The organism is Burkholderia sp. FERM BP-3421, assembly GCF_028657905.1.
Classification (GTDB): Bacteria; Pseudomonadota; Gammaproteobacteria; order Burkholderiales; family Burkholderiaceae; genus Burkholderia.
Window position 1 is genome coordinate 511,509 of sequence record NZ_CP117782.1, and the last position, 57,671, is coordinate 569,179.

At 68.5% G+C, this 57,671-nt stretch carries 41 protein-coding genes (1 of these 41 only partly in view); 26 read left to right on the forward strand and 15 right to left on the reverse strand.

Annotated elements, in window-relative coordinates:
- Positions 1-142 precede the first annotated feature (142 nt).
- Entirely contained in the window at positions 143-775 is a 633-nt protein-coding gene (locus tag Bsp3421_RS18500; RefSeq protein ID WP_274002272.1) for an FMN-dependent NADH-azoreductase, read from the reverse strand.
- Positions 776-907: 132 nt separating this feature from the next.
- Here Bsp3421_RS18500 and Bsp3421_RS18505 point away from each other — a divergent pair, with 132 nt between their 5' ends.
- On the forward strand, positions 908-1,807 hold the full coding sequence (locus Bsp3421_RS18505) for a LysR substrate-binding domain-containing protein (RefSeq protein ID WP_274002273.1): 900 nt from the start codon (positions 908-910) through the stop codon (positions 1,805-1,807).
- Positions 1,808-2,009: 202 nt separating this feature from the next.
- Here Bsp3421_RS18505 and Bsp3421_RS18510 read toward each other — a convergent pair whose 3' ends face one another.
- Complete coding sequence (locus Bsp3421_RS18510; RefSeq protein WP_274002275.1) at positions 2,010-2,438, reverse strand: copper resistance protein NlpE; 429 nt, start codon at positions 2,436-2,438, stop codon at positions 2,010-2,012.
- Positions 2,439-2,596: 158 nt separating this feature from the next.
- On the opposite strand from Bsp3421_RS18510, the gene Bsp3421_RS18515 reads away from it, so the two are divergent.
- The 4 genes from Bsp3421_RS18515 to Bsp3421_RS18530 all read left to right on the forward strand — a co-directional run bounded on the left by Bsp3421_RS18515 (position 2,597) and on the right by Bsp3421_RS18530 (position 5,686).
- On the forward strand, positions 2,597-2,917 hold the full coding sequence (locus Bsp3421_RS18515; protein ID WP_274002276.1) for a hypothetical protein: 321 nt from the start codon (positions 2,597-2,599) through the stop codon (positions 2,915-2,917).
- Between the two features lie 217 nt (positions 2,918-3,134).
- The gene (locus Bsp3421_RS18520) at positions 3,135-4,403 is read left to right on the forward strand and encodes an FAD-dependent monooxygenase (RefSeq protein ID WP_274002277.1); all 1,269 of its coding nucleotides are present in this window, start codon (positions 3,135-3,137) and stop codon (positions 4,401-4,403) included.
- Between the two features lie 54 nt (positions 4,404-4,457).
- Complete coding sequence (locus tag Bsp3421_RS18525) at positions 4,458-4,898, forward strand: cupin domain-containing protein (RefSeq protein ID WP_274002279.1); 441 nt, start codon at positions 4,458-4,460, stop codon at positions 4,896-4,898.
- 41 nt (positions 4,899-4,939) lie between these two features.
- On the forward strand, positions 4,940-5,686 hold the full coding sequence (locus Bsp3421_RS18530; RefSeq protein WP_274002280.1) for an SDR family oxidoreductase: 747 nt from the start codon (positions 4,940-4,942) through the stop codon (positions 5,684-5,686).
- On the opposite strand, the gene Bsp3421_RS18535 is transcribed toward Bsp3421_RS18530, so the two are convergent.
- On the reverse strand, positions 5,621-6,586 hold the full coding sequence (locus Bsp3421_RS18535) for a LysR family transcriptional regulator (protein WP_274002281.1): 966 nt from the start codon (positions 6,584-6,586) through the stop codon (positions 5,621-5,623). The two genes, Bsp3421_RS18530 and Bsp3421_RS18535, sit on opposite strands and share 66 nt — an antisense overlap.
- A 216-nt stretch (positions 6,587-6,802) precedes the next feature.
- Between Bsp3421_RS18535 and Bsp3421_RS18540 the strand changes: the two genes are divergently transcribed.
- Positions 6,803-8,365 (forward strand): MFS transporter, encoded by a 1,563-nt coding sequence (locus tag Bsp3421_RS18540; protein WP_274002282.1) that lies wholly within the window; start codon positions 6,803-6,805, stop codon positions 8,363-8,365.
- 158 nt (positions 8,366-8,523) lie between these two features.
- Positions 8,524-9,660 (forward strand): AraC family transcriptional regulator, encoded by a 1,137-nt coding sequence (locus tag Bsp3421_RS18545; protein WP_274002283.1) that lies wholly within the window; start codon positions 8,524-8,526, stop codon positions 9,658-9,660.
- A gap of 42 nt (positions 9,661-9,702) precedes the next feature.
- Here the strand turns inward: Bsp3421_RS18545 and Bsp3421_RS18550 are convergent, their stop codons facing one another.
- On the reverse strand, positions 9,703-11,007 hold the full coding sequence (locus Bsp3421_RS18550) for a DUF2242 domain-containing protein (RefSeq protein WP_274002284.1): 1,305 nt from the start codon (positions 11,005-11,007) through the stop codon (positions 9,703-9,705).
- 192 nt (positions 11,008-11,199) lie between these two features.
- Positions 11,200-14,028, reverse strand: a complete 2,829-nt coding sequence (locus Bsp3421_RS18555; protein ID WP_274002285.1) for a TonB-dependent receptor — start codon at positions 14,026-14,028, stop codon at positions 11,200-11,202.
- Between the two features lie 413 nt (positions 14,029-14,441).
- Here Bsp3421_RS18555 and Bsp3421_RS18560 point away from each other — a divergent pair, with 413 nt between their 5' ends.
- Entirely contained in the window at positions 14,442-14,834 is a 393-nt protein-coding gene (locus tag Bsp3421_RS18560) for a transposase (RefSeq protein WP_274002286.1), read from the forward strand.
- A 19-nt stretch (positions 14,835-14,853) separates the two neighbouring features.
- On the opposite strand, the gene Bsp3421_RS18565 is transcribed toward Bsp3421_RS18560, so the two are convergent.
- Positions 14,854-15,774, reverse strand: coding sequence for a LysR family transcriptional regulator (locus Bsp3421_RS18565; protein WP_274002287.1), 921 nt, complete (start codon positions 15,772-15,774; stop codon positions 14,854-14,856).
- A gap of 81 nt (positions 15,775-15,855) precedes the next feature.
- Here Bsp3421_RS18565 and Bsp3421_RS18570 point away from each other — a divergent pair, with 81 nt between their 5' ends.
- Both Bsp3421_RS18570 and Bsp3421_RS18575 read left to right on the forward strand, forming a co-directional pair.
- Complete coding sequence (locus Bsp3421_RS18570) at positions 15,856-16,785, forward strand: carbon-nitrogen hydrolase family protein (protein WP_274002289.1); 930 nt, start codon at positions 15,856-15,858, stop codon at positions 16,783-16,785.
- A 450-nt stretch (positions 16,786-17,235) separates the two neighbouring features.
- Positions 17,236-19,101, forward strand: coding sequence for a phosphoenolpyruvate carboxykinase (GTP) (locus tag Bsp3421_RS18575; RefSeq protein ID WP_274002290.1), 1,866 nt, complete (start codon positions 17,236-17,238; stop codon positions 19,099-19,101).
- Between the two features lie 23 nt (positions 19,102-19,124).
- On the opposite strand, the gene Bsp3421_RS18580 is transcribed toward Bsp3421_RS18575, so the two are convergent.
- The 5 genes from Bsp3421_RS18580 to Bsp3421_RS18600 form a co-directional block, all read right to left on the reverse strand.
- Positions 19,125-20,147 carry an AraC family transcriptional regulator gene (locus Bsp3421_RS18580; protein ID WP_274002291.1) on the reverse strand — a complete coding sequence of 341 codons (1,023 nt, stop codon included), beginning with the start codon at positions 20,145-20,147 and terminating at the stop codon, positions 19,125-19,127.
- Positions 20,148-20,248: 101 nt separating this feature from the next.
- The gene (locus Bsp3421_RS18585) at positions 20,249-21,445 is read right to left on the reverse strand and encodes a porin (protein ID WP_274002293.1); all 1,197 of its coding nucleotides are present in this window, start codon (positions 21,443-21,445) and stop codon (positions 20,249-20,251) included.
- Between the two features lie 148 nt (positions 21,446-21,593).
- Complete coding sequence (locus Bsp3421_RS18590) at positions 21,594-22,790, reverse strand: MFS transporter (protein WP_274002294.1); 1,197 nt, start codon at positions 22,788-22,790, stop codon at positions 21,594-21,596.
- A gap of 54 nt (positions 22,791-22,844) precedes the next feature.
- Entirely contained in the window at positions 22,845-24,131 is a 1,287-nt protein-coding gene (locus Bsp3421_RS18595; RefSeq protein WP_274002295.1) for a D-arabinono-1,4-lactone oxidase, read from the reverse strand.
- 49 nt (positions 24,132-24,180) lie between these two features.
- Complete coding sequence (locus Bsp3421_RS18600; RefSeq protein ID WP_274002296.1) at positions 24,181-25,395, reverse strand: amino acid deaminase/aldolase; 1,215 nt, start codon at positions 25,393-25,395, stop codon at positions 24,181-24,183.
- 290 nt (positions 25,396-25,685) lie between these two features.
- Between Bsp3421_RS18600 and plcR the strand changes: the two genes are divergently transcribed.
- The 3 genes from plcR to Bsp3421_RS18615 all read left to right on the forward strand — a co-directional run bounded on the left by plcR (position 25,686) and on the right by Bsp3421_RS18615 (position 28,852).
- Complete coding sequence (gene plcR, locus Bsp3421_RS18605) at positions 25,686-26,387, forward strand: phospholipase C accessory protein PlcR (RefSeq protein WP_274002298.1); 702 nt, start codon at positions 25,686-25,688, stop codon at positions 26,385-26,387.
- 64 nt (positions 26,388-26,451) lie between these two features.
- Positions 26,452-27,828, forward strand: a complete 1,377-nt coding sequence (locus Bsp3421_RS18610) for a pectin acetylesterase-family hydrolase (protein ID WP_274002299.1) — start codon at positions 26,452-26,454, stop codon at positions 27,826-27,828.
- A gap of 106 nt (positions 27,829-27,934) precedes the next feature.
- Positions 27,935-28,852: a 3-hydroxyacyl-CoA dehydrogenase NAD-binding domain-containing protein gene (locus Bsp3421_RS18615; RefSeq protein WP_274004267.1), complete on the forward strand. Its 918-nt coding sequence runs from the start codon at positions 27,935-27,937 to the stop codon at positions 28,850-28,852.
- A gap of 7 nt (positions 28,853-28,859) precedes the next feature.
- Here Bsp3421_RS18615 and Bsp3421_RS18620 read toward each other — a convergent pair whose 3' ends face one another.
- Positions 28,860-29,657 (reverse strand): AraC family transcriptional regulator, encoded by a 798-nt coding sequence (locus Bsp3421_RS18620; RefSeq protein WP_274002300.1) that lies wholly within the window; start codon positions 29,655-29,657, stop codon positions 28,860-28,862.
- A gap of 124 nt (positions 29,658-29,781) precedes the next feature.
- Here Bsp3421_RS18620 and Bsp3421_RS18625 point away from each other — a divergent pair, with 124 nt between their 5' ends.
- Entirely contained in the window at positions 29,782-30,732 is a 951-nt protein-coding gene (locus Bsp3421_RS18625) for an ATP-binding protein (protein ID WP_274002301.1), read from the forward strand.
- 751 nt (positions 30,733-31,483) lie between these two features.
- Here Bsp3421_RS18625 and Bsp3421_RS18630 read toward each other — a convergent pair.
- A complete protein-coding gene (locus Bsp3421_RS18630) occupies positions 31,484-31,753 on the reverse strand; it encodes a DUF4148 domain-containing protein (protein ID WP_274002302.1) in 270 nt (89 codons plus the stop codon).
- A gap of 243 nt (positions 31,754-31,996) precedes the next feature.
- Here Bsp3421_RS18630 and Bsp3421_RS18635 point away from each other — a divergent pair, with 243 nt between their 5' ends.
- Positions 31,997-32,668, forward strand: coding sequence for a heavy metal response regulator transcription factor (locus tag Bsp3421_RS18635; protein WP_274002303.1), 672 nt, complete (start codon positions 31,997-31,999; stop codon positions 32,666-32,668).
- Complete coding sequence (locus Bsp3421_RS18640) at positions 32,665-34,059, forward strand: heavy metal sensor histidine kinase (protein ID WP_274002304.1); 1,395 nt, start codon at positions 32,665-32,667, stop codon at positions 34,057-34,059. The genes Bsp3421_RS18635 and Bsp3421_RS18640 overlap by 4 nt, the downstream gene beginning before the upstream one ends.
- Before the next feature lie 15 nt (positions 34,060-34,074).
- Here the strand turns inward: Bsp3421_RS18640 and Bsp3421_RS18645 are convergent, their stop codons facing one another.
- A complete protein-coding gene (locus Bsp3421_RS18645; protein WP_274002305.1) occupies positions 34,075-34,935 on the reverse strand; it encodes a LysR family transcriptional regulator in 861 nt (286 codons plus the stop codon).
- Positions 34,936-35,174: 239 nt separating this feature from the next.
- Here Bsp3421_RS18645 and madL point away from each other — a divergent pair, with 239 nt between their 5' ends.
- The 10 genes from madL to Bsp3421_RS18695 all read left to right on the forward strand — a co-directional run bounded on the left by madL (position 35,175) and on the right by Bsp3421_RS18695 (position 43,516).
- A complete protein-coding gene (gene madL / locus Bsp3421_RS18650; RefSeq protein WP_274002306.1) occupies positions 35,175-35,570 on the forward strand; it encodes a malonate transporter subunit MadL in 396 nt (131 codons plus the stop codon).
- An 11-nt stretch (positions 35,571-35,581) separates the two neighbouring features.
- Complete coding sequence (gene madM, locus Bsp3421_RS18655; protein ID WP_274002308.1) at positions 35,582-36,349, forward strand: malonate transporter subunit MadM; 768 nt, start codon at positions 35,582-35,584, stop codon at positions 36,347-36,349.
- A gap of 511 nt (positions 36,350-36,860) precedes the next feature.
- On the forward strand, positions 36,861-38,507 hold the full coding sequence (gene mdcA, locus Bsp3421_RS18660; RefSeq protein ID WP_274002309.1) for a malonate decarboxylase subunit alpha: 1,647 nt from the start codon (positions 36,861-36,863) through the stop codon (positions 38,505-38,507).
- A gap of 13 nt (positions 38,508-38,520) precedes the next feature.
- The gene (gene mdcC / locus Bsp3421_RS18665) at positions 38,521-38,838 is read left to right on the forward strand and encodes a malonate decarboxylase acyl carrier protein (protein ID WP_274002311.1); all 318 of its coding nucleotides are present in this window, start codon (positions 38,521-38,523) and stop codon (positions 38,836-38,838) included.
- Positions 38,835-39,767 (forward strand): biotin-independent malonate decarboxylase subunit beta, encoded by a 933-nt coding sequence (locus Bsp3421_RS18670; protein ID WP_274002313.1) that lies wholly within the window; start codon positions 38,835-38,837, stop codon positions 39,765-39,767. Before mdcC ends, Bsp3421_RS18670 begins: the two co-directional genes overlap by 4 nt.
- Positions 39,754-40,476, forward strand: coding sequence for a biotin-independent malonate decarboxylase subunit gamma (gene mdcE / locus Bsp3421_RS18675; RefSeq protein ID WP_274002315.1), 723 nt, complete (start codon positions 39,754-39,756; stop codon positions 40,474-40,476). The genes Bsp3421_RS18670 and mdcE overlap by 14 nt, the downstream gene beginning before the upstream one ends.
- On the forward strand, positions 40,451-41,116 hold the full coding sequence (gene mdcG / locus Bsp3421_RS18680; RefSeq protein ID WP_443111564.1) for a malonate decarboxylase holo-[acyl-carrier-protein] synthase: 666 nt from the start codon (positions 40,451-40,453) through the stop codon (positions 41,114-41,116). Before mdcE ends, mdcG begins: the two co-directional genes overlap by 26 nt.
- The gene (gene mdcB / locus Bsp3421_RS18685; RefSeq protein WP_274002318.1) at positions 41,113-41,985 is read left to right on the forward strand and encodes a triphosphoribosyl-dephospho-CoA synthase MdcB; all 873 of its coding nucleotides are present in this window, start codon (positions 41,113-41,115) and stop codon (positions 41,983-41,985) included. The genes mdcG and mdcB overlap by 4 nt, the downstream gene beginning before the upstream one ends.
- The gene (mdcH, locus tag Bsp3421_RS18690) at positions 41,982-42,917 is read left to right on the forward strand and encodes a malonate decarboxylase subunit epsilon (RefSeq protein WP_274002319.1); all 936 of its coding nucleotides are present in this window, start codon (positions 41,982-41,984) and stop codon (positions 42,915-42,917) included. The genes mdcB and mdcH overlap by 4 nt, the downstream gene beginning before the upstream one ends.
- A gap of 65 nt (positions 42,918-42,982) precedes the next feature.
- The gene (locus tag Bsp3421_RS18695; RefSeq protein WP_274002320.1) at positions 42,983-43,516 is read left to right on the forward strand and encodes a hypothetical protein; all 534 of its coding nucleotides are present in this window, start codon (positions 42,983-42,985) and stop codon (positions 43,514-43,516) included.
- A 119-nt stretch (positions 43,517-43,635) separates the two neighbouring features.
- Here Bsp3421_RS18695 and Bsp3421_RS18700 read toward each other — a convergent pair whose 3' ends face one another.
- Positions 43,636-57,671 carry the end of a non-ribosomal peptide synthase/polyketide synthase gene (locus tag Bsp3421_RS18700; RefSeq protein WP_274002322.1) on the reverse strand. It continues 45,853 nt past the right edge of the window, so the window shows 14,036 of its 59,889 coding nt (coding positions 45,854-59,889); its start codon lies off the right edge, out of view — the gene reads right to left on this strand; it ends in the stop codon at positions 43,636-43,638.

Genomic DNA, 57,671 nt, shown 5'->3' on the forward strand with positions numbered 1-57,671 from the left:
CCAGGAAGCGGAGCAGATGGCGTCCCGACCGGGACGATTCGCCTCTCCGGGGCGCCTCGACGCGCTCGTCAGGCGCGGCCCGCCTATTCGGCGAATGCCGTGCCGACGGCGCTGAGGATACCCGCACCCCAGCCCCGCACGGTCAGAACGTCAGCGCAATTTCCCGCGCCGCTTCGATCGCCCGACGCCGATCCACCTTCCCGTCGGCGCCGAACAAGGTGCGCTCCACCACGATGCCCACGACCTCCTCCACGCCCACGAACCTGAGCCAGGTCTCCATGAACGGCCGCTGAAGATCGAATTCGCCGGCCGGCGTAAACGAGCCCGGTGACGTGTAGCTGAGCCCGCGCGCATACACAAGCGCCGCCTTTTTCCCCCGCAGCAATCCGCCGAACCCCGACCCATCGAACGTAAACAGCACATCCTTCTGCGAGATCACGTCGATCAGCTGCTTGAGTTTGTACGGGATGCTGAAATTCCACAGCGGCACGCCGAACAGCAACTTGTCCGCCGCATGAAACGGCGCGGCGAGTGCTTCGATCCTCCGCCACGCCGCCGCCTGCGCCGGCGTCAACGCCTCGCCGCTCAACCCCGCATACTTCGCGTTCATCACGTCGCCGTCGAATTCCGGCAACACCATGTTCCAGATGTCGAGCTTCTCGATCTCATGATCGGGATGCGCCGACCGGTACGCATCGAGAAACGCATCGCATACCTCGATGGACGCGGCGTGCGCCTTGTTCGGAGAGCCTTCGATATAAAGCACGCGTGTCATGAAATCGGTCCTTGGTCAACGTGACGGCGACGCACGGGAGGCGCGCCCGCCCACGATGCTTCACAGCCTATCGAGCCGCTTTATAATTTGGAAATGATATTAATTGATCGAATTAACCCGATTAGGTGATGAATGAGCAATCCTCTCGACACCGCTTTGCTGCATACCTTCGTGACGGTCGCCGACGTGCGCAGTTTCACCGGCGCGGGCCGTCGCTTGAATCTGAGCCAATCGGCGGTCAGCGCCCAGGTGGTGCGCCTCGAAGAGCAGATCGGCCGCGTGCTGTTCGTGCGCAATACGCGCAGCGTCATGCTGACCGAACACGGTCAGACGCTGCTCGGATACGCCCGCGCGATGCTCAACCTGAGCGAGGAGGCCAGGGCGCGCCTGGGCGCGGGCAACGCGTGCGGCGGCAAGCTGCGCATCGGCGCATCGGAAGATGTCGCGGGCGCATGGCTGCCCGACGTGATGCGGCGCCATGGCGCGGCGCGTCGAGGCTTGCGGCTGGACCTGACGGTCGACATCGGCGACAGCCTGTTCCAACGCCATGCCGACGGCGATTTCGATCTCGTGATCGGCAGCCGCTGTTCCCCCACCGCCGCGGGCGCGACCTTGTGGCGCGAGCCGCTCGCCTGGGCATTCGCGCAACACGAGCCGCTTCCCGAGGGCGAGGTGCCGCTCGCGTGCTTCCCCGATCCGTGTCCGTACCGCGAGTCGGCCATCAAGGCGCTCGCATTGGCCGGCATGCCGTATCGGATTGCCTGCGAAAGCCCGAGCGTGACGGGCATCCGGGCATTCGCGCGGGCCGGCATCGCCATCGCGCCGGTGCCGCGCAACGCGATCGACGATGCGCTGCGCGAATTGGGCGCGGCCGAGGGCTTGCCGGCGCTGCCGGAGATTGAATTCGTCATGGCCTACGACGCCAAGGCGCCGGCGGCCGTCGAATTCGCCGGGACGATCTTCGACGAGGTCGCCGCTCGAACGGGAGCGGGCAAGCGCAATCAGGGCGCGGCGAGACGCGCCCGCGCCTGACGCGGGATCGCGTTCGGCGAGGACACTGCTGCGAGGGGAGGTGTGCGGTGTTCGCCGAGGCGCGTTGCACGATGCGCCCGTTGCTCGCGGTCGTCGTGCTCGATGTGGCCGCGGTGGCCGCGGTGGCGGGATGCGCTGTCGGGCATCGAGTCGGTGGGCGCGTACCGAACGTGGGCCGCCCGGATTGGCGGCGCGGCGCGCGTCAGGGCTGCGCGACGCGCTGGAGTTCGTAGGGCAGCGTGCTGTCGATGTGCTTGCCTTCCTGGTCCAGCATGCGGATCCGGTCGGGCGACAGCACCTCGAAGCGCGCGCGCGCTTCCGATGCGGCATGCTCGGACGCCAGGCGGATGTTCTGTCCGTCGAGCGACCATTTGCCTTTCATGGCCTCCGGCGTCGAGGATTGCGCGGTGCCTTCGTACTGCTCGACCAGCGTGTAGCTGCCGTCGTGCGTGAGCGTAAGCGTGGTCTTGATGCCCGCGCAGTCGGCGCACGGCAAGGTGCCTTCGAAACGGCCGGCCGCGAGCGCCGCGGTGGTTTGCGCGCCGGCGTCGGTCGCGGCGCGTTCATGGCAAGCGCCGAGTACCGAGAGGCTCAGGGCGATCAGGGTCGTGGAAAGAAGCGTCGATTTCAATGCGGACCTCGTTGCGATGAGTGGATCATGCTGTCCGCATGATATTCAGATTTGTAAGGAGTGCGTGTCAGATTTTGTAAGAAGCGTCCGCGCTTCGTTACGTTCCGGCGTGGGATCTTTATCGACCCAGGGCAGCTTCGTGCACTTGAGCCGATGCGTTGCGTTCCGCATTCGGCGGACTGCTTTGGCAAGCGGGCGTGCATTTGATGATCGCCGCCGCCGTGTTGTACCGCCACGGTATCGATCGGCAGGTGCGCATCGTCAAAGCGTTGCGCGACGCCGGCTTCGGGTGGCGCTGCTTCGTGCCGGTCGATCCTGACTGTGACCGCCTGCCGCATCCGTCGGCCGGAAACGACCGGCGTTTGCCCGCGCTTGTCACGCACGTTGAGTCGCGAGTCCGCGAAATCCCATCGATCGAGGTATCGACGCACGTTGCAGGATGGTGCGCGTCGGTTTTTGATTCGAGGTTGATTTATTGAATTGAACGAAGAAGGAGGCTTGAATGAAGGCGAATGAATGATCGTTGTCGGATCATTTGCATGGCTTTTGTAAATCAATAATTTCTACAATGCAATTCGTGGAAAAAATAACGCATGAGATCCGACGATATTGTGATAGGAAATATCTCGCGTCGGATCCAATGAGGCGGGATGGCGAGGAAACGTACACTCCTTCATGAAAGAAGACATTTAATATGTGATCGGCGCCGACGGCGCGCGCAGCCAGGTCGCCGCCGATGCGAACCTGCCGATGACGGGCAAGGAGAACCAGGCCGGCTGCATCAACATCTTCTTCGACGCGGACCTCGCGCCGCTCGTCGAGCACCGGCCGAGCGCGATCTTCCTGATCTTCAGCCGCGCGGCGCTGGCGGGCGGGATCGGCGTCGGCGCATTGCGGATGGTGCGCCCGTGGCACGAATGGCTCGGCGTGTGGAACTACGACATCGATCGTCCGCCGCCGAAGCTGAACGGCGACGAGGCGACCGCGATCCTCCGGCAGATGATCGGCGACTACGATACCGAGATCCAGGTGCGTTCGATCTCGACCTGGACCGTGAACAGCCGCTACGCGACGCGCTATTCGAACGGCCGGATGTTCTGCGTCGGCGACGCGGTGCATCGCCATCCGCCCAACAACGGCCTCGGCTCGAACACCTCGATTCAGGATTCCTACAACCTGGCGTGGAAGCTCGCCTACGTGATCAAGGGGCAGGCCGATGCGGGCCTGCTCGACACCTACAGCGACGAGCGCGCGCCGGTCGGGCGCGGGATCGTCGAGCGGGCGATGAAGAGCATCGACGAGAGCCGCACGCTCAGCGCGGCGCTCGGCCTCGACCGCGCGGGCGCGATGGACGAGGACTATCTCACGCTCGGCGGCGAGGCGGGGCAGCGCCGGCGCGAGCAGTTCTATGTCGCGCTGCGCGCGAAGAACTATGAATTCAACGGGCACGGCACGGAGCTTAACCACCTGTACCGTTCAGGCGCGATCGCGCCCGATGCGCTGGAGCCCGCCCCCGCCGAGGATCCGGATCTCCTTCATCGCTTCCATTCGGCGTTCGTCGCGGGCGCGCGCGTGCCGCATGTGTGGCTGTCGCTGCGCGGCAAGGAAGTGTCGTCGCTCGATCTGGTCGGGCGCGGTGCGTTCACGGTGCTGACGGGCATCGCCGGACGCGCGTGGGCGCTGGCCGCGAAGCGCTGCGCGACGGAGATCGGCCTGCCGGTGCGCGCGAGCGTGATCGGCCCGGGCGAGGCGGTCGAGGATCTGTACGGCGACCTCTATGCGCGCTGCGGCTTCGACGAATCGTCGTGCGTGCTGGTCCGGCCCGACGGCCATATCGCCTGGATCGGCACGTCGCCTGGCGACGAGGCGGCCTGCGCGGCGCGCCTGCGCGCGGTGCTGCAGCAGCTGCTCGGCCTGCCGCAGGCGGCGGCGCGCGCCGTGCAGCCGGCGTCGGCGGTGCATTGAGCCGTCGGGCCGTTGCGCATGACCGCATTTCATCCGCTTCACGGAGACTCGAAGATGACTCAGACGTCTTATTCGTCGAAAGACTTTGCGATCGTGCCGGACACGCTGACGGCGTCCGCGCCCGAGCGACTCGTCCATCGCGACGTGCTGGCCTCGGCGGCGACGGATTTCAGCCGCGCGCGCCGGCACGCGGTGGGCGTGGTCGACCTGCCGAGCCGGACCATCAGCATGACGCTCGGCGGGTTGGAGCCTGGCCAGTCGACGCGCCTGCACCGGCACAGCTACGAAACGCTGATCTACGTGGTGCGCGGCGCGGGGCACTCGGTGATCGGCGATGCGCGGATCACGTGGCGGGGCGGCGATGCGTTCTACGTCCCGACCTGGGCATGGCACCAGCACTGCAACGACAGCGACAGCGACGACGCGCTGTACGTGGCGTGCGAGAACGCGCCGCTGTTGCAGAACCTCGGCGTCGCGTTGCGCGAAGAGCAGTGAGCGGCGCGACGCGCCGATCTCGATCAATCCAGGGAGGGGGCATGGGCAGGCTGAACGGAAAGTATGCGCTGGTCACGGGCGGCACGACGGGCATCGGGCTGGAGACGGCCCGACAGTTTCTCGAGGAGGGCGCGATCGTCGCGCTCACCGGGCAGAACGCCGACACGCTCGCGGCGGCGGAGCGCCGCTTCGGGCGCGACGTCTGGGTGATCCGCAGCGACGCCGGTTCGGTCGTCGCGCAGCGCGCGCTCGCGGACACGCTGCGCACGCGCTGGCCGCACGTCGATGCGCTGTTCGTCAACGCAGGCATCGTCACGAGCCACGCGCTCGACGCGGAGCGCGAGGACAGCTATGACCGACTGATGGCGATCAACGTGAAGGGGCCGCTGTTCCTGATCCAGGCGCTGGCGCCGCTGATGGCGGCCCCGTCCTCGATCATCCTGTGCGGCTCGGTCAGCGGGCACCTCGGGCGCAGCGGCGTGAGCGCGGCCTATGCGATGAGCAAGGCCGCGCTGTTGTCGATGGGGCGCGTGCTGGCGGGCGAATTCACGGACCGGCGGATCCGCGTCAACAGCATCAGCCCCGGGCCGATCCGCACGCCCGCGTTCGACAAGCTCGGCATCGGCAATACCGAACGCGTATTCGAGGAGGTCAGCGCGATGATTCCGGCCGGTCGGGTCGGCGCGCCGGAGGACGTGGCGAAGGCCGCCGTCTACCTGGCCTCAGACGAGTCGAGCTTCCTGCTCGGCGCCGAGATCGTCGTCGACGGCGGCATGATTCACGTGTGACAGCGCGGGGGTGGGCGTCGTGAACAGGTTCGCGTGCAGGAATTCGACGAACGCCCGCAGCTTGGGCGTCGGATGCTTGCCGGATGGCCACAGCACGCGGAACACGCCGGCATTTTGCGTGTACGCGTCGAGCACGACCTGCAATTCGCCCGCGGCGAGCGCGCCGCGGACCGCGAAGTCCGGCAGGCACGCGATGCCGTGGCCGGCCTTCGCGGCATGCAGCAGGGTTTCGATGTTGTTGCAGGTCATGCGCGCCGGCAGCTGCAGGCTGTCGTCGGGCGAGTCGGTGCTGAGCGGCCACTTCTCGAGCTTGCCGGTGGTGGGGAAGCGGTGCTGGAGGCAATCGTGCCCGCACAGCTCGGCGGGCCGCCGGGGCACGCCCTTGCGCGCGAAGTAGTCGGGCGAGCCGACCAGCAGCAGGCGGTAGGCGCCCAGCTCGCGCGACATCAGCCGCGAATCGTTGAGCGCGCCGGTGCGTACCGCGGCGTCGAAGCCTTCGTCGATCAGGTCGACGAGCCGGTCGGTGAAGTCGATGTCGAGTTCGATCTCGGGGTAGCGCCGCATGAACGCGGCGATGACGGGCAGCATCAGGTCGCGCACGAGCGGCAGGCTGACGCGGAACTTGCCGCGCGGGGCGTCGAGCGTATGCGATAGCTCGGATTCCGCCGCTGCGGCTTCCGCGAGGATGTGTTGGCAGCGCTTCAGGTAGAGCGCGCCTTCGGCGGTCAGGTTCATGCTGCGGGTACTGCGATGCAGCAGCCGGACGCCCAGGCGTTTTTCCAGGCGCGCGATGCTCTTGCCGACCGCGGACGCGGACAGCCCGAGCTGCTGGCCGGCGCCCACGTAGCTGCGCGTTTCGGCGACCTGTACGAAGACGGTGATGCCACTCAGCTTATCCATGGCCCTTCCAGTGCGGAATATATTTCCCGTGACAAAGGAATCATATGTGATTTTTCTTCCGTGCCGAATCTCGTACGCTTGGGGTGAACCGGTTGAAGCGGTTTCCAGGCAATGCGCGCATTGGCATGCGCGGTTCCGCCGGGCATGCGAGCCAGCGCGCGGAACCTCATCTCTCTTCCGTTCCCGATCCGCAGTGAATTCTACGAGCCAATTTTTATGAGCCAATCCGAGCTGCATTCGAACCGGGGTCCAGCGAACCTGCTGTTGCTGACGGCGTGCATGACCGCCGTGCTGATCCCGCTCAGCATCGCGGGGCCCGTCGTGACCGTTCCATCGATCAATCGCTTGCTGGGCGGCACGGCGGTCGAGCTGAACTGGGTATCCAATGCCTATCTGCTGACCTACGGCAGCGCGACGATGGCGGCGGGCAGTCTCGCCGACGTCTATGGCCGCAAGCTGCTGTGGCTGCTCGGCATGCTTGCCTACGTGCTCGTGACGGCCGCGATCCCGTTCGCGCCGAGCGTGCTCGCGCTCGACGTGCTGCGCCTCGTGCAGGGGCTCGGCGCGGCCGCGGCATTTGCGGGCGCGATGGCCACGCTTGCGCAGGAATTCCACGGACGCGACCGCACTAAGGTGTTCAGCATGATCGGCACGACCTTCGGGCTCGGCGCCGCGTTCGGCCCATTGGTCGCGGGCTTCCTGGTCGACACGCTCGGCTGGCAGTGGGTATTCTGGCTGCCTGCGCTGCTCGGCGTGCTGGTGGTGCTGTTCGTGCAGGTCGCCGCGCGCGAGTCGCGCGACCCGAATGCGGCCGGGCTCGACTGGCCCGGCGCGATCAGCTTCACGACCACGCTCGGGCTGTTCACCTACGCGATCCTGCTCGTGCCGGAGAACGGCTGGGGCAGCCGCGTCGTGATCGGCGCATTGCTGGTGTCGGCCGTGCTGCTCGCGATTTTCATCGTGATCGAAACCCGCGTGCGCCGGCCGATGCTCGATCTGTCGCTGTTCCGCAGCGCGCGTTTCATCGGCGTGCAGGTGCTCGCGGCCGCGCCGGCCTATACCTATGTGGTGCTGATCCTGCTGCTGCCGACGCGCCTGATGGGCATCGACGGCCAGAGCGCGTTCGAGGCCGGGCGTTTCATGATCGCGCTGTCCGCGCCGCTGCTGGTGCTGCCGTTCGTCGCGGCATATCTCGCACGCTGGTTCACGGCCGGCGTGATCTCCGGGGTCGGCCTGCTGATCGCGGCGGTTGGCCTCGGTTGGCTCGGCGTCGCGATGGCGTCGGGCACGCTCGCGAACGCGGTCGCGCCGCTCGTCGTGATCGGGGTCGGCATCGGCCTGCCGTGGGGGCTGATGGATGGGATGGCGGTCAGCGTCGTCGAGAAGGAGCGCGCGGGCATGGCCACCGGCATCTTCAACGCGGTGCGGCTTGCTGCGGATGGCGTGGCGATCGCGGTGGTCGGTGCGATCCTGTCGGCGCGGATCTTCGATACGCTCGGTCGTGGGGCGATCGCCGGCGCGCAGCCCGAGGTGCTGAAGGAGGCGGCGAACCGGCTCGCGATCTCGGATGTTGCGCACGCAACCTCCTTGCTGCCGGGGGCGACGCGCTCGCTGCTGCTGCAGGCCTATAACGGCGCTTTCGAATTCCAGTTCTATCTGCTGGCCGCGGCGGCCGTCGTCACGGCGTTCGTCGTGTTCGCCGCGCTGGGCTCGGTCCGGACGCACGAGGAGGCCGACGTGTCGTTGCCCGATGCGTCCTTGAGTAAAGACGCCGGTTGAGCGTCGTCCAGGCGTAGGCGGCGCGGTCGGGCCGGGTTCCGAGGGGCGCCCGGCCGCGCCGCCGATGAGGGCGCCTGAAGCGGCGGCGTGGCCGCCTGCCTCGCCCGGACGACGGGCGGGGATTCGTCATGTAAACCACAAAAACAACGAGACATATCATGGAATACGTGCAAGAGAAGTGCGTCGAGGCGCGCGCCGCACCGCGCATGCCTTTGCCGACCCCCGAGGGCGGCGGGCGCGGGCTCGGCGAGCGGCCTGCCTGGATGGGCGGCACGTTCGACGGCTATCGTTTTTCCACGCGGGACTATCCGAGCGGGCAGCGCTTCGAATCGTGGGCCGAGCACAATCGCCTGCGCGAACTGACGATGTGCGACGAGTCGGACGACGGCTTCGCGTTCGATCAGGCGGATGTGCCGTTCGGCCAGATGCTGCTCGGCTTCCGGCGCTTCGCGAGCAGCGCGGCGGCCGCGCCGTCGAGCTATCGCTTCGTGCGGACGACGACGCTGATCCGGCAGGACGGCTTCGATTTCTTCTACCTGCTGCTGAACTGCAACGACACGGTGCGCTACGAAATCGACGGGCAGGGGCGCGAACAACCGCATTCGTGCCTTGCGCTGCTGGACATGTCGAAGCCCTTCAGCGCGACCGTGCCGGAGGGCGAATCGCTGATTCTCACCGTGCCGCGCAGCATGATTCCCGTCTCGGCGAGCGTGCTGCACGGCCGGATCCTGAACTGCCACGCGAGCCTGCTGCTCATGAGTCAGCTGCAGCTGGCCGCGCGCTACCTGCCGGTGCTGCGTGCGGAACAGATCGCGCACATCGCGCAGGGCGTGCTGAACCTGCTGCATGCGGTGTTCACGCCCGGCGCGGACGTGGCCGAGCAGTCGCCTTACGGCGCCGAACATCTGCAACACGAGCGGGCGAAGCAGTACATCGAGGCGAATCTCGATTCGCCCGATCTCAAGGTCGAGCAGATCTGCCGCGAGGTGGGGCTGTCGCGCTCGGCGCTGTACCGGCTGTTCGCGCCGATGGACGGCGTGGCCACCTATATCCGGCGGCGCCGGCTCATCAAGATTCGCGGCCATCTGCTCGCGCATCAGGCGTCGCACCGGACCATTTCCGAACTGGCCTACCGGTATGGGTTCAACAGCCCGACGCAGTTCTGTCGCGCGTACAAGCAGTATTTCGGCTATACGCCGCGGGAAAGCCGGTCGCTGGGCCTGGGCGGTCGCTGGACGGGGCTCGTCGATCCGTCGCGCGACTATGGCGCGTGGTTGCGCGCGAGCGGCGTGTGAGGGCGGTGCGAGCGCGGTGGGGGCGACGCGCTCGCGCGGCGTTTATTGCGGCGGGCCGGAATTCGCGGGCGTCGACGCACTGACGGGCGGAGCGGCCGGTTCGGCGGCCGATGCCGCGGACGCGGAGGGCGCGGCGGCTGCGGGAAGCGAGGCGGCGTTCGGCGTCGCGGTGGGGGAGGAGGCCGGTGCGGGGAATGCATCCGGTGCCGCGTGGGTTGGTGTTGTCTCGGGCGCAGCGGTTGCGGCAGGCGTGCCGATGGCGGTGGACGCTGACGTGCTGCCCGGTACGCCGAGAGCAGGCGCGTTGGCCGGTGCGGACGCCGGTGCGGCCGGAGCCTGAGCCTGAGCGTTGGCCGGTGTGGACGCCGGCACGGCGAAAGCGGGCGCATTGACCGGTGCGGACGCCGGTGCGGCGAGAGCAGGCGCGGATGCGGGTGCGGCGAGGGCCGGCGCGTTGCCCGATGCGGGCGCGGGCATGCCGACAGGCGTGGACGCTGGGGTAGCGAGAGCCGGCGCATAAACATGTGCGGACGCCGGCGCACCGACGGGCGCGGAGGCGGGGGCACCGGCGCCAGCAGGCATGGAGGCTGGGACGGCTGCGGCCGCCGCCGGCGCGACAACGGCCGACACGCCCAAGCCCCCCGGCGCGGCCGCCCCCGCCCCCGCGTGCGCGCCCGGCGGCGGCTCGGCCTGCGCGCCCGGCGCGGCCGGCGTCTCGAGCTTCAACGGCGCGCCCTCCGGCGTCGCGGCGGGTTCCGGCAGCGGCACCACGGGCTCCTTCTCCGCCGCCTTGACCGTGGCCTTGTCGCGTCGCGCCGGGTCGATCTTCAGGAAGTGGTCGACCAGGTTGAAGAAGCGGTCGTAGAACACGCCCGCCGGGATCGTCTCGCTCGCGGTCTTCACCATCGCATCGTCGCTCGAACCGATCGGCAGCGACAGCGAGCCGAACACGCTGAGCCCGACGCTTGCCGAGGTGTTGGTCTTCTTCAGCGAGTAGCGGTCCTGCACCGCGTTCACGTAGGCGATGCTGGCGGTGCCGTCCGCGTTCGCGTCGGCGCAGACCACGTGGAATTCGATCACCACGTGCGTATCGTTGCTCGGCTGGAAGTTCTTGCTGCCGTCGACCGCGTCCGCGCGCGACAGGTTCGTGATGTAGCCCTGGCTCAGCAGCGCGCGCCGTGCCGCCTCGCAGGTCGCGGCCGAGCGGTCGTGGAAGGTGCGGGTGTACGGGCTGCTCGCGGCGTCGAACTGTTCCTGCTGATACAGGGGTTTCGGCGTCGACGAGCACGCGGACAGCGCAATCGCGAGCGCGCACGGGGCGAGGAACGGTCGGAATCGGATGTGCATGGCGAGTTTCGAGGCGATCGGCGCGGGCCGACCCGGTTGACGCGAACGGTGGCCGTTGCCGATCGGTTCGCGCATGCCTGCGCGCTCCGGGACGCGGCGTCGTGCGCCGCGCGGCGGGTACCTGGCCGGCCGCTATTATAGATTCGTTTGCCCGGCGGGCCTCGAAGGCCGCCGGGCGCGCCGCGTCCGGCGTCAGTTGAAGCGGTGGTCGAACTCGAGCCAGAAGGTCCGGCCGTAGGGCATGTAGTAGCCGACCGTGTAGTACGGCCAGCCGCCGGAATCGTCGTGCTTGATGGTGTTCATCAGGTTGTTGACGACGAGGGTCAGCGTGCTGTTCTTGGTCACCTGATGCCCGATGCTGAGGTTGGTCAGCACGGTCGGCGTCAGATAGCCGGTCTGCGCGGCGTTCGGCACCTTGCCGTAGCGCTCGACCTGCACGGTCGAGGTCCAGCGCGGCACCGACCAGGTCAGGCTCAGCATCAGCTTGTCCGGCCATTCCGGATTGCCGGTCGGGTTCTGCAGCGAGTGCAGCAGGTCCTGCACCGGGCCGTTCGCGAACTGCTGGTACTTGTGGCTCAGCACCTTCGTGTAATTGACCGTCCACATGAAGTTGCCGAAGCCGCGCGTGCGCAGCCGCCACCGGGCCGCGAGATCGAAGCCCGTCGTCTTCTCCATCGCCGCGTTGATCGGGTTGACCAGGATCGTGTTGATCGCGCCCGGGTTCAGCACGGCCGTCATCGGGTTGCGGATCACCCGGCTCAACGCATCCTGGCAGTTCGCCGACTGCGGATTCGACTGGCCCGAGCGGCACGCGGCCTCGGTGCGCAGCAGGTTGTCGGGGTCGATCACGGTGACGAGGTTGTCGATGCGGATGTTGTAGTAGTCGGCCGACAGGTCGACATCCGGCGTCGGCGCGAGCACGAAGCCCGCGCCCCACGACTTGCCGTTCTCCGGCTTCAGGTTGCTGTTGCCGGTCTGCACGTAGTTGTTGCCCGGCGACACGTTCGCGTACGTGCAGCGGCTGATCGGCTGGCCGGACTGCTGGCAGCGGTAGTAGTCGGTGGTCGATTCGAAATAGCCGGCGGTCTTGCCCTGGAAGATGTAATTCATGTCCGGCGCGCGGAAGCTCGTGCCGTAGTTGCCGCGCAGCAGCAGCTCGCGCACGGGCCGGTATTCGACGCCGAAGTTGTAGGTCAGCTTGTTGTTGCTCTGGCCGGCGAAGTGGTAGTCGTCGTAGCGGGTCGCGATGTTCGCGTTGAGCTGCCGGAAGATCGGAATGCGCAGCTCGAATGCGGCCGCGTAGCGCTTGCGGTTGCCGCTCACGCTCTGCGGCGTGCCCGCGTTGTAGTAGACGCCCTGGGCGATCGCCGGATCGACCGTGTTGCTGAAGCCCTGGGTGCCGTACTCGATCACGCCCGCGGCCTTCACCGCGCCGGCCGGCAGCGTGAACAGGTTGCCGTTCGCGCTCAGGCTCACGGTCTGGGTCCAGGTGTTGTTCTGGCTCGATGATTGCCCATACAACGAGTTGAACTGGGCCGGCGTCAGCGGCGTCGAGAAGTGCGAGGGATCGGGCGAGTAGATCGGGATGCCGTCCGCGGTGGTGCCGAGGCGCGGCCCGAGGAAGTCGTTGTCGATGCCCGACAGCAGGAGCGGGCGGGTCGCGCGGCTCTGGTAGCCGGACGCGCTGTAGGCCAGCTCGTAGTTCCAGCTGGTGTCGAGCACCGCGCCGCGCACGCCGGTGATCAGGTTGCCCGCGCGGTCGTCCCAGCGACGGTTCCAGGTGCTCGCGCCGCCGATCTCCTCGGGGGCGAAGCGCTTGGTCCACACCTCGTTCGCGCCGGTCGCCTGGTTGTAGAAGTAGCCGTCGCCCGCGGCGTTCGAGGTCCAGCTCGGGCCGCGCGTGTTGTTCTCGGTCTGGTTCAGCGCGACCGAGGCGGAGCCGAACAGCGTCGCGTGCGGATTGAGCTTGTATTCGAAGCCGCCGTACAGGTTCTCGCTGGTGTTCGCGGTCTGGGTGGTCCAGAACGCGGGCTTCGCGAAGCCGCTGCCGCAGGTCTTGCCGCTGCTCGTGACGCTGCCGCCGAACGCGCCGATGCCGCGCAGGCTGCCGCATGCGCCGGGCGCGCCGAGATAGGCGCCGGTGTCGAGATTCTGGCGCGACCACACGGTCGTCGGCGTTTCGCCTTCGAGCGTCGTGGACGACATGAAGTCGCGCTGCGACGACCAGATCGGATTGGTGCGGCTGACCTCGAGGCCGAACACGGTGTCGAGATCGCCGAAGGTCTTGCCGCCCGAGACCTGCAGGCGGCCGTTCGCGCCGCCGCCGCGCTGGGTGGTGCCGCCCTTGACGTTCACCTCGACGCCGTCGATGTGCTTCTTCATGATGATGTTGACGACCCCGGCGATCGCGTCCGAGCCGTAGATCGCCGACGCCGCGCCGTTCAGGATCTCGATCCGGTCGATCATCTCCGACGGGATGTTGGCGAGGTTGACGAAGTTGACGTTGCCGTCATAGGCGATCGGGTAGTCGGCGACCCGGCGGCCGTCCACCAGCACCAGCGTGTGGTTCGGCCCGAGCCCGCGCAGGTTGATCGCGTTGGCGGCCGGCGTGAAGGTGTTGCCGTAGTCGGCGCCCTGCGTGAAGCCGGTGTTCTGCGTCTGCTGCTGGAGCGCGTCGTAGACGTTGCGATAGCCGCGCGCTTCCAGGTCCTGCCCGGTGATCACGGTGACGGCCGTCGCGCCTTCCTTCTCGGTGCGCGGAATCCGCGAGCCGGTCACGACGAACTTGCGCAGCGAGGCGGTGCCGGGCTGGGCGGCGGAGGCCGCCGTCGGCGGCGCGGCGGTCGACGTGGTCGAGGAGGCGGGTACGGATGCCGCAGCGGCCGCCGAGGCGGCGACGGGCGGTCCGGCGTCCGGCGGATCCTGCGCGCGCGCGCCGGTCGTGAAGGCCAGCGATGCAAGCACCCCGAGCGAGGCCGCGCGCGCTCGCATCGCGCACTTTGTCTTGTTCTTGTCGTTCATGATCCGGCTGCATGCGGCCTGCGCCGCTGCGCAATGTCGTTATGTGGATGGGAGAAACCGGCCGGCCGGCGTGAGGCGTCGCGACGTGGCATGCGTCGCGGCGTTACGGACCGGCTGAAATCCGCGGTAATTTATCGATCCGCATCAATCACGGTCAAACAATGTTTACTCATATCAATGTGATTGATAGTGATCGCTAATCAAATTGAATTAATCGTGTTGGAGCAACAATTCGTCCGTTGTGACAGCGGCGCGTCATGAAAACGAAAGGTGGGCGATACGGCTAAATGCCGGATGGCGCTTTGCAAAGCACAACATTGCATTTAGCGAAGCAGTGGCCTCCTGTATCTTGAGTTCCCGCCCTGCGACGGATGGGACATCGAGGACACAACGGAGGATCGAGGTGAGCGACCATGCAGATCGAGGCATTGACTGACGACGAATGGGCACAGGTCGAACCCCTGCTGGACGACGCGCGCACGCATGGCCGGCGCTCGGGCCGGCCGCGCATGGAGGCGCGCAAGGTGATCGACGCGATGCTGTGGGTGCTGGCGAACGGCGAGGGATGGGGCGCGCTGCCCGAGCGTTTCCCGTCGTCGCCGACCTGTCGGCGGCGTTTCGAGGCGTGGCTCGACAACGGCTCGCTGCATGACGTGATCGAGCGGCTGCGCGAAGGCGGCCGCGCGATATCCCTGGATGGGCGGATCGGGCCGTTGGCGCTGAAGCCGCTCGCGCTGCCGCGCCGCGCCGAACCCTGCGCGTTCGCGTGGCGCGCGCCCGAATCGTGGCGGCCGCCCGCCGAATGACGCGCGGCGGACGGTTCCGCTAGCGGCTCGCGCCGCTCATGCGGCCCACGCAGTCGAGCAGCGCGTCGCGCACCCGCATGATGGCCGGGTCGCGCGCCGCGCTCGTGCGCCAGCCCAGCTCGATCGCGTACGCCGGCAGCGCGACCGGGCACGCATAAGCCTTGAGCGGCGTCGCGCGCGCGAGCGCGCGGGCCGCATGCGCGGGAATCGTCGCGACCGCGTCGCTGCCGAGCAGCAGGTGCGGCAAGGCGGCGAAATGGGTGGTGGCCGCGGCGACGCGGCGCTCGCGCCCGAGCGCCGCGAGCGCTTCGTCGACGATGCCGACCACGCCCCCCGACGAGATCAGCACGTGCGGACGCCGCAGGTAATCGGCGAGCGTCAGCCGGCGCGGCGCGCCCGCGCGCGGGTCGAGCACGCACGCATATGCGCCCGCGCCGATCACGCGCCGGCTCAGTCCGCTCGCGGACAGCCCGCCCGAGGCGAGCGCGAGATCGACATGCCGGCCCAGCAGCGCATCGCCGGCGATGCCGCTGTGGGTTTGCCGGAAGATCAGCCGCAGCGTGCGGCTCTGCGCGGCGAGCGCATCGATCAGGGCGCGCCCGAGCGCGATCTCGAAGTCATCCGACAATCCGACCGAGATGGTCCGCCCGACCTGTTCGCCCGCGTCCGCGCTCATCGCGAGGCTTTGCCGGCAGCGTTCGAGCGCGTCGGACAGGATCGGTTTCAGTTCGTCCGCGCGCGGCGTCGGCGACAGGCCGCGCCCGGTGCGCACGAACAGGGGATCGCGGTACAGCGTGCGCAGCCGCGCGAGCGCCGCGCTGACGGCCGACTGGGTGAGGTCGAGCCGCAACGCCGCGCGGCTCGCGCCGCCTTCCTCGTAAAGCGCCTCGAACACTTTCAGCAGGTTCAGGTCCACGCGTGCGATATCGATGGGGCTCATATCAGATATGTCGGTATCGATTTGATCGATGCCCATCATATCGGCAAAGATGGCGCGGTCCACGACAGGAGACCTTCGACCATGCCCAGTTCAGTCATCGCCGCGCTGCAGCTCGGCGCTTCCCCCGACGGCACGCGCGCCACGCTCGACGCCATCCTCGGCTACGAGGCCGAGATCCGCGCGCGCGAGGCCGCGCTCGTGGTCCTGCCGGAGGCCGTGCTCGGCGGCTATCCGAAGGGCGAGATCTTCGGCACCCGGCTCGGCTATCGGCTGCCGGAAGGTCGCGACGCGTTCGCGCGCTACTACGCCCAGGCGATCGACGTGCCCGGCCCCGAGACCGACGAACTGGCGGCGCTGTCGCAGCGCAGCGGCGCGTCGCTCGTGGTCGGCGTGATCGAGCGCGGCGGCAGCACGCTGTATTGCACGGCGCTGTTCTTCGAGCCGCGCGCGGGGCTCGTCGCGAAACATCGCAAGCTGATGCCGACGGGCGCCGAGCGCCTGATCTGGGGGCAGGGCGACGGCTCGACGCTGCCGGTGGTCGACAGCGCGGCCGGCCGGCTGGGCGCGGCGATCTGCTGGGAGAACCACATGCCGCTGCTGCGCGCCGCGATGTACGCGAAGGGCGTGCAGGTCTGGTGCGCGCCGACCGTCGACGAACGCGAGGTCTGGCAAAGCACGATGCGCCACATCGCGCACGAAGGGCGCTGCTTCGTGGTCAGCGCGTGCCAGGTGCAGCCTTCTCCGCGCGCGCTCGGCGTGGCGGCGCCGGGCTGGGACCCGGAGCGGCCGCTGATCCGCGGCGGCAGCGTGATCGTCGGGCCGCTCGGCGACGTGCTGGCCGGGCCGCTCGTCGGCGAGGCGGGGCTGATCGCCGCGCGCGTCGACACCGAGGATCTGGTGCGGGCGCGCTACGACTTCGACGTGGTCGGCCACTACGCGCGCGCCGACGTGTTCTCGCTGCGCGTGGACGAGCGGCCGAAGCAGCCGGTGGTGTTCGACGGCGGCGCGTGATCGGGATTTTCCCGGGCGCGCGCCGCGGCGCGCCCGGCTTCGGCGGGTCGGTTATTGTCCCTATTGCGCGTTTCGCGCCGCGCCGCCCAGCCCCGTCGGGACGGCGCGGCGCGACAGTGCGCGCCTCGCAGGATCCATGCCGGGCGCCGCCGCGCCGCGAACATTCCTTGCTGCAACGCAACGCCAAGCGCGCCGACGCGATGGTATGCTGGCCTCCGATCGATTCGTATGGCTGGCACACCGGCAAGCATGGCATCCCCGTCTCGCGTGGTCCTAAATAAAACGAACGCTTCGGCCCACCTGGAGTCGGAGCATTGAAGGCGACGCCCGAGCTGCGCGCATGCGCACGCTTCCTGCCCCGCGCACGCGCCGGGCAGCCGGTATGTACCGGTTCCATCGCGGGTCGCGCCCGCGCACAGAATTCTAGTTCTACAACATGGAGACAGTTTCATGACCGAGAGCCAAGCGGCCGCGGGAGCGCGCGCCATTCCGATTGACGTTCCCGCCCACGTCCGGCACCGCGGGCTGATCGACTGGGTCGCGCGCGTGGCCGCGCTGACCGAGCCCGCGCGGGTCGTCTGGTGCGATGGCTCGCAGGCCGAGTACGACGCGCTGTGCGAGCAGATGGTCCGGCAGGGCACGATGATCCGGCTGAATCCGGCGCTGCGGCGGAACTCGTTCCTGGCCCTGTCCGATCCGTCGGACGTCGCGCGCGTCGAGGACCGCACCTTCATCTGCAGCGCGACGCGCGAGGATGCGGGGCCGACCAATCACTGGGTCGCGCCGGCCGAGATGCGCACGACGCTCGACGGCCTGTTCCGGGGCGCGATGCGCGGCCGCACGCTGTACGTGGTGCCGTTCTCGATGGGGCCGCTCGGCTCGCCGATCGCGCATATCGGCGTGGAGCTGTCGGACAGCCCGTATGTCGCGGTCAACATGCGGATCATGACGCGCATGGGGCGCGACGTGCTCGCCGCGCTCGGCGAGGACGGCGAATACGTGCCGTGCGTGCACAGCGTCGGCCAGCCGCTCGCGGCCGGCGAACCCGACGTGCGCTGGCCGTGCAATCCGACCAAGTACATCGTGCATTTCCCGGAAACGCGCGAGATCTGGAGCTTCGGCTCGGGCTACGGCGGCAACGCGCTGCTCGGCAAGAAGTGCTTCGCGCTGCGCATCGCGTCGACGATGGGGCGCGACGAGGGCTGGCTCGCGGAGCACATGCTGATCCTCGGCGTGACCTCGCCCGCGGGCCGCAAGTACCACGTCGCGGCCGCGTTCCCGTCGGCCTGCGGCAAGACCAACTTCGCGATGCTGATTCCGCCGAAGGGCTTCGAGGGCTGGCGCGTCAGCACGATCGGCGACGACATCGCGTGGCTCAAGCCGGGCGCGGACGGCCGCCTGTACGCGATCAATCCGGAGGCCGGCTATTTCGGCGTCGCGCCGGGCACGGGCGCGAAGACCAATCCGAACGCGCTCGCGACGCTCGAGGAAAACGTGATCTTCACCAACGTCGCGCTGACCGACGACGGCGACGTGTGGTGGGAAGGGCTCACCGAGACGCCGCCCGCGCACCTGCTCGACTGGCAGGGCGAGGACTGGACGCCCGAGATCGGCCGCGCGACGGGCCGCAAGGCCGCGCATCCGAATGCGCGCTTCACCGCGCCCGCCTCGCAGTGCCCGTCGATCGACGACGACTGGGACAACCCGGCCGGCGTGCCGATCGACGCGTTCATCTTCGGCGGCCGCCGCTCGACCACGGTGCCGCTCGTCGCCGAGGCGCGCGACTGGACCGAGGGCGTCTACATGGCGGCGACGATGGGCTCCGAGACCACGGCGGCCGCGGCGGGCCAGCAGGGCGTCGTGCGGCGCGACCCGTTCGCGATGCTGCCGTTCTGCGGCTACAACATGGGCGACTACTTCGCGCACTGGCTCGCGCTCGGCGAGCGGCTCGCGGCGTCGGGCGCGCGCCTGCCGCGCATCTACTGCGTGAACTGGTTCCGCAAGGGCGCGGACGGCCGCTTCGTGTGGCCCGGTTACGGCGAGAACATGCGCGTGCTCAAGTGGATGCTCGACCGCATCGACGGCGCGGGCGCGGGCGTCGAGAACGCGTTCGGCGTCACGCCGCGCTATGAGGACCTGAACTGGGACGGGCTCGCGTTCACGCCCGCGCAGTACGAGCAGGTAACCTCGATGGATGCGGCCGCGTGGCGCGACGAGCTGGCGCTGCACGACGAGCTGTTCGAGCGCCTGAAGGCGCGCCTGCCGCGCGCGCTGGTCGAGACCAAGGCGCGCATCGAAGGCCGGCTGGCGGGCTGAGCATCGGCGCGCGCAGCCGACGCCTAGGCGGGCGCCGGCTGCGGGTCGCGCGGGCCGTGGCCGGTCCAGCGCTTGAACGCGCGGCGGAAGTTGTGCGAATCGCTGAAGCCGACTTCGTGCGCGACGTCCTCGATCGACAGGCGCGGGTTGCTCAGCAGCGTGAACGCGCGTTTCTGGCGGATCGTGTCGATCACCGTCTGGTAGGACACCCCCTGGTCGGCCAGGCGTCGCCGCAGCGTGCGTTCGCTCATGCACAGCTGCGCGGCGATGGCCGCGAGCGTCGGCGCGTGGCGCAGGTCGCGACGCACGATGCGCTCGATCGATTCGAGGAAATCGGGGCCTTCGGGCTCGACCGGCTCGGCGCTCTGCAGGAATTCGAGCGCCTGACGGTGCGCGAGCGGATCGTGGGTCGCGATGGCGCGCGCGCCCCATGCGGCGTCGCAGCGGAACAGGTTGTGCGGCTGTTCGAAGCGCACCGGGCACTCGAACGCGCGCGCGTAGGCGTCGGCCTGGGCCGGGCGCGGATAGGCGAGATCCACTGACAGCGGCCGGAATCCCGCGCCTGCCAGCGCGCGGCCGATCTTCATGAAGTTGCCGAACGCTTCCTCGACGAGGAAGGCCTCGATATCGGCCTCCAGCAGCAGGTTGGTCGCATGGATCGACATCGCCCGCGCGTCGCTCTTCAGTTCGAATTGCAGCAATGGCCCGGTATGGCGCTGCAGGCGCATGCCGACCGCGACCGCATCCTTGAAGGTGGGGCTCGTCAGCATCGCGTAGCCGACCAGGCCGATCGACGCGATCGTCTCGCTCATGCCGAGTTCGAGGCCGAGCGCGCGCCCGGGCGCCATCGCGAGCGCGCGCCGGATCATCGCGCTGGCCTGGCGCAGCGAGATGCGGCACGCGGGATTGGACAGGTCCTCGACCTCGAAGCCGAGCCCGCGGCACAGCCGCGTCGAATCGATGCCCAGCGTGTCGCTCGTCTCCGCGAGGCAGCGCAGCAAGTGAACCGGCAGATTCGCCGTCGTATAACGGGCGGTATCCTCCATGGGCGCTCCATGCTTTTTTTTCGCGATTGTACTCGCTCCCCCCGGCGCGCATGGGCCGCCGGCACGGCATGGAAAACCCCCGGTCCACTGCTGCATCACGCTCAGAAATAGTGGCGCAGGCCGACCGTCGCGCCCAGCTGCGTGCCGGCCGTGCTGGGCCCCTGGCCGTTGATGCCGACCAGCTGCGCGCCGATCAGCCCGCCCCGGTAGAGGGAATAGTCGAGTTCGGCGTAGAGCAGGTCGCGCTTCGACAGCGCATAGCCCGCGACGATCTGGTATTGCTGCGCGTGGCCGTCGAAGTCGGGCGTGTAGCCCGATTGCGTGGTCCACCAGCCGTTGACGGCGGCCGTCAGCGCCGCGCTGACGCGCCAGCTCAGGCCGGCGAGGATCATGCGGCGGCGGCGGAAGCCGCCCGGTGTGTTCGGATCCGCGACCTGCGCGGGCGAGATGATGCCGAGCCCCGCGAGATCGGCCGGGCTGAACGGCCCGTTCGCGAACGAGGTGAATGCGTTGTCGCGCGCATTGTCGAGGTAGCCGGCGTTGACGGTGACGGGGCCGAGCGTGAACGCCGCGCCCGCCGTGTAGATCGAAAAGGTCGCGTGCGTGACGTCGTCCCGGTTGCGCAGGAACGAGGCGCCCGCGCGCAGCGGCCCGGCGTCGGGCGCGTAGGCGACCGACGCGCCGACCTGGCTGCCGAGCGGGCCGCCGCCCGCGCGGCCGCCCGGCGAATACTGCGCGAGCAGATAGAGGCCGCCCAGCTGCGCGCCGTACTGGATCATGTTGTTGGTGCGCGAGCCCGCGAGCAGCGTCTGCTCGGGCTTGAAGACATTCACGTACGGATCCTGCGGGCCCGCCCACAGGTTCGAGCCGTAGGTGAGCGACACGCCTTCGAACGCGACGTTGTACTGGCGGCCGAGCGTGAGCAGCCCGAGCGTCGGCGACATCAACCCCACGAACGCGACCTGGAAGAAGTTCGTCGAGCCGGCCGGCACGATCGCGCCGCTGTTCGGGCCGAAGTGGCTTTCGAGATTGAACTGCGCCTGCAGGCCGCCGCCCAGGTCTTCCTGGCCTCTCACGCCCCAGTAGCTTTCGGTCAGGCCGCCGCCGTCGGCCATCGAGATGCGGCGTCCGGTGGACGATGGCGCACCGTCGGGGCCGTAGGTCACGCCGTGGGTCTCGTAGCGCAGGCCGGCGTCGAGCACGCCGTACAGCGTCACGCTGCTTTGCGCGCGCGCGCCGAGCGCGCACAGGGCGAGCGTCGCGCAGCAGGCGACGCGAAGGGAGCTTCTGGGCTTCATGCTGAGTCAACTCCGGACTGCGGGTCGGGGAGGGCGGCCGGAGCCGCCGGGTGGCATCTGGGTGCCGGAATCGACTGTAGGGAGCCAATTTTCCGCGGAGCAAGGCCGCAGCGGCCAATCTCGTGGTGCGAGACGGCCAGCTTCGCGTTCAGCGCGACGGCTGGACCGCCTGCCCGGGCGAGGCGGGGGGCGTCGCGCGCAGCGCGGGCCGCACGAACGGCGCGGCCGCGACGAGCGCGACGCACAGCAGGTCGGCGAAGCGCGCGCTGCCGTGGCGTTCGAGCAGCGCGCCGGACAGCGCGGTGCCCGCGCCCGACGCGCCGAACGTGATGACCAGCGTGCGCGCGACGAGCGAGCCGTCGGGATCGAGGTCGGACAGCCGCCCGGTCAGGAACGGCACGATCACGAAGAACGCGCTGTTCAGCAGCAGCTGGCTGAGGAAATAGTCCTTGCCGTCCGTCGCGCCGAAGAACCATTGCAGCGCGCCGAGCATCGCGAACAGCGCGATCCACACCAGCGCGATGCGGCGCGGATGGCTCGCGCGCTGCGCGGGCACCAGCGCGCCGGCGAAGCCGAGCAGCGACGAGACCGACAGCAGCACGCCGATCAGCGTCGGCGACAATCCGGCGCGCGCGCCGACGAAGCCGGCGATCGCCCATTGCGAGGTCTGCACGCCGTAGATCAGCACGGTCACGATCCAGATGGCGGCGACCGGCCGCCAGGGCGGCGCGGCCGGGCGCGAGCGCTTCGCCGCGCGCGGGGGCGCGGGCGCGGCGAGCGCGCCGAGGCCGCGCAGCGCGGGCGCGAGCGCCGCGATCACGCCGGCCAGCAGCACGAACAGCGCACGCGCGCCCCAGCCGGCCGGCAGCGCGGCGATCACGACCAGCAGGCCGCCGTTGAGCGCGCCCGCCAGCAGGTTGATATAGCCCCACACGCGATCGGTCGACACGCGCCGCGACACGCCCGAGGCGACCACCACGAACAGCATGCCCTCGAACAGGCCCGTCAGCGCGCGCGCCGCGCCGAGCCAGGCGAGATCGGGCGCGACGGCGCTCGCCGCCTGCCCGACGACCGCGCCGAGCGCGCCGGCCACGACGAAGCCGCGCGCGGCGCGCGCGATCCAGCGCGGCAGCAGGGCGCAGCTGACGGCGATGCCGAGGATCTCGAGGCCGACGATCTCGGTGGCGAGATCCTCGCCGAGGTGGAAGCGCGCCATCACGGCGGCGACCAGGAACGGCGACAGGATGAGGCCGTTGGTGGCCGCCGCGAAGGCCAGCGCGAGCCGTACGATCGCGGCGGTGGACGGGTCGGGGCGGACGGCGGGAACAGGCGTGACGGCGGACATCGTGGCTCCTCTCGTGGGACGGACGGCAGCGCGATCGAACGTGACGACGCCGGCCTACACGCCGAACAGCGCGCGCAGGTACGGCGTCAGGAACAGGCCATGCGGGTCCATCTGCTCGCGCAGCGCGAGGAAATCGTCCCAGCGCGGATAGCAGGCGGCGAGCGCGCGCGCGTTCAGCGTATGCATCTTGCCCCAGTGCGGGCGGCCGCCGTGATTGAGGCAGATCGCCTGCACCGCATCGAAGTACGCGTCGAACGGCATGCCGCGGTACTGGTGCACCGAGATCCGCACGGTGTCGCGGCCATAGTCGGGGCTGAGCCAGATGTCGTCCGCGCGGACCCAGCGGTATTCGAGCGGAAACATCAGCGGGAAGGTGCGCCGCGCGATCAGCGCGCGGATCTCGCGCAGCGCGTCCGCGCCGCGCTCGGCGGGCAGCGCCCATTCCATCTCGTTGAAGCGCACGCGCCGCTCCGTCGACAGCATCGCGTGGCTCGCGTCGACCCGCCGCCCCGGCGACACGGTCGACGCGCACAGACGGCTCAGCGCCGGGCACAACCCGGGCGCGCGCCGGCCCAGCCCGCACAGCGCGCCGAACACGGTGTTCTCCAGGAACGATTCGGTCGCGCGGCCGGCCCAGTGCGCGGCGTCGGCCGGTTCGTCGGTGAGGTCCCAGGCCTTGGTGAGCACGGTGTCGGTATGCGGAAACCAATAGAACTCGAAGGAGCGGTGGCGCTCGGTGAGCGCGTCGGCCTGCGCGAGGCAATCGTCGAGCCGCATCGCGCCGCGTTCGAGGCGCAGCCGGAACGCGGGCACCACGCGCAGCGCGATCTCGGTCAGCACGCCGAGCACGCCCAGGCCGACGCGGCCGCCCGCGAACAGCGCCGGGTTCTCGTCGGCCGATGCGCGCACTTCCTCGCCGTCGGCGCGCAGCATGGTCAGGCCGTCGATCTGCGTCGACAGGTTGCCGAGCGTGATGCCGGTGCCGTGCGTGGCGGTGCTGGTCGCGCCGGCGAGCGACTGCGCGTTGATGTCGCCGAGGTTCTCCATCGCGAAGCCGCGCTCGGCGAGCGCGGGGCCGAGCGCGAACAGGCGCGTGCCGGCGTGGACCCGCGCGATGCGGCGGGGTTCGTCCAGTGCGATGAGGCCTTGGACGCGGTCGAGCGAGACGATCCGGTCGTCGGTCTGCACGAGCGGGGAGAACGAATGTCCGGCGCCCGCGAGCCGCACCGTTCCGCCGCGCGCGGCCGCGTCCCGCAGCACGGCGGCGAGCGCGGCGCGCGACGCGGGTGTCTCGACGGTTGCCTTCGGACTGCTTACATATCCGGACCAGTTGCGCCACATCGTGGATGACCTCATTGCGTACGGTGGATGGAACGACGTCGGCGCGGCGTCAGAAGAAGCACTTGCCTTCGCCCCGGTAGGTGGGGATTTCGTCGATCACGCGGCCGTCGCGGATCAGCAGCAGCGTGTTGAAGCGCTCGCACAGCTCGCCGGCCTTCGCGTGGCGGAACAGGATCGGGTCGCCGAGCGCCGGCTGGAGATGGGCGGGATGACGCACCGGCGTCTGCACCTCGCCCGCGCCTTCGTTGGCGATCAGCGCGCAGCCGGCGGGCAGCCACGGTCGCGGCAGGCGGCTCGGGCCGCTCGCGCCCGATGCGACATAGCCGCCGCCCGAACAGGTGACGACGCCCGGCTGCGGCACCCGCGTCACCGCGAGTGCGAAACCCGCCGCGGGTTGCGCGCGGAAGCTCGCGTAGTGATCGAACAGCGTCGGCGCGTACAGGCCCGAACCGGCGGCGAGCTCCGTGACGGAGGCGTCGCGGCGGGTGCTCTCGATGCTGCCGGTGCCGCCGCCGTTGACGAAGCGCAGCGCATGGCCGGCGTCGGCGAGCGCGCGCACGACGGCCTCGCGGCGCGCGTTGACCTCACGCGCCGAGCGCCGCTTCAGATGCCGCACCAGTGCATTCTTGAGCGCGCTGCCCGGCGCGTGGTCCGGTATGCCCGCGATCTGACCTTCGTAGCCCATCAGGCCGTCGAGCCGCACGCCGTCGCAGCGCGCGATCGTCTCGGCGAGCGCGACGGCGGCCGATGCGTCGCGGATGGGCGAGCGGTACATGCCGAAGTACAGCCCCGGATACGCGGACGACATGTCGAGGTCGATCGCGAGCGGCATCGACACGCTGGATGCGCGCGCGATCGCGGCGATCCGTTCGACCTGGGCCGCGCTGTCGACCATCAGCGTGATCGCGCGGCCGAGCCGCAGTTGCGCGGCGACCTCGCGCAGCGCGTCGGGATCGCCGTCGGGATAGGCGACCACGAGGTCGTCGAAGCCGTCGGCGGCGAGCCATGCGGCTTCCCGCGCGGAGTAGCAGAGCAGGCCGCGCGCCACCGGGTTGGCGAGCAGCGCGCGCAGCAGCGGCCGCGCGCGCACCGACTTGGTGGCGAGGCGGATCGGCAGGCCGCCCGCGCGGCGCGCGAGGTCGGCGAGGTTCGCTTCGAGATGCGCGAGATCGATGAACGCGGCGGGCAATGCGCGGCCCGCGAGCGCGGCGCGGTAATACGTATAGTCGTGAGGCGCGGCGGGGGGAACGGGAACACGGCTCATTGAACTGGCTCGGCTGAAGGAGGCGTTGCTGCGTGGTCCGATCGGCGATCGGGTATGGCCACGAGCATAGGGGCGCTCAAAAACCGCACCAAGCGCGCAGCGGGTCGTTCGATGGGTCCGATCCGGCCAATCTGGCCGGTCCGCGCGATTCGGGCCGCAGGCGCGCAGCGCCGTCGCGCGGGCGCGGCGGGCGGTTTAGTGACGCGGTTCTAGTCGCCGGTTTTTGACGCCGCGCAAGTTTCGACCTAGAACCTACTCGCAGATCAACGACAACGGGCGAGGGGGCCAACGTGAAACGATCGAGGGCGCTGTGGCGCGGCGTGGGGATAGTGGCGGGCGTGGCCGTCGCGCTTGCCGCATGGCGATACGGCCTGCTGTCGCAGGCCGCCACGCGGATCGATGCGCGCAGCGGCGGCGTGACGCTCGCGGCGGCGGCGGGCCCCGCGCCCGCCTGGAACGCGCCCGGCCCCGAGGAGCGGCGGCTCGATCTCGATGCGCTGCGCCGCTCGCTCGCGAGCCGTCCCGACGCGGATGCCGAGGTGGCGCGCATCGTTGCGTTCGCACGGTTTCGCGATCGGGTGGCGGCCTTTGGCAACAGTCGCAACAGCCTGCCCGCCGCCGAGCGCGCCGCGCTCGCGCGGTCGATCCTCGACGAACTGCCCGAGCATGTCGCGCGCAACGAGATCGTGCCGGTGCAGGCCGAGGCGCTGAGCGCCGCGCTGCTCGTCGACGCCCAATCCGACACGGCGACGCGCGAGGCGGCGATCCAGTCGATGCGCGCGCAATGGGACGCCTATGCGCAGCAGAGCGTCGGCCCGTCGCCCGCCCAGGATCCGCGCTATGTCGCGTACGCGCAGCAGAGCCGCGACATCATCCAGCAGGTGCGGGCGAGCGTGTCCGATCCGGACCAGCAGCAGCGCGTCATCGGACAGCGGCTGCAGGCGCTGCGCGTGCAGCTGTTCGACTCAGCCGCTTCACCCGGCGCGCACTGAGCGCGCCGCACATTCCCGCCGCATCGCGGCGAATCATCCTGTCGATCAGAACTGGGAGGGGGAGATGTCCGTGTCGAACTATTTGAAACGCTGCTGGATCGCGGGCCTGCTGGGCTGCGCCGCGCTCAACGGCCACGCGGCGGATACGCCGCAGCCCGATCCGTCGATTCCCTATTATTCGTGGTACGAAGTGATCCTGCCGGAAAGCAGCGGCGCGTCGTGCGGCAACGGCACGCCGATGCGCTTCTACATCAATCGCGCGCAGTCGGACAGCCTGCTCTACATGATGGAGCCGGGCGGCGCGTGCTGGGACTACGGCACCTGCACCCAGACCGCGACCGGGCCGGAAGCGGGGCTCGGCGGCTTCAATCCGGACGGGATCCCGCACAACTACATGAACGGCACGACGAGCCAGAGCATCAAGTCGTCGTTCCTGTCGCCGCTGCTGACGCGCATGGACGCCGCCCACATCCTGGTCGGCGAGCCGAAGGTCGAGACCCAGGACTGGACCCAGGTGTTCGTGCCGTATTGCACGGGCGACATCCACATGGGCAGCGCCGTGCACAGCTACACCTCGCCGAGCGGCGACTGGCGGGTGCAGCACTACAGCGGGCTCAGGAACATCCAGGCGGTCGCCGACTGGCTCGTCGCGCACGGCTTCGGGCAGCCCGCGCGGCTGCTCGTGTACGGGATGAGCGCGGGCGGCTACGGCACGCTCGGCAACTACGCGGCGCTGCGCACCACGCTGCAGCCGCGCGTGCACAGTTCGCTGCTCGACGACGCCGGCACGGTGTTCAACACGCCCTTCGACGCCGACATGGCCGCGCATCCATCGGTGGGCCTCTACGATCGCGCGCGCAGCGAGTGGGGCATGCTCGCGCCGGACGGCATGATCGCGGTGAATCAGCGGCTGGCCCGCAACTTCGATCCCGGCAACATGGGCAGCGCGTATTACGCACTCTCGACCACCTTCCCGCACGACCGCTTCGGCTTCTCGACCTACCAGCGCGACAAGATCATCGCCGCCTACACCTATCGCGCGTTCGTGCCCGCCGTGATCGCGGCGCCCGACGACGCGAGCAAGGACGCGCTGTCGCTGGCGATGTTCGCGCAGGAGCTGGACGGTCTCAAGCAGACGCTGAATCCGCTGCCGAACTTCGGCTACTTCATGCCCTGGTCGCGCAACGACTTCATCGACAACCACCAGGTGACGGCGGTCAGCTTCACGGGATCGGGCATCCACGAGCGCGGCATCGATGCCGACATCGGCACCTTCGTCGCCGATCTGCTCAACCAGCAGGATCCGGCCGACGTGCCGGTGATGAAGGCGTTCCGCACCCAGCAGTGGTCGGATTTCACGTTCTCGACGTTCCTCGCGTGGATCGACAGCGTGCTCAACCTGACGGGCGAAGCGGGGCCGATCTCCGGCCACCACGCGTAAGCGCGGGCGCGGGCAGCGGCGCGGCGGTGGGCCGCGCGCCGCGCCGCGCGGTTCGATGCGACAATCGTCGCGATACATCGAACCAGGAGACATCGCAGTGAGCCACATCGACATCCGACGCATCGCCGTGGTCGGCGCGGGCGTGATCGGCGCCAGCTGGGCCGCGTTCTATCTTCAGCAAGGCTTCGACGTGGTCGTGACCGACCCCGCGCCCGATGCGCGCGAGCGGCTCGACCGCAGCCTGCGCGAGGTGCTCGGCGAGCGTCACGCGACGCTGGCCGCGCAGCTGCGCTTCGACGCCGACCTCGCGAGCGCGCTGGTCGACGTCGACTTCGTGCAGGAGAACGGCCCCGAGCGGCTCGATCTCAAGCGCGAGCTGTATGCGCGCATGGATGCGCTGCTGCCGGCTCGGGTGCTGATCGCGTCGAGTTCGTCGGGGCTCAAGATGTCGGAGATCCAGACCGCGTGCGCGCATCATCCGGAACGCTGCCTGATCGGCCATCCGTTCAATCCGCCGCACCTGATCCCGCTCGTCGAGCTGGTCGGCGGCGCGGCCACCTCGCCCGCGACGCTCGACGCCGCGCGGCAGTTCTACGACGGGCTCGGCAAGGTCACGATCGTGCTCAACAAGGAGATGACGGGCCACGTGGCGAACCGGCTCGCGGCCGCGTTGTTCCGCGAGGTCTATCACCTCGTCGGCGAAGGCGTGGTGAGCATCGAGGACGCCGACCGCGCGGTGTCGTGGGGGCCGGGGCTGCGCTGGGGGCTGATGGGGCAGGGCCTGACCTATCACCTCGGCGGCGGCGAAGGCGGGATCGCGCATTTCCTCGACCACCTGTCCGGCCCGATGACGACCTGGTGGAACGACCTCGGCGCGCCGTCGTTCGATCCGGCGGTCGATCGTCAGCTGATCGACGGGCTGCGCGCGATCCAGGGCGAGCGCAGCATGCAGGCGCTCGGCGCGGAACGCGACCGCCTGCTGGTCGAACTGATCGAGGCGCGCCGCGGCAGCTTCCTGCCGTGAGCGGCAATCAGTCGTAGAACGCCGAGGGCACCACGCCGAAGTGGCGCTTGAACATCGCGGTGAACGCGCTCTGGCTCGTGTAGCCGTGGTCGAGCGCGATGCTCAGGATCTTCTCGCCGTGCGCGAGCCGCTTGAGCGCCAGCAGCAGCCGCGCCTGCTGGCGCCAGCGTCCGAAGGTCAGCCCGGTCTCGCGGCTGAACCAGCGGTACAGGGTCTTCTCCGATACGCCGAGCTGGGCCGCCCACGCGCCGATCGTGCGATGGTCGTCGGGCGCCGCGAGGATCGTGTCGCATACCGCCTGCAGGCGTGCGTCGTTCGGCCAGGGCAGGTAGAGCGGCAGGCGCGGCACCGCGTTGAGTTCCGCGAGGATCAGCTGCATCAGGTGGTCGTCGCGCGAACCCGCCGCGTAGTCGAGCGGCACGTCGATCGCCGCGACGATCAACTCGCGCAGGAGCGGCGGCACGTCGACCACGCCGGTGCGCGCGCGCAGCCCGGCCGCCACCGCGGGTTCGACGAACACGGTGCGCATCTTCACGTCGCCGCTCATCTGCACCGCATGGTCCAGCTCGGGTTCGAGCCAGACCCCGCGCGTGGGCGGCACCACCCATGCGCCGGTCGGCGAGGTGATCTGCATCACGCCCTCGATCGCATAGAGCAGCTGCGCGCGGCGGTGCCGGTGGGTTTCGATATGGGTGCCGTTCGGATAGAACGCGGCCATCGCCGCGACCGGCATCGGCGTGTTCTCGTAGGGCAGGTGGTCGACAGCCGGCGAAACGGCTGACCGATTTGCGGCAAGAGTCGACATATTGGCGAAAGACGGGCGAGGGGGAGAACGCGCACGATGTCGGATTCCTGCACACCGAGCGACAAATGAACGCATCGTATGTTTTTTTGAGCATTTTGGCCATTGATCGCGTAGAGCGTGCCGCATGACGGCGCCCGAGAACCTCGATCTTCTGAGCCCGACCCTCGATCCGGACCTCGCGCATCTGGCCGTCGGCCTGTTCAGCCGGCTCGACCGGCTCGCCGCGCTGCTTGAAGCGGACGCGGACGCGGGCGCGGTGCGCGCGGCGAGCGTCGACTGGCACGGCGCGCATGCGTTCCGCTGGGTGCCGGATCGGCGCGCGCGCGGCGACGCGGGGCGGCTGGTACCGGTACCGGCGCCCGCGCTGATCAGTTTCGACGCGCTCGCGAACATCGAGCGGCAGGTCGCGCTCGTGAGGCAGAACACGCGCCAGTTCGTGCTCGGCCATCCCGCCAACAACGTGCTGCTGACCGGCGCGCGCGGCACCGGCAAGTCCTCGCTCGTGAAGGCCTGCCTGCATGCGTTCGCGGCCCGGGGGCTGCGCCTCGTCGAGGTCGGCAAGGATGGGCTCGATGCGCTGCCGATGCTATTCGAGCTGCTGCGCGGCCGGCCCGAGCGCTTCATCGTGTCGTGCGACGACTTGTCGTTCGAGGCGGGCGAGACCGGCTACAAGGCGCTCAAGACCGTGCTCGACGGCTCGATCGCGGGCGGCGCGCCGAACGTGCTGATCTATGCGACCTCGAATCGGCGTCATCTGGTGCCGGAACAGGCGTCGGACAACGCCGCGCATACGCTCGACGAGCACGGCGAACTGCATCCGGGCGACGCGGTCGAGGAGCGCATCTCGTTGTCGGAGCGTTTCGGGCTGTGGGTGACGTTCTACGGCTTCTCGCAGGACGAATATCTGCGCGTGGTGGACGCCCGATTGCACGCGCAGGGCTATGCGGAGCCCGAACGCGAGGCGGCCCGCCAGCCGGCCCTGCAATGGGCGCTGCAGCGCGGCGCGCGGTCGGGCCGGATCGCAGTGCAGTTCGTGCAGGACTACGTGGGGCGGCGCGCGAGCGACGCCGCCTGAGCGTCAGTCTCGCGGTGTCGCGCGCTCGGCGCGCACGCTGCTGGCGCCTGTTGCTTGTAGTGCGATCCACTCAGCGTCATGCGCGCCGGCCGCGCGGGCTGTGGCCGACGGGCCTGCGCCTGCTGCTACGTCCGCGCCCGATTCGACGCGGCGAGGCGCTCGGCGCTGCGGGCCGGGTACTGCATGCTCAGTGCGATCCACTCAGCGTCATGCGCGCCGGCCGCGCGGGCTGTGGCCGACGGGCCTGCGCCTGCTGCTACGTCCGCGCCCGATTCGACGCGGCGAGGCGCTCAACGCTGCGGGCCGGGTACTGCATGCTCAGTGCGACCCGCTCAGCATCATGCGCGCCGGCCGCGCGGGCTGTGGCCGATGGGCCTGCGCCTGCTGCTACGTCCGCGCCCGATTCGACGCGGCGAGGCGCTCAACGCTGCGGGCCGGGTACTGCATGCTCAGTGCGGCCCGCTCAGCGTCATGCGCGCCGGCCGCGCGGGCTGTGGCCGACGGGCCTGCGCCTGCTGCTACGTCCGCGCCCGATTCGACGCGGCGAGGCACTCGGCGCTGCACGCCGGGTACTGCATGCTCAGTGCGACCTTCCTCAGCGTCATGCGCGCCGGCCGCGCGGGTTACTGCCGGCGGGGGCCTGCGCCTGCTGCTACGCCTGCCCCGGATGCGACGCGGCGAAACACTCGGCGTCGCGCGCTCGGAACGCCATGCTCAGTGCGGCCGGCCGACCCGGCGAGCGCCATGCGCGCTACTGCTGGCTGGTCTGCGCCTGCGCCTGCTGCTGTTGCGCCCACACGGGATTCGACGCGGCGAAGCGGGCGCGGTTGATGTCGATGGTCGTCTGGCTCGGCGGGTAGTCGCCGTCGGTGGTCGGGATCGTGCCGTCGCGATACGCCTGGATCAGCTCGGCGCGCACGTCGGCGCGCGTCTTGCCCGGCTGCATGTCGGATTGCTGGGCGAGTACCGGCGCGGCGGCGCAGGTCAGGACGAGAAGGAGGGTAAGGCGCGAGTGGTTCATGAGGGGCTCCTGGTGGCGGTCCGGATGCGGGGAGAACAGGCGCGGCACGCAGCCGACGCCTCGTGCCGCTTATTCTGGCGAGCAGGGGCTGGGCGCACGCTGACCGGATCATGGCGATTTGGTCAGGATCGCGGCGGCGCGGCGCGAACATGACAAAATTGTCATTCATGCGCCATCTCCGTCAGCGGCGCGACCCTTTACCCTTGCCGGGCTCACCACACGCGGGCCGCCGCGCTCCCTGCCATGCGAATCCTGATCATCGAAGACGAACAGAAAATGTCCGCCTACCTGCGCAAGGGGCTGACCGAGGCGAGCTTCGCCGTCGACACGGCGGCCGACGGCCGCGAAGGCCTGTTTCTCGCGCTGCATGAGGACTTCGACCTCGTCGTGCTCGACCTGATGCTGCCGGAACTGAGCGGCTTCGAGGTGCTGCGCCGTCTGCGTGCGCAGAAGCAGACGCCGGTGCTGCTGCTCACCGCGCGCGATGCGGTCGAGGACAAGGTCGAGGGGTTCGAACTGGGTGCCGACGACTATCTCGCGAAGCCGTTCGCCTACGCGGAGTTCCTCGCGCGGGTGCGCTCGCTGCTGCGCCGCTCGCCGCGCGTCGCGCGCGACCGGCTGACGATCGCCGACCTGGAGGTCGACCTGATCCGACGGCGCGTGCAGCGCGGCGCGACACGCATCGACCTGACCGCGCAGGAATTCGCGCTGCTGCAGTTCTTCGTCGAGCGGCAAGGCGAGGTGCTGACGCGCACGCTGATCACCTCCTGCGTGTGGGACATGAATTTCGACAGCGACACCAATGTCGTCGACGTCGCGGTCAAGCGGCTGCGCGCGAAGCTCGACGCGCCGTTCGAGCGCAAGCTGCTGCATACCATCCGCGGCATGGGCTACGTGCTCGAGGATCGCACGTGAGCCGCGCGGACGGCCGCTACTCGCTGCTGGTCCGGCTCAGCATCGCGTTCGCCGTGCCCGCGTTCGTCGTGTTCGCGGCGATGGGGGCGTTCCTGTACGACTCGCTGTCGACCGAACTGCGGCGGCGCGACGACGTGGAGATCGAGAGCAAGCTGCTGCAGTTCGTGCAGCTCGCGCAGGACGCGGGCTCGATCGAGGCGATCCGCGGCAGCCAGCAGATGTTCCGCGACGTGCTGATGCTGCATCCGGGCGTCTATCTGTCGGTCTGCGATGCGCGCGACGACGCGCTCGTCACCGATATCGGCCCGCGCCTGCCGATCGCGCAGCTGATGCGCGCCGCGCACCGCGACGCGCAGCCGTTCCAGTGCGAACCGGGCGAGGTCGGCGATGCGCGCTGCATCGCGGGCCGCGCGCAGCTGGCGTCCGGCGAGACGGTGCAGGTGGCCGTGGTGCGCGCGGCGAAGGAGCGTCACGCGCTGCTCGCCAGCTACTACAAGACGATCTTCGCGGCGGCCGGGCTCGGCGCATTGTTCGTCGGCCTGCTCGGTCACCTGGTGGTGCGGCGCGCGATGCGGCCGGTCGAGGGCCTCGGTCGGCAGATCGCCCGCATCGAGGCGCACCGGCTCGACGAGCGGCTCGACCTGCGCGACGGCCCGCACGAGCTGCACGAGATCGCGACCGCGGTGAACCGCATGCTGGACCGGCTCGAACGCGCGTTCTCGCGGCTGTCGCGGTTCTCGGCGGAACTCGCGCACGACATGCGCACGCCGCTCGCGAACATGATCAACGCATCGCAGGTCACGCTCGGCCGGCGGCGTTCGGCCGACGAATACGAGGCCCTGATCGGCTCCAATCTCGAGGAGTGCGAGCGTCTCCAGCGGATGACCGAGAACATGCTGTTCCTGGCGCGCACCGACAACGCGACGCAGGCCCTGCATGCCGTGGCGCTCGACGCGGGCGCGGAATTGCGGCGCTTCGCCGCGTATTTTCACGACATGGCGGACGAGGGCGGGCTCGCGATCGTCGCGCAGGGCGAGGCGCCGTTGCACGCCGATCCGCTGCTGTTCCGGCGCGCGCTCAACAACCTGGTCGCGAACGCGCTCCAGCACGCGGCGCCCGGCAGCACGATCGAGCTGCGCGCATTCGCGCGCGGAGCCGGCGTCGACATCTCGGTGGCGAATACGGGCGCGACGATCGCGCCCGAGCATCGCGACAGGATCTTCGAGCGCTTCTACCGCGTCGATGCCTCGCGCCACGGCGCGGCGCAGAACGCGGGACTCGGGCTCGCGATCGTCGCGTCGATCATGACGCTGCATCGCGGCGGCGTCGCGGTGCAAAGCGCCGACGGCCGCACCGTGTTCACGCTGCATTTCCCGCACGCCGCCGCGTGACGGCGGCGCGGGGATTCACAGCCCGGCCGCGGCGGCGACGAGCGTCGCTTCGAGCGCGAGGGTCGAGCGCGCCGCGCCCGCGAGGTGCTCGATCACGTATTCGAGGTCGCCGAGCGCGGGCAGCCCGGCGTCGAGGCGCGCGAGCCCGTCGGGAATCACGTAGCCCGCGAACGCGCTGACGCCGAGCCCCGCGCTCGCCGCCGCGCGCAGGACCGCCACGCTGCTGCTGACGATCGCGATCCGGTACGGCCGCCCGATCGCATCGAGGGTTTCCAGCACGCGGCGGCGCGACACGCTCGGCTCGGGGTGCAGCGCGAGCGGCAGCACCGCCTCGTGGCCGCTCAACGGCGACGCCGCGCCCGCGCACCAGTACAGCGGCTCGGTGCGGATCACCCGGCCGCGGCGGCTGCCCGCCACGCGCTTCGCGAACACCAGATCGTGGCGGCCCTCGTCGAGGGCGTCGAACAGGTCGCCCGACAGGCCGGTCGCGATCGCCAGCTCGACTTCCGGATTGCGCTGCACGAAGCTCGCGAGCGCGGCCGTGAGGTGCGAGGACGCGAAATCCTCCGACATCCCGAGCCGCACCTTGCCCGACAGCGGCGGCCCGCAGACCGAGGTGATCGCCTCGTCCATCAGGTCGAGGATGCGCGCCGCATAGTGGTGCAGGGCCTCGCCCGCGGGCGCGAGCCGGACATTGCGGGTGTCGCGCTCGAACAGCGGCCGGTCGAGCAGCTCTTCCAGCCGGCGGATGTGCTGGCTGACGGTCGATTGCGACAGGTTCACGCGCTCGGACGCGGCGGTGAAACTGCCGGTCCGGGCGACGGCGACGAAGCTGCGCAGCAGCTCGGGCGGTAACGGACGCATTGCTAAACCCACTGAATCGGTTTCCACAACTTCATAAATGGCCGGATGCGGCGGCGCTAGTATCGCTTCACGCACCACGGCCGCCCGCGACGGGACGGACCGCGGGCGCGGGGCCGCGCGGCGCGCCGGCCGCCAGCAGGCAGTCTACGGCATCCGGGCGCAGACCCGCATCCCGACGACCCGCCGGCGGTCCGGCCCCGCGCGCGCCGGCCAGGCTGACAACAAGCCGACATGGAGACAGGAGACGACCGATGATCATCTACGGAACCGCATTGCTTGCGTTTTGCCATCTCGCCGGGCTGTTCCTCGGCGACCTGCTGGGCGTCGCGCTCGGCGTGAAGACCAACGTCGGCGGGGTCGGCATCGCGATGCTGCTGCTGATCGTGCTGCGCATCGCGCTGCACCGCCGGGGCTGGCTGCCGAAGGAAACCGAGGCGGGCGTCGGGTTCTGGGGCGCGATGTACATCCCGGTCGTCGTCGCGATGGCCGCGAACCAGAACGTCGTCGCCGCGCTGAAGGGCGGCCCCGTCGCGCTCCTCGCCGCGCTCGGCGCGGTCGCGATCTGCGCATGCTGCATCGCGGTACTCGCGCGCACCGGCCGCGACGACACGGCGTTCGACGCCGCACCGTCCGCCGGCGAACAGTGAAGGAGGCCGCCATGTTGCAGATGCTCGAAAAAGTCGTCGCCCAGAACGGGCTCGTCGCGTCGTTCGCGCTCGTCGGCCTGATCATGTGGCTGTCGTCGATCGCGTCGCGCAAGCTCACCTTCGGCCGCGTGCACGGCTCCGCGATCGCGATCCTGGCCGGCCTCGCGCTCGCCTATGCCGGCGGCGCGCTCACCGGCGGCCAGAAGGGCATCGCCGACGTGCGGCTGTTCGCCGGCGTCGGGCTGATGGGCGGCGCGATGCTGCGCGACTTCGCGATCGTCGCGACCGCGTTCGAGGTGCAGCCGGCCGAGGCGCGCAAGGCCGGCCTCGTCGGCGTGCTCGCGCTGCTGCTCGGCACGGTGCTGCCGTTCATCGTCGGCGCGTGCATCGCGCGCGCGTTCGGCTATACCGACGCGGTCAGCATGACGACCATCGGCGCGGGCGCGGTCACCTACATCGTCGGGCCGGTCACGGGCGCGGCGATCGGCGCGGGGTCCGACGTGATCGCGCTCAGCATCGCGACGGGGCTCGTGAAGGCGATCATCGTCATGGTCGGCACGCCGCTCGCGGCCGGCTTCATGGGCCTCAGGACGCCGCGCTCCGCGATGATCTTCGGCGGGCTGGCCGGCACCGTGAGCGGCGTGAGCGCGGGGCTCGCCGCGACCGATCGGCGGCTCGTGCCGTATGGGGCGCTGGTCGCGACCTTCCATACCGGGGTAGGCTGCCTGCTCGGGCCGTCGCTGTTGTTCTTCGCGACGCGGGCGCTGGTCGGCGGGTAGGTGTTGAGTCGGGGCGGTCGCGCGGGCAGCGGGTCGAGGCGGCTGCCCACTCAGGTTATTTGGGCGGATCGCCCGCGTCGGCCGGGCCGTGTGGGCGCGGGTGCCCGATTGGTCCGTCGCCCATGTTCTTCGCGACGCGCGTTGGTCGGCCGTAGGCGTCGGTTCGAGGCAGTCACGCGGGCAGGCTGCTCGTGACGGCTGCCTGCGCAGGTCATTTGCGCGGTTCATCCGCATCGGCCGGGCCGTGCGCAGGCTACGGCGCGTAGCCGGTGATTCAGGGCAGTCGTGCAAACAGGCCGGCCCGTGGCGGGCTTCATGAGCGGATCATCCAAGCGGATCATGCACATCGGCCAGTTCGCGCGGATTGTCCACGCCGCCGCCCCGCGCGAGCGCGTCGGCGCGCCCCGGCCACACCCATCGCGGCCGCCTCTGAGTCGCATTCGGCAACGTCATCAATCGGCGGCGTCGCCCGGCTTAGAATGCCGCAGGACCATCGAAGCGGGAGAACGGTATGACAGGATGGAATCACGCGCGGCAGGCGCGCGATGCACGCCTCGCCGCGGGCGCGCCGCTCGCGCAGGGCAAGCGGGTCGCGGCGCGCGATGCGGTCGCGCTGCTCGAAGCCGTGCTTCGGCCGGGCGACCGCGTCTGCCTGGAGGGCGACAACCAGAAGCAGGCGGACCTGCTCGCGAGCGCGCTCGCGGACGTCGACAGCGCGACGATCCACGACCTGCACATGGTGCAGTCCGGCATCGTGCTGCCCGAGCATCTCGACGTGTTCGAGCGCGGGATCGCGTCGCGGCTCGACTACGCGTACTCGGGGCCGCAGTCGCAGCGGATCGCGAAGCTGCTGTTCGGCGGCAAGATCCGGCTCGGCGCGGTGCATACCTATCTCGAACTGTTCGCGCGCTACTTCATCGACCTGACGCCGCAGGTCGCGCTGATCGCCGCCGTCAGCGCGGACCGCGACGGCAACCTGTACACGGGGCCCAACACCGAGGACACCCCGACCGTCGTCGAGGCCACCGCGTTCAAGGACGGCATCGTGATCGCGCAGGTCGACCGGATCGTCGAGCGCGTGCCGCGCGTCGACATCCCGGGGGATCGCGTGCACTTCGTCGTCGAGGCGGGGCGGCCGTTCTACGTCGAACCGCTGTTCACGCGCGATCCCGCGGCGATCACCGAGACCCAGATCCTGACCGCGATGCTCGCGCTCAAGGGGATCTACGCGCCGTACGGCGTGCGCCGGCTCAATCACGGCATCGGCTTCAACACCGCCGCGATCGAGCTGCTGCTGCCCACCTACGGCGAACGGCTCGGGCTCAAGGGCAAGGTCGGCACTCACTGGGCGCTGAACCCGCATCCGACGCTGATCCCGGCGATCGAATCGGGCTGGGTCGAGCGGATCCACTGCTTCGGCTCGGAGGTCGGCATGGACGACTACATCCGCGCGCGCTCCGACATCTATTTCACCGGGGCCGACGGCTCGCTGCGCTCGAATCGCGCGTTCTGCCAGACGGCGGGGCTGTATGCGTGCGACATGTTCATCGGCTCGACGCTGCAGATCGATCTCGCGGGCCATTCGTCGACCGTCACGACCGAGCGCATCGCCGGGTTCGGCGGCGCGCCGAACATGGGCAGCGACGCGCGCGGCCGCCGCCATCCGAGCGAGCCCTGGCTCAAGGCGGGCGAGGAGGCCGATCCCGCCACGCCCGCCGCGTTGCGGCGCGGCCGCAAGCTCGTCGTGCAGATCGGCGAGACCTTCGGCGACAAGAACGTGCCGATGTTCGTCGAGCAGCTCGACGCGCTGCGCCTCGCCGACAAGCTCGATCTCGGCCTCGCGCCGATCATGGTCTACGGCGACGACGTCACCCACATCGTGACCGAGGAAGGGATCGCCAACCTGCTGCTGTGCCGCGACGCGGACGAGCGCGAGCAGGCGATCCGCGGCGTCGCGGGCTATACCGAGATCGGCCGCGGCCGCGACCGCCGGCTCGTCGAGCGGCTGCGCGAGCGCGGCGTGATCCGCCGGCCGGAAGACCTCGACATCGATCCGCTCGACGCCGATCGCCGCCTGCTCGCCGCGCGCTCGATCAAGGATCTCGTGCACTGGTCCGGCGGTCTCTATGCGCCGCCGTCACGGTTCCGCAACTGGTAAGGAGACGATTGCGATGGAACAGCTCAATTACCGCTTCACCGCGCGAGACCGCGCGCGAGGCGATGGGGCGTCGGCGCTCGTCGGCGTCGTCGCGTCCGGCAACCTCGAAGTGCTGGTCGAGCGCGTACTGCCCGACACCGAATGCGAGATCGACATCCAGACCGCGGCGGTCGGCTTCGGCGCGGTGTGGGAGGCCGTGGTCGCCGATTTCGTCGAGCGGCGCTCGCCGGGCGGGCTGCGGCTGTCGGTCAACGACGGCGGCGCGCGGCCCGACATGGTGTCGCTGCGGCTCGCGCAGGCGGTGCGCGCACTCGAAGGGGGCGCGTCATGAGCCTGGGCACGAACCGCGCCGTCGCGCCGGCGGCGGGCGCCAGCTGGTATGAGGCCTCGGCGCGGCAGCGGCTCGACGGCCTGCTCGACGCCGGCTCGTTCGTCGAGTTCATCGGCCCGGCCGAGCGCTGCATGAGCCCGCATCTGCCGCTGTTCGACCTGCCCCGGCAGTTCGACGACGGCATGATCGTCGGGCGCGGCGCGTTGGCCGGGCAGGTCGTGCTGGTCGCCGCGCAGGAAGGGCGCTTCATGGGCGGCGCGTTCGGCGAGGTGCACGGCGCGAAGCTGACCGGGCTGCTGCGCGCGGCGCGCGAACTGCGCACGCTGCCGGTGCTGATCCTGTTCGATACGGGGGGCGTGCGCCTGCAGGAGGCCAACGCGGGCGAGATGGCGATCGCCGAGATCATGCGCGCGCTGCTCGATGCGCGCGCGGACGGGGTGCCGGTGATCGGCCTCGTCGGCGGGCGCGCCGGCTGCTACGGCGGCGGTGGGCTGCTGGCCGCGTGCTGCGGCGCGCTGGCGGTGTCCGAGCAGGGCCGCATCGGCGTCTCCGGGCCGGAGGTGATCGAGACCAATCGGGGCGTCGACGAATTCGACGCGAAGGACCGCGCGCTGATCTGGCGGACCATGGGCGGCAAGCACCGGCGGCTGACCGGGGCGGCGGCGCGTTTCGTCGACGATACGGTCGACAGCTTTCGCGAAGCGGCGCAGGCGCTGCTCGGGGCGGCGCAGGCGCTCGATCTCGGCGCGCTCGAGGCCGAACAGGCGCGGCTCGCGGCGCGGTTCGCGCGGTTCGGCGCGTGCGCGGACGCGCTCGACCTCTGGCGCGCGCTCGGCGCGCCGGATCCGGCGGCGATTCCCGCGCTGCCTTATGGCGACTTCGTCGCGTTGACCGAAGCTCTGGAGGAGGCGCGCGATGACGCTCGATGAGGTGTTGGGTTCGATGTTCCCGGCCGGGCACGAGGTGCGCGAGCAGGATGGTTTGCTCGACGGGCGCGGCCGCTTGCCGGGCGGGCCGGTCGAGGTGATCGGCGTGGCCGGGCGGCGCGCACTCGGCGCCGACGACGCGCTGCGGCTGGCCGCGCAGGTGCTGGCGCTGATCCGGCAAGGCGGCGATGCGCCGCTCGTCGTGCTGATCGACAGCGACAGCCAGCGCATGAGCAAGCGCGACGAGCTGCTCGGCCTGAACGAATGCCTCGCGCATCTCGCGAAGTGCGTGATGCAGGCGGACCGGGCCGGGCATCGGACGCTCGGCCTGTTGTACGGGCATACGGCGGCGGGCGCGTTCATCGCGACCGCGCTCGCGACCCGCGCGCTCGTCGCGTTGCCGGGCGCGGAGCCGGCGGTGATGGATCTGCCGTCGATGTCGCGGGTCACGAAGCTGCCGCTCGACGTGCTGCAACAGATGGCGCGCACGACCGCCGTGTTCGCGCCCGGCCTCGACAATCTCGCGAAGATGGGCGCGGTCGATGCGGTGCTCGATCCGGCGCGCTCGCTGGGCGAACAGATCGGTGCGTGGCTCGCGCAGCCGTCCGACCGGGTCGACCGGCGCGACCAGGCGGGCCTCGCGCGCGGCGGCCGGCCGCTGGCCGCCGAGGTCGCGCGGCGGGTGTATGAACGCGCGCTCGCCACGCGCTGACGCGCGCCCGGTGCGGCACGCGCTGGCGCGCATCGCGCCGGACGCGTGGCCGGCGCTCGTCGCCGCGCATGGGCTCGGCGACGTGCCGCTCGTATGCGCGTGGGCCGCGCGCGGCTGGCCGCTGATCGTGCGGCGGCCCGCGCCGGGCGAAACGGGCATCGCGCTCGGCCTGCCGCTGCCGCCGTCGGCGGGCAAGCGTCGCATCGCGCTGAGCGTGCCGCCGGAGCGGATTGCCGCATATGCGTCGCTGCCCGGGCTCGATGAGGCGGCGGGCCGGGCGCCGGCCGCGTGGCGCGCATGCCTGCGCGACGTGAGCGTGCTTGCGGCGCGGCATCGGGTGTCGTGCCGCGTGTTCGGCGCGCTCGCGTGGCAGACGCTGACCGGCCTCGCGTACCTGCATGCCGGCTCCGATCTCGACCTGTTGTTCGACGTGCCGGCCGACACTCGCGCGCTCGACGCATTGCTCGACGGGCTGGCGACGCTGGCGGAACAAGCGCCGATGCGCATCGACGGCGAACTGGTGCGCGACGACGGCGCGGGCGTGAACTGGCGCGAACTGCACGCGGGCGGCGAGGTGGCGATGAAGACGGCAACCGACGTCGTGCTGTGCGCGCCCGGCGCGTTTCTGGCGGGGCGATGAGCGCGCCGGCCCGGGTGTGCGCGCGGTCTCCGAGCGAGCGGGAGGCGGCCGCCGATCGGTTCGCGGCGCTGGCCGAGCGCAGCCTGGTGCTCGAGGTCGACACGTGGCCGAAACCGGGGCTCGTCAGCCATGTCGACGCGGGCAGTCATGCGGATATGGACGCCGGCACGTTTCGCCGCAGCGCGGCTGCGTTGCGGCCGTTCTTCGCGGCGCTGGCGCGCGCGGGCGCCGCCGGCGCGGGCATGACGACGCTGCGCGCGCTGGGGCTGCGGGCCGAACAGGCGATGCTCGCCGCGACGGGCGGCGTGAACACGCATCGCGGCGCGATCTTCGGGCTCGGGCTATTGTGCGCGGCGGCGGGGTGGCGCGCGGCCGCGCCGGACGAGCGGAGGGCGACGCTGGGCGTCGTCGTGGTGCGCCGCTGGGGCGCGGAGATCCTGGGCGGACCGCGGCCGTGCGACAGCCACGGCGAACAGGCGGTCCGGCGGTATGGCGTCGGTGGCGCGCGCAGGCAGGCGGCCGACGGATTCCCGGAGGTGTACGGGATCGGCGTGCCCGCGCTTGCCGAAGGCGCGCGCGTCGCGCCCGGCGATGCCGAGGCGGCGCGCGTGCAGGCGTGTTTCGCGCTGATCGCGGTGCTGGACGATACGAATCTGCTGCATCGGGGCGGCGTGGCCGGCCTGCGATTCGCGCAGCGCGCGGCGCGGGATTTTCTTGCGCACGGCGGCGTGGGCGCGCATGACTGGCGTGCGCGGGCGGCGGCGCTGCACCGCGCGTTTGTCGCGCGGCGCTTGAGTCCGGGCGGCGCGGCGGATCTGCTGGCGATGAGCGTGTTCGTCGCGGCGCTCGACACGGAGGGCGACGCATGACGATTGCGATTCTGTGCTCCGGGCAGGGCGGGCAGCACGATGCGATGTTCGCGCTCACGGGAGCGTTGCCCGAGGCGGCGGGCCTGTTCGAACAGGCCGCGGGCCTGCTCGGTGCGGACCCGCGCGAGTGGGTGCGCGTGACGAGGCCCGATGCGTGGCGGGAGAACCGGGCGGCTCAGGTGTTGTGCACGGTGCATGCGCTGGCCGCGATGACGCGGCTCGAGGCGTGGCTGCCGCGGCGGCGCTGCGTGGCCGGCTATAGCGTCGGCGAGGTGGCCGCGTGGTGCGCGGCGGGCTGCATCGAGGCGGCGGCCGCGCTCGATCTCGTCGCGCGGCGCGCGGACGCGATGGATGCCGCCAGCGGCGACGACGAGGGCATGCTGTTCGTGCGCGGGCTGGCGCGGCCTGTGCTCGCGGCACTGTGCGCGGGGCGCGACGCGGCGCTTGCAATCGCGAATCCGGGCGATGCGTGCGTGCTGGCGGGTGCGCGCGCCGCGCTCGCGATGATTGCGGAAGACGCGCGGCGCGCGGGCGCGGTGCGGATCACGCCCGTCGACGTGAGGGTGGCGTCGCATACGAAGCGGCTGGCGGGCGCGGTGCCGGTGTTTCGTGCCGCGCTGGCCGCGGTGCCGGCGGTGCGGCGCCCCGCGTCCGGGGTGAGGCTGTTCAGCGGAATCGACGGCGCGCCGGTGCTCGATCCGGCTGATGGGCTCGACAAGCTCGCGCGCCAGCTGGCCGAACCGGTCGAATGGGCCGCGTGCCTCGACGCATGCGTCGAGGCGGGGGCGCGGGCTTTCCTGGAACTGGGGCCGGGCCGCGCGCTGGCGGAGATGGCGTCCGGTGCGTATCCGGCGTTGCCCGCCCGCAGTCTCGCGGATTTCCGGTCGTGGGACGGCGTGAATGCGTGGCTCGGGCGGATCGGCCCGGCGTGATGCGCGCGGCGTGACGCCGCGATGGTGCTTGCAAGTGACGCGGGCGTCGTTACAATGGCCGACCCATGAAATATCCCGCCTGTTTCCGCTGTCTGGGGCTCGCGCTTGTCGTCGCGTGGCCCGTTTCTGCTTATGCTGCCTGTCCTCCTTCGCGCATCGACGCGATCGGCGCGTACTTCGCTTCCACCCATGACGATGCCGGCTTGTCGCTCGCCCTGATCGAGCAGGCGCGCGAGCGCGTGCTGGTGGCCGGATATCCGGCGCTGCCACCCGCGCTCGCGCGTGCGCTGGCGGACGCGCGGCGGCGCGGCGTCGACGTCCATGTCGTGCTCGACCGGTCGCGCGCGCCGTGGCGATACAGCGGCGCGACGGCACTGGCGCTTGCAGGCGTCGACGTTGCCGCGTTGCGTGCGCGCATGCCGGCGGCCGGCCGTTTTGTCGTCGCCGACGACGCGGTCGCGCTGGGTGCGGCCGGGTATCGGGCGACGGAAGATGGTCACGAGACGGGCGGCTTCAATCTGTTCCGCCACGCGCCGGAACTGGCCCGCGCGTATGCCGGGGAGTTCTGGCGTCTGCGGAGCGAGTCCGCGCGGCATTGAACGACGGGATCAGCGGTCTGCCGGGCCGGTGGGGCCGGCGGACCTGATCCGGCCCGGCCCGTCCGCCGCAGCGGCGGGGTTGGCCGGGTTGCCGCCGCTGGCTGCGCGGCTTCAGCGCGTCATCCCGTGTTCCGTCCGAACAACGCATCGTCGATGCAGCGGCCAAGCGTCACCGCATGCGGTTCGCGCATCATCGACTGGTGATCGCCCGGAACGATCGTGCGTCGCAAGCGCGCGGCCGCGATGTCGGCATCCCAACCGCGCCAATGATCGAGCGGTCGGTCATCGACCCGCGCCAGTTCCGCATGCTGCTCAGCCGAGAACAGATGCACCGGGAAGCTCGCCGCGCCGCTCCTTGCGTCGTAGTCGATCATCGCCTGGGTGTGGGTGATTTCACGGTCGATGAAGCGGAAGATCTCGTCATCCGACAGGCCCTGGAAGTATCCGGGCAGGAGCGCGTATTCGTGGCAGGCGGCGAGCAGCGCGTCGAATGCGAGCGTGGGCAGGCGTGCGTCGAGTGCGTCGAGGTGTTCGCGCTGTGCGCGGATCTGCTGCGCTTGGGCGTCGGTTACGCCTTGTGTATCGACAAGCATTGCCAGTATGCCGAGGACTTCCCGGACGCGCGCGATCAGCATCGCGCTGTGCCGTGCGGGGTCGGCCAGGCGCGGCGCCCAGGTGGGGATGAGCAAAGTTGGCGTGTAGGTGTCCAGCAGTCCGACGAACCCGACCGTATGGCCGCGCGTCGCAAGCTCGCTGGCCAGTGCGTGAGCGAGCGTGCCGCCGAGCGACCAGCCCGCAACACGGTACGGGCCCTGTGGCTGGACCGTCGTGACGAGATTGGCCAGGCGCACGGCGAGTTCCGCGAAGGTGCCGGGCGTCGTGTCGGACAGCGGGTTCGCCAGCAGGCCGTAGACCGGAACGCGTGCATCGATGTACTGCGCGAGTCGCGAGAAGTAGGTGTCGACGCCGCTGCTTTCGTGGACGAGGAACAATGGGCGCTCGGTACCGTGCGGTCGTACCGCGACGACGCCCTCCGGCAATGCACCCGCGGTGAGCGGCTGCAGCGTCGCGGCGAAAGCGGCCAGGGTCGGCTGGGCGAACAGGCGGTGCACTTCCGTATGGTAGCCGCGTTTCCGCGCGCGTTCGACCAGCTTGACGGCGAGGAGCGAGTGGCCGCCGAGAGCAAAGAAGCTGTCGTGGCGGCTGACGCGTTCGATGCCGAGCAGTTCGCTCCAGATAGCGGCGAGGGTTGTTTCCACTTCACCCGACGGTGCCTCGTAATCCTGTCGGACGAAGGCATCCTGATCGGGGGCAGGGAGTGCCTTGCGATCGAGCTTGCCGTTGGGGGTGAGCGGGAAGGCGTCGAGACGGACGAATGCGGCGGGCACCATGTAGTCGGGCAGACGGGCGGCCAGATAGGTTTTCAGTTGGCTGGCGACGGACGGATCTGTGCTTTCGTCGGGCGTATCTTCCCCGCCGAAGGCGGCAGCTTCCGCGACGACGTAAGCGACCAGTCGCAAGTCGCTGTCCTGACCCAGCGCCAGAACGGCGGCTTCGCGGATCTCCGGATGCTCGGCAAGCCGTGATTCGATTTCGCCGAGTTCGATGCGGAAGCCGCGAATCTTGACCTGATGGTCGTTACGGCCGAGGAATTCGAGGTTGCCGTCGGGCAGATAGCGTGCGAGGTCGCCGGTTTTATAAAGACGAGCGCCGGGCCGATTACTGAACGGGTCGTCGATGAAGCGTTCGCTGGTGAGGTCCGGTCGGTTCAGATAGCCGCGCGCGACACCGGCCCCGCCGACATAGAGTTCACCGGCCACACCGAGCGGGACAGGACGCAAATGCGCATCGAGCAGGTACGCGGTGGCGTTGTGAATCGGCCGGCCGATATGCGGGACCTCGGCATCGACGGGTAACACGCCAGAGGTTGCCACGACGGTTGCTTCAGTCGGGCCGTAGTTGTTGACCAGGGTGAGGCCATCGGGAAGCGCCTCGACACCCCCCGGGAAACGTTCACCGCCGATGAGCAGGTAACGCAGATTGGGCGGTAACTGCTTGCGGTCGATCGCCATGACGGCGAGCGAGGTGACGAGGAAGGAGACGTCGAGTTGCTGCTGTTGCCACCAGTCGAGCAGGGCGATCGGATCGCGAGCGGCATGAACCGGAGGCAGGACGAGGGTGCCGCCGGAGAGGAGGCTGGGCCAGAGTTCCCAGGTGGTGGCATCGAACGCCACGCCGGCCGTCATGGCCGAAGCCGATCCGGACCGAAGCGCGAAGGCATCGATATGCCAGTGGCAGAGGTTGACCAGATTGTGATGTTCGACCATCACGCCCTTGGGCACACCGGTAGACCCCGAGGTATAGATCACATAGGCCAGATTCCGGTCGTTCAACCCATCGACCACCGGGTTATGAACCGGGTAGTCAATCAGTGGGTTGAGATGCGTGCTGGATGCGTCGAGCGAAGACATGATCGGATCGATGACCGTCCGTTTGGCGAGGGCATGAGCGCCGATCGTGTTCCGTCCGGTTTCGTCGGCGAGAACGATGCCAGGGTTGGCGTCATCGAGAATGTGCGCGAGCCGTTCGGCCGGGTAAGCCGGATCGAGCGGGAGATAGGCACCACCGGCCTTGAGAATGGCGAGTACTCCGATAATCATGGCCGGCGTGCGCTCGACACAAACGGCAACCGGCGTATCCAAATCTGCCCCAAGCGCGATCAGATGATGCGCGATTCGGTTGGCACGGGCATTCAACTCGCCATAGCTGAGCGTGGTGTCTCCGAATCGCACGGCGACAGCCGATGGCATCTGTTCGGCGCGCTCCTCCACCAATCGATGCGTACAGATTTGGGTGGGATAGTCGCGTCGCGTCTGGTTCCATGTTTCGAGCAGTAGGGTGCGCTCGCGGTTTCCGAGAATCTCGATCTGAGCGGTCGGCGTTGGCTGCTCAAGAACAAACGCATTGAGCATGGCGATGAAATAGCCGGCATGACGTTCGATCGTGATCTGATCGAAGAGCGCGGTCGCGTAGTTGATGACACCGACGATCTGGTCATCGACCTCGCTCAAATTGAGTTCGAGGTCGAACTTGACGATCTGATGTTCGACCGGAACCGGCGTGGAGGCGATGCCGGGCAACTGCCAGTTGCCGACCTCATTGTTCTGCCAGGAGAACATGACCTGGAAGAGCGGGGTGTGATCGAGGTGCCTTGGCGGTTGGACGATTTCAACGACTTGCTCGAAAGGCAGATCCTGATGTTGCTGGGCATCGAGCGCAACGCGGCGGACACGCTGGACGAGTTCGGCGGGCGAAGGCAGGCCGTCGAGATCGATGCGCAGCGCGAGGGTGTTGACGAAGAAGCCGACGAGCGGTTCGATCTCGGCGCGCCCGCGATTGGCGGAAGGTGAGCCGATGACGATGTCGGACTGTCCGGAGAGCCGTGAGAGGACAGCGCTCCATGCGGCAAGGACAGTCATGAAGAGCGTGGCCTGCTGCTGTTGCGAGAACTGCCGCAGCGCGCGGGTGAGTTCGGCATCGATATGCAGGGGAACGGTTGCACCGGCATAGGACTGCTGGGGCGGGCGGGGCCGGTCGGTGGGGAGTTCGATGCGAACAGGCGCGCCGGCGAGGGCGTTGCGCCAGAACTCGCTTTGCTCGGCGAGCCGTTCGCCGGCGAGCCATTGACGCTGCCATGCGGCGTAGTCGGGGTACTGGATGGCGAGGGCGGGCAGGTCGGCGGGTCGATTTTCGACAGAGGCGGCGTAGAGCGCGCTGAGTTCGCCAAGCAGAATGCCAAAGGACCAGCCGTCGGAGACGATGTGGTGCTGGGTGAGCAGGAACTGATGATGGTGCGCGTTGAAGCGGATCAGGCGGGCGCGAATGAGCGGGCCGTGTTCGAGGTCGAACGGTGTTTGAGCTTCCTCGTGTTGCAGGCGGAGGGCCTGTGCTTCGACATTGCCTCCTGACAGGACGTGCCGGCGAAGCGGCACACCTGACCCGGCGGGGAGCAGTTGGACCTGCGGTTGCCCGTCGACGGAGACGAATACGGAACGCAAGGCTTCGTGCCGGTCGAAGAGTGCGTTAAGCGCGTCATGCCATGCGTGCGTATCGAGTTCGCCGTGCAGATCGATGGCGAAGGGGATGTTGTAGGCGTGACTGTTCGGATCGAGTTGAGCGAGGAACCAGAGACGCTGCTGGGCGAAGGAGAGCGGCAAAGGCTGATCGCGGGACACCGATTCGATGGCGGGCAGGTCGAGGGGTGCGGTGCGAAGCTGTTGAGAAACGACGTCGGCGAATGCGGCGAGAGAAGGTGCGGCGAAGAGGGAGGCGAGCGGCAGGTTTGCGCCGATCGCGGCGATACGGCTCATGAGACGGACGGCGAGAAGCGAGTGGCCGCCAAGAGCAAAGAAGCTGTCGTGGCGGCTGACGCGTTCGATGCCGAGCAGTTCGCTCCAGATAGCGGCGATAGTCGTTTCCACCTCACCCAATGGCGCCTCGTAATCTTGTCGAACAAAGGCATCCTGATCAGGAGCAGGGAGTGCCTTGCGATCGAGCTTGCCGTTGGGGGTGAGCGGGAAGGTATCGAGACGGACGAATGCGGCGGGCACCATGTAGTCGGGCAGCCGTTCGGCTAGATAGGTGTGCAACTGGTCGATGATGGTCCGATCGTACGTATCTTCCCCATCGGCACGGCCATCGACGGTTTCACCAGACACATCTTTCCCATCGAATACGGCAGCATTCGCGACAACATAAGCGACCAGTCGCAAGTCGCTGTCCTGACCCAGTGCCAGAACGGCGGCTTCGCGGATCTCCGGATGCTCGGCAAGCCGTGATTCGATTTCACCGAGTTCGATGCGGAAGCCACGGATCTTGACCTGATGGTCGTTACGACCAAGGAATTCGAGGTTGCCGTCGGGCAGATAGCGTGCGAGATCGCCGGTTTTGTAGAGACGAGCGCCGGGCCGATTGCTGAACGGATCGTCGATGAAGCGTTCGCTGGTAAGGTCCGGTCGGTTCAGATAACCGCGTGCGACACCGGCCCCACCGACATACAGTTCACCAGCGACACCGAGCGGGACGGGACGCAAATGCGCATCGAGCAGGTACGCGGTGGCGTTGTGAATCGGTCGGCCGATATGCGGGACATCGGCATCGATGGGCAACACGCCAGAGGTTGCCACGACAGTGGTTTCGGTCGGGCCGTAGTTGTTGACCAGCGTGAGGCCGTCAGGCAATGCATTAACGCCACCCGGGAAACGTTCTCCGCCGATGAGCAGGTAACGCAGATTGGGCGGTAACTGCTTGCGGTCAATCGCCATGACGGCGAGCGAGGTGACGAGGAAGGAGACGTCGAGTTGTTGCTGTTGCCACCAATCGAGCAGGGCGATTGGATCGCGAGCGGCATGCACCGGAGGCAGGACGAGGGTGCCGCCGGAGAGGAGGCTGGGCCAGAGTTCCCAGGTGGTGGCATCGAACGCCACGCCGGCCGTCATGGCCGAAGCCGATCCGGGCTGAAGCGCGAAGGCATCGATATGCCAGTAACAGAGGTTGACCAGATTGTGATGTTCGACCATCACACCCTTGGGCACACCGGTGGACCCCGAGGTATAGATCACATAGGCCAGATTCCGGTCGTTCAACCCATCGACCACCGGGTTGGTCGTCGGATAAGCGGAAAGCTTGAGCAGGATGTTGAGTTCGGAAGCTTGCCCGGCATGGAGGACGATACTTTCGTCGACAAGCGCCTCATTGGGATCGAGGACAGCCCGGTTGGCGAGCGGCGCATCGCCGATAGCAGCGAGGCCAGCGGTATCTGCGAGGACGATAGCAGGATTGGCGTCATCGAGAATGTGCGCGAGCCGGTCAGCGGGGTAAGCCGGATCGAGCGGGAGATAAGCCGCCCCGGCTTTAAGAATCGCGAGTACTCCAACAATCATGGCGGGCGCGCGCTCGACACAAACAGCAACCGGCATATCCAGGCGCGCGCCAAGCTCGATCAGATGATGCGCGAGCCGGTTGGCGCGCGCATTCAACTCGCCATAACTGAGCGTGATATCACCGAACCGCACCGCAACAGCCGAAGGCGTGAGTTCGACCTGCCGCTCGAAATGCCGCTGTACAGTGGTCTTGATCGGATAATCGCGCCGGGTCTCATTCCAGGCTTCGCACAACAGCGTCCGTTCGCTGGCGGGCAGCACTTCGATCTGCCGAACCGAGATCGTGGACTTCGCTTCGATCGCGTCGGCAATGCTCTCCAGCGCCTGGGTCATATACCCGCAGATACGCGCGGCATCGAGCGTTTCAGCTACCTGCAAGGTGAGCCCGAGCGCGTTTCCGTAATCTTCCACGGACATCACCAACGGGTAGTTGGTGCGCTCTTGCGCGTTGAGGACTTCGACACCACCCAGCGGTGCATGTTCGGTTGTCAGGGCGGCATTATGTCGGTAATTGAGCAGCGTACTGAAGAGCGGTGATCCGGCGGGAACGCTGCTGCACCGTTGCGCGAGGGCAAGCGATGCATGCTCATGCGCGAGCAGATCGGCGAGCCGAGCGTGCGCGGTGCGTATCCCGGCTTCGATGGATGAGTCGTCGAAGTCGAGGCGAATCGGCAAGGTGTTGATGAACAGGCCCATGGTTCGGTCGGCGCCGTCGCCGGCCTGCATGCGGCCGAACAGCACGGTGCCGAACACGACGCTATCCCTGCCGCTGGTACGCGCGAGCACCTGCGCCCAGGCGAGATGGAAGAGGCTTGCGAGGCTGACTCCCAGATGCTTGGCGTGCGCGCGCAAACGGTCGTTGATGGCACTGGACAACGCGACATGCGCTTCGTTGATTTGCGATCCGTCGCGATGGACTTCGGCGAGACCAAACGGCAGGGTCGGCTCATCGATGTCGCGCAGCATTGTGCTGAAGAAGCGCACATGCGCCTCCTCGCTGACGCCAAGGCGAGCCTGTGCGATGAGATTCCGGAACGGCAGCGGTTGAGACAGGGCCTCGCCGTGGCCGGCAAGCAGGATCTGCACTTCGGCATTCATCGTTTCGAGCGTCGAGTGATCGCCGATCAGATGATGGAGTTGGTGCTGGAGAATCCAGCGGCCGTCGGTGTCCTCGGCGATCGCGAAGCGCAGCAACGGGGCGCGGGTCAGGTCGATGCGGTGATGACGTGGGTCGAAGCGCGCGGCCAGTTGCGTGGCGATCGGGCCATTGATCGGATCGAAGCGGCATTCCTCGACGGACAGTCGTGCATTGCGCCAGACGACCTGAGCCGGTATCGAGAGACCTTCCCAGACGAGCGCGGTTCGGAGGATGTCGTGGCGGTCGACAACCTGTTGAACGGCCGTGAGATAGCGGTCGAGGAGTGGACGGTTGTCGAAGGCGGCTTGTATCGACAGCAGGTACGGGTCGCCTTCGGCAGACATCAGGTGGTGGAACAGGATGCCGTCTTGCAGCGGGGAGAGGGCATAGATGTCCTGGATGTTGGCGATGCCGCCGGGGACCTGGGCGACGATGTGGTTGATGTCGGCCTGGGTGAGGTCGATGAGGGGCAGCAGGTCCGGGGTGATCGCGGTGGTTTCAGGGGTGATGTGGTTGGCCGGGACTTCGATCTCGCGGTGCTGGCCGAGTGTCTGGGCGAGCGCGACGACCGTAGGCGTGCGGAACAGATCGCGGATCGACAGGCTGAGGCCACGCTGGCGCATGCGTTCGATGAGTTTGACGGCGAGGAGCGAGTGACCGCCGAGAGCGAAGAAGCTGTCGTGGCGGCTGACGCGTTCGATGCCGAGCAGTTCGCTCCAGATGCCGGCGATAGTCGTTTCCACTTCACCCGATGGTGTTTCGTAATCCTGTCGGACGAAGGCATCCTGATCGGGAGCAGGGAGTGCCTTGCGATCGAGCTTGCCGTTGGGGGTGAGCGGGAACGCATCGAGGCGGATGAACGCTGCGGGCACCATGTGCTCGGGCAGGCGTTCGGCGAGGTGCGCGCGCAGTGCGTTCATCATCGCTTGGGCCGCGTCGTGTTCGGACGCATGTTCATCCGAGAACGCTTGGGCAGGTGCGACGACATAGGCGACCAGACGTTTGTCCGTATCGGAACCCGCGGCGACGACCACGGCTTCGCGCACGGCCTCATGGTCGACGAGGCGCGCCTCGATTTCACCGAGTTCGATGCGGAAGCCGCGGATCTTGACCTGATGGTCGGTCCGGCCGAGGTATTCGATCTGACCGTCATGCCGCCAGCGTGCGAGATCGCCGGAACGATACATGCGTTCGCCCGGGGTGAACGGATTGGCGACGAAACGCTCGGAGGTGAGCGAGAAGCGGTTCAGATAGCCACGGGCGAGGCCCGCGCCGGCGAGGTACAACTCGCCGGGCACACCCGGCGGCACGGGACGCAGCGCCTCATCGAGGATGTAAAGCTGGAGATTCCAGATCGGTGCGCCGATGGGGGCGGCGTTGCCAATCACCTCGTCGGAACGATAAGCCCAGTAGGAGACGTCGACAGCGGCCTCGGTCGGGCCGTAAAGGTTGTGCAGCGGCGTGCCGAGAGTGGCATGAGCGCGCTTGGCGAGATCAGTGGAGAGGGCTTCACCGCTGCAGACGATACGGCGCAGCGTGTTTCCGCATTGAGCGGCGTCAGGCTCAAGCAGGAATGCTTCGAGCATGGAAGGCACGAAGTGCGCGGTGGTGATGCGTTGCTGCGTGATGAGTTCGGCGAGATAGGCGGGATCGCGATGTCCGTCGGGACGAGCAAAGACGATGCGAGCGCCAGCAATCAACGGCCAGAAGAATTCCCAGACGGAAACGTCGAAGCTGGAAGGTGTTTTCTGAAGTACCGCGTCATCGCTCTGGAGTTGATAGGCATGCTGCATCCAGAGCAGCCGGTTGACGATCCCGGCATGGGTATTGGCAGCGCCCTTGGGAGTGCCTGTCGACCCCGAGGTATAGATCACATAGGCGGGATGCAGTACCGAAAGCGGCGCGACGCGAGCATGGTTGTCGAGGTTATGGTCGGGCTGCGTGTCCAACTGCGCGAGAAGGGCGTCTCCATCGATCTGCAAGACAGGAATCGATCCGGTTTCGGGCAGCAGGGCGAGCACGTCGCCGCGCGAGATGAGTGCGGCGGGCTTGGCGTCGCGAAGCATGAAGGCGAGGCGTTCGGCGGGATAGTCGGTATCGAGCGGCAGATAAGCCGCCCCGGCCTTGACGACGGCGAGCAGCGAAACGATGAGATCGAGCGAACGCGGAATGGCGACGGCAACGACGGATTCCGGCCCGATCCCCGAGGCAACGAGCATGCGCGCCAACTGATTGGCGCGGGCGTTGAGTTCCCGATAGCTGAGCGACTGGGTTTCAAACCCAGCTGCCACGGCATCGGGAGAACGCTCGACCTGTTTTTCGATCAACGCGTCCAGCGTCGTTTCCGGCAGCGCCTGTCTGGTGTTGTTCCATTCTCCAAGAACCAATTGGCGTTCTTGCTTGGAGAGGATGTCGATACAGTTCAGCGGCATAAAGGCTGATGTATCGGCAAACGCCTTGAGCATGGCGATGAGATAGCCGACGTGATGTTCGATCGTAATCTGATCGAAGAGCGCGGTAGCGTAGTTGATGCTCCCGATGATCTGGCCGTCGGCCTCGCTCAGATTGAGTTCGAGGTCGAACTTGATGATCTGATGCTCGACCGGAACCAGCGTGGTAACGACGCCGGGCAACTGCCAGTTGCCGACCTCATTGTTCTGCCAGGAGAACATGACCTGGAAGAGCGGGGTGTGATCGAGGTGTCGTTGCGGTTGGGCGATTTCGACGACCTGTTCGAAAGGCAGGTCCTGATGTTGCTGGGCATCGAGCGCGACGCGGCGGACGCGCTGGACGAGTTCGGCAGGCGAAGGCAGACCATCGAGATCGATGCGCAGCGCGAGGGTGTTGACGAAGAAGCCGACGAGCGGTTCGATCTCGGCGCGCCCGCGATTGGCGGAAGGCGAGCCGATGACGATGTCGGATTGTCCGGAGAGGCGTGAGAGGACAGCGCTCCACGCGGCAAGGACAGTCATGAAGAGCGTGGCCTGCTGCTGTTGCGAGAACTGCCGCAGCGCGCGGGTGAGTTCGGCATCGATATGCAGGGGAACGGTCGCGCCGGCATAGGACTGCTGGGGCGGGCGGGGCCGGTCGGTGGGGAGTTCTATGCGAACAGGCGCGCCGGCGAGGTTGCTGCGCCAGAACTCGCTTTGCTCGGCGAGCCGTTCGCCGGCGAGCCATTGACGCTGCCATGCGGCGTAGTCGGGGTACTGGATGGCGAGGGCGGGCAGGTCGGCGGGTCGATTTTCGACGGCGGCGGCGTAGAGCGCACTGAGTTCGCCAAGCAGAATGCCAAAGGACCAGCCGTCGGAGACGATGTGGTGCTGGGTGAGCAGGAACTGATGATGGTGCGCGTTGAAGCGGATCAGGCGGGCGCGAATGAGCGGGCCGTGTTCGAGGTCGAACGGGGTCCGGGCTTCCTCGTGTTGCAGGCGGAGAGCCTGTTGCGCTTGTTCATCGATATTGTCTCCAGACAGGACGTGATGGCGAAGCGGCACACCTGACCCGGCGGGGAGCAATTGGACCTGTGGTTGCCCGTCGACGGAGACGAATACGGAGCGCAAGGCTTCGTGCCGGTCGAAGAGTGCGTTAAGCGCGTCATGCCATGCGTGCGTATCGAGTTCACCGTGCAGATCGATGGCGAAGGGGATGTTGTAGGCGTGGCTGCCCGGATCGAGTTGAGCGAGGAACCAGAGACGCTGCTGGGCGAAGGAGAGCGGCAAAGGCTGATCGCGGGACACCGATTCGATGGCGGGCAGGTCGAGGGGTGCGGTGCGAAGCTGTTGAGAAACGACGTCGGCGAATGCGACGAGAGAAGGTGCGGCGAAGAGGGAGGCGAGCGGCAGGTTTGCACCGATCGCGGCGATACGGCTCATGAGACGGACGGCGAGGAGCGAGTGGCCGCCGAGGGCGAAGAAGCTGTCGTGGCGGCTGACGCGTTCGATGCCGAGCAGTTCGCTCCAGATGCCGGCGATAGTCGTTTCCACCTCACCCAATGGCGCCTCGTAATCTTGTCGAACAAAGGCATCCTGATCAGGAGCAGGGAGTGCCTTGCGATCGAGCTTGCCGTTAGGGGTGAGCGGGAAGGTATCGAGCCGCACGAAGGCAGCGGGCACCATGTAGTCGGGCAGACGTGCGGCCAGATAGGTTTTCAGTTGGCTGGCGACGGACGGATCCGTGCTTTCGTCGGGCGTATCTTCCCCGCCGAAGGCGGCAGCTTCCGCGACGACGTAAGCGACCAGTCGCAAGTCGCTGTCCTGGCCCAGCGCCAGAACGGCGGCTTCGCGGATCTCCGGATGCTCGGCAAGCCGTGATTCGATTTCGCCGAGTTCGATGCGGAAGCCACGAATCTTGACCTGATGGTCGTTGCGACCGAGGAATTCGAGGTTGCCGTCGGGGAGGTAGCGCGCTAGGTCGCCGGTTTTATAAAGACGAGCGCCGGGCCGATTGCTGAACGGATCGTCGATGAAGCGTTCGCTGGTGAGGTCCGGTCGGTTCAGATAACCGCGTGCGACACCGGCCCCACCGACATACAGTTCACCAGCGACACCGAGCGGGACGGGGCGAAGGTGAGCATCGAGCAGGTACGCGGTGGCGTTGTGAATCGGCCGGCCGATATGCGGGACCTCGGCATCGACGGGCAACACGCCAGAGGTTGCCACGACAGTGGTTTCGGTCGGGCCGTAGTTGTTGACCAGCGTGAGGCCGTCAGGCAATGCATTAACGCCCCCCGGGAAACGTTCACCGCCGATGAGCAGATAGCGGAGATTGGGCGGTAACTGCTTGCGGTCGATCGCCATGACGGCGAGCGAGGTGACGAGGAAGGAGACGTCGAGTTGTTGCTGCTGCCACCAGTCGAGCAGGGCGATTGGATCGCGAGCGGCATGCACCGGAGGCAGGACGAGGGTGCCGCCGGAGAGGAGGCTGGGCCAGAGTTCCCAGGTGGTGGCATCGAACGCCACGCCGGCCGTCATGGCCGAAGCCGATCCGGACCGAAGCGCGAAGGCATCGATATGCCAGTAACAGAGGTTGACCAGATTGTGATGTTCGACCATCACGCCCTTGGGCACACCGGTGGACCCCGAGGTATAGATCACATAGGCCAGATTCCGGTCGTTCAGCCCATCGACCACCGGGTTGGTTGTCGGATAGGCGGAAAGCTTGAGCAGGATGTTGAGTTCGGAAGCTTGCCCGGCATGGAGGACGATACTTTCGTCGACAAGCGCCTCATTGGGATCGAGGACAGCCCGGTTGGTTAGCGGCGCATCGCCGATAGCAGCGAGGCCAGCGGTATCTGCGAGGACGATAGCAGGATTGGCGTCATTGAGAATGTGCGCGAGCCGGTCAGCGGGGTAAGCCGGATCGAGCGGGAGATAAGCCGCCCCGGCTTTAAGAATCGCGAGTACTCCAACAATCATGGCGGGCGCGCGCTCGACACAAACAGCAACCGGCATATCCAGGCGCGCGCCAAGTTCGATCAGATGATGCGCGAGCCGGTTGGCGCGCGCATTCAACTCGCCATAACTGAGCGTGACATCTTCGAACCGCACGGCGATGGCCGAAGGCGTCCGTTCAGCCTGCTGCTCGACCAAGCACTGCACGGTGACGCCAGTCGGATAATCGCGTCGCATCTGATTCCATGTTTCGAGCAGCTGCGTGCGCTCGTGGTTTCCAAGAATCTCGATCTGAGCCGTCGGCGTTTCCTTCTCAAGAACAAACGCCTTGAGCATGGTGACGAGATAGCCGGCATGGCGTTCGATTGTGGTCCGCTCGAAGAGCGCGGTAGCGTAGTTGATGCCCCCGATGATCTGGCCATCGGCCTCGCTCAGATTGAGCTCGAGGTCGAACTTGACGATCTGATGTTCGACTGGAACCAGCGTGGAGGCGATGCCGGGCAGTTGCCAGTTGCCGACCTCGTTGTTCTGCCAGGCGAACATCACCTGGAAGAGCGGGGTGTGATCGAGGTGTCGTGGCGGTTGGACGATTTCGACGACCTGTTCGAAAGGCAGGTCCTGATGTTGCTGGGCATCGAGCGCGACGTGGCGGACGCGCTGGACGAGTTCGGCAGGCGAAGGCAGACCATCGAGATCGATGCGCAGCGCGAGGGTGTTGACGAAGAAGCCGACGAGCGGTTCGATCTCGGCGCGCCCGCGATTGGCGGAAGGCGAGCCGATGACGATGTCGGCCTGTCCGGAGAGGCGTGAGAGGACAGCGCTCCACGCGGCAAGGACAGTCATGAAGAGCGTGGCCTGCTGCTGTTGCGAGAACTGCCGCAGCGCGCGGGTGAGTTCGGCATCGATATGCAGGGGAACGGTTGCGCCGGCATAGGACTGCTGGGGCGGGCGGGGCCGGTCGGTGGGGAGTTCGACGCGAACAGGCGCGCCGGCGAGGTTGCTGCGCCAGAACTCGCTTTGCTCGGAAAGCCGGTCGCCGGCGAGCCATTGACGCTGCCATGCGGCGTAGTCGGGGTACTGGATGGCGAGGGCGGGCAGGTCGGCGGGTCGATTTTCGACGGCGGCGGCGTAGAGCGCACTGAGTTCGCCAAGCAGAATGCCAAAGGACCAGCCGTCGGAGACGATGTGGTGCTGGGTGAGCAGGAACTGATGATGGTGCGCGTTGAAGCGGATCAGGCGGGCGCGGATAAGCGGACCGTGTTCGAGGTCGAACGGGGTTTGAGCTTCCTCGTGTTGCAGGTGGAGGGCCTGTTCTTCGACATTGCCTCCGGACAAGACGTGCTGGCGAAGCGGCACACCTGACCCGGTGGGGAGCAGTTGGACCTGTGGTTGCCCGTCGACGGAGACGAATACGGAACGCAAGGCTTCGTGCCGGTCGAAGAGTGCGTTAAGCGCGTCATGCCATGCGTGCGTATTGAGTTCGCCGTGCAGATCGATGGCGAAGGGGATGTTGTAGGCGTGGCTGTTCGGATCGAGTTGAGCGAGGAACCAGAGACGCTGCTGGGCGAAGGAGAGCGGCAGAGGCTGATCGCGGGACACCGATTCGATGGCGGGCAGGTCGAGAGGTGCGGTGTGAAGCTGTTGAGAAACGACGTCGGCGAATGCGGCGAGAGAAGGTGCGGCGA

Bases quoted from the DNA above. Each gene is read 5' to 3' on its own strand.
- Bsp3421_RS18595 (WP_274002295.1), bottom strand. From the start codon at position 24,131: ATGTGGCGCAACTGGTCCGGATATGTAAGCAGTCCGAAGGCAACCGTC.
- Bsp3421_RS18505 (WP_274002273.1), top strand. From the start codon at position 908: ATGAGCAATCCTCTCGACACCGCTTTGCTGCATACCTTCGTGACGGTC.
- mdcC (WP_274002311.1), top strand. From the start codon at position 38,521: ATGGAACAGCTCAATTACCGCTTCACCGCGCGAGACCGCGCGCGAGGC.
- Bsp3421_RS18570 (WP_274002289.1), top strand. From the start codon at position 15,856: ATGCCCAGTTCAGTCATCGCCGCGCTGCAGCTCGGCGCTTCCCCCGAC.
- Bsp3421_RS18575 (WP_274002290.1), top strand. From the start codon at position 17,236: ATGACCGAGAGCCAAGCGGCCGCGGGAGCGCGCGCCATTCCGATTGAC.
- Bsp3421_RS18590 (WP_274002294.1), bottom strand. From the start codon at position 22,790: ATGTCCGCCGTCACGCCTGTTCCCGCCGTCCGCCCCGACCCGTCCACC.
- Bsp3421_RS18610 (WP_274002299.1), top strand. From the start codon at position 26,452: ATGTCCGTGTCGAACTATTTGAAACGCTGCTGGATCGCGGGCCTGCTG.
- Bsp3421_RS18500 (WP_274002272.1), bottom strand. From the start codon at position 775: ATGACACGCGTGCTTTATATCGAAGGCTCTCCGAACAAGGCGCACGCC.
- Bsp3421_RS18620 (WP_274002300.1), bottom strand. From the start codon at position 29,657: ATGTCGACTCTTGCCGCAAATCGGTCAGCCGTTTCGCCGGCTGTCGAC.
- mdcE (WP_274002315.1), top strand. From the start codon at position 39,754: ATGACGCTCGATGAGGTGTTGGGTTCGATGTTCCCGGCCGGGCACGAG.
- mdcG (WP_443111564.1), top strand. From the start codon at position 40,451: ATGAACGCGCGCTCGCCACGCGCTGACGCGCGCCCGGTGCGGCACGCG.
- Bsp3421_RS18600 (WP_274002296.1), bottom strand. From the start codon at position 25,395: ATGAGCCGTGTTCCCGTTCCCCCCGCCGCGCCTCACGACTATACGTAT.
- mdcB (WP_274002318.1), top strand. From the start codon at position 41,113: ATGAGCGCGCCGGCCCGGGTGTGCGCGCGGTCTCCGAGCGAGCGGGAG.
- madL (WP_274002306.1), top strand. From the start codon at position 35,175: ATGATCATCTACGGAACCGCATTGCTTGCGTTTTGCCATCTCGCCGGG.
- Bsp3421_RS18580 (WP_274002291.1), bottom strand. From the start codon at position 20,147: ATGGAGGATACCGCCCGTTATACGACGGCGAATCTGCCGGTTCACTTG.
- Bsp3421_RS18525 (WP_274002279.1), top strand. From the start codon at position 4,458: ATGACTCAGACGTCTTATTCGTCGAAAGACTTTGCGATCGTGCCGGAC.
- Bsp3421_RS18670 (WP_274002313.1), top strand. From the start codon at position 38,835: ATGAGCCTGGGCACGAACCGCGCCGTCGCGCCGGCGGCGGGCGCCAGC.
- Bsp3421_RS18625 (WP_274002301.1), top strand. From the start codon at position 29,782: ATGACGGCGCCCGAGAACCTCGATCTTCTGAGCCCGACCCTCGATCCG.
- Bsp3421_RS18565 (WP_274002287.1), bottom strand. From the start codon at position 15,774: ATGAGCCCCATCGATATCGCACGCGTGGACCTGAACCTGCTGAAAGTG.
- mdcH (WP_274002319.1), top strand. From the start codon at position 41,982: ATGACGATTGCGATTCTGTGCTCCGGGCAGGGCGGGCAGCACGATGCG.
- Bsp3421_RS18695 (WP_274002320.1), top strand. From the start codon at position 42,983: ATGAAATATCCCGCCTGTTTCCGCTGTCTGGGGCTCGCGCTTGTCGTC.
- Bsp3421_RS18555 (WP_274002285.1), bottom strand. From the start codon at position 14,028: ATGAACGACAAGAACAAGACAAAGTGCGCGATGCGAGCGCGCGCGGCC.
- Bsp3421_RS18560 (WP_274002286.1), top strand. From the start codon at position 14,442: ATGCAGATCGAGGCATTGACTGACGACGAATGGGCACAGGTCGAACCC.
- Bsp3421_RS18550 (WP_274002284.1), bottom strand. From the start codon at position 11,007: ATGCACATCCGATTCCGACCGTTCCTCGCCCCGTGCGCGCTCGCGATT.
- Bsp3421_RS18545 (WP_274002283.1), top strand. From the start codon at position 8,524: ATGGAATACGTGCAAGAGAAGTGCGTCGAGGCGCGCGCCGCACCGCGC.
- madM (WP_274002308.1), top strand. From the start codon at position 35,582: ATGTTGCAGATGCTCGAAAAAGTCGTCGCCCAGAACGGGCTCGTCGCG.
- Bsp3421_RS18585 (WP_274002293.1), bottom strand. From the start codon at position 21,445: ATGAAGCCCAGAAGCTCCCTTCGCGTCGCCTGCTGCGCGACGCTCGCC.
- mdcA (WP_274002309.1), top strand. From the start codon at position 36,861: ATGACAGGATGGAATCACGCGCGGCAGGCGCGCGATGCACGCCTCGCC.
- Bsp3421_RS18535 (WP_274002281.1), bottom strand. From the start codon at position 6,586: ATGGATAAGCTGAGTGGCATCACCGTCTTCGTACAGGTCGCCGAAACG.
- Bsp3421_RS18630 (WP_274002302.1), bottom strand. From the start codon at position 31,753: ATGAACCACTCGCGCCTTACCCTCCTTCTCGTCCTGACCTGCGCCGCC.
- Bsp3421_RS18540 (WP_274002282.1), top strand. From the start codon at position 6,803: ATGAGCCAATCCGAGCTGCATTCGAACCGGGGTCCAGCGAACCTGCTG.
- Bsp3421_RS18530 (WP_274002280.1), top strand. From the start codon at position 4,940: ATGGGCAGGCTGAACGGAAAGTATGCGCTGGTCACGGGCGGCACGACG.
- Bsp3421_RS18635 (WP_274002303.1), top strand. From the start codon at position 31,997: ATGCGAATCCTGATCATCGAAGACGAACAGAAAATGTCCGCCTACCTG.